Origin of the sequence: Streptomyces megasporus (assembly GCF_000718985.1) — a bacterium.
GTDB classification, from domain to species: Bacteria; Actinomycetota; Actinomycetes; order Streptomycetales; family Streptomycetaceae; genus Streptomyces; species Streptomyces megasporus.
In genome coordinates this window covers 1-57,458 of record NZ_JODL01000025.1, presented here as the reverse complement: position 1 = coordinate 57,458, position 57,458 = coordinate 1, and the positions used below count along the sequence as shown (strand labels likewise).

At 73.6% G+C, this 57,458-nt stretch carries 48 protein-coding genes, 1 pseudogene and 1 riboswitch (1 of these 50 running past the window's edge); of the genes and pseudogenes, 25 read left to right on the top strand and 24 right to left on the bottom strand.

Features of this window, described 5'->3' with window-relative positions; genetic code table 11:
* Nucleotides 1-437: the 5' portion of a LacI family DNA-binding transcriptional regulator gene (locus IF47_RS0120495; protein ID WP_031510346.1), read on the bottom strand. The gene continues 622 nt to the left of window position 1, outside the view; 437 of the gene's 1,059 nt are visible here — the first part of the coding sequence; it begins with the start codon at nt 435-437; its stop codon lies beyond the left edge, outside the window.
* A 134-nt stretch (nt 438-571) separates the two neighbouring features.
* Between IF47_RS0120495 and IF47_RS0120490 the strand changes: the two genes are divergently transcribed.
* Together IF47_RS0120490 and IF47_RS0120485 are read left to right on the top strand one after the other, a co-directional pair.
* Nucleotides 572-1,513, top strand: a complete 942-nt coding sequence (locus tag IF47_RS0120490) for an ROK family protein (RefSeq protein WP_031510345.1) — start codon at nt 572-574, stop codon at nt 1,511-1,513.
* Nucleotides 1,514-1,622: 109 nt separating this feature from the next.
* Complete coding sequence (locus IF47_RS0120485) at nt 1,623-2,657, top strand: NUDIX hydrolase (RefSeq protein ID WP_031510343.1); 1,035 nt, start codon at nt 1,623-1,625, stop codon at nt 2,655-2,657.
* A gap of 64 nt (nt 2,658-2,721) precedes the next feature.
* Here the strand turns inward: IF47_RS0120485 and IF47_RS0120480 are convergent, their stop codons facing one another.
* On the bottom strand, nt 2,722-4,083 hold the full coding sequence (locus tag IF47_RS0120480) for a dipeptidase (RefSeq protein ID WP_031510342.1): 1,362 nt from the start codon (nt 4,081-4,083) through the stop codon (nt 2,722-2,724).
* 160 nt (nt 4,084-4,243) lie between these two features.
* On the opposite strand from IF47_RS0120480, the gene IF47_RS0120475 reads away from it, so the two are divergent.
* Nucleotides 4,244-5,452, top strand: coding sequence for a geranylgeranyl reductase family protein (locus IF47_RS0120475; protein ID WP_031510341.1), 1,209 nt, complete (start codon nt 4,244-4,246; stop codon nt 5,450-5,452).
* Nucleotides 5,453-5,507: 55 nt separating this feature from the next.
* Here IF47_RS0120475 and IF47_RS0120470 read toward each other — a convergent pair whose 3' ends face one another.
* Nucleotides 5,508-5,969, bottom strand: coding sequence for a nitroreductase family deazaflavin-dependent oxidoreductase (locus tag IF47_RS0120470; RefSeq protein ID WP_031510339.1), 462 nt, complete (start codon nt 5,967-5,969; stop codon nt 5,508-5,510).
* A gap of 157 nt (nt 5,970-6,126) precedes the next feature.
* Here IF47_RS0120470 and IF47_RS0120465 point away from each other — a divergent pair, with 157 nt between their 5' ends.
* A complete protein-coding gene (locus tag IF47_RS0120465) occupies nt 6,127-6,861 on the top strand; it encodes a TetR/AcrR family transcriptional regulator (RefSeq protein WP_031510338.1) in 735 nt (244 codons plus the stop codon).
* Nucleotides 6,862-6,981: 120 nt separating this feature from the next.
* On the opposite strand, the gene IF47_RS0120460 is transcribed toward IF47_RS0120465, so the two are convergent.
* The 3 genes and pseudogenes from IF47_RS0120460 to IF47_RS32025 all read right to left on the bottom strand — a co-directional run.
* Complete coding sequence (locus tag IF47_RS0120460) at nt 6,982-7,770, bottom strand: AfsR/SARP family transcriptional regulator (RefSeq protein WP_051717951.1); 789 nt, start codon at nt 7,768-7,770, stop codon at nt 6,982-6,984.
* Between the two features lie 213 nt (nt 7,771-7,983).
* Nucleotides 7,984-8,427, bottom strand: a complete 444-nt coding sequence (locus IF47_RS32030) for a maleylpyruvate isomerase mycothiol-dependent enzyme family protein (protein ID WP_342667281.1) — start codon at nt 8,425-8,427, stop codon at nt 7,984-7,986.
* 23 nt (nt 8,428-8,450) lie between these two features.
* Nucleotides 8,451-8,600: pseudogene (locus tag IF47_RS32025) on the bottom strand (maleylpyruvate isomerase family mycothiol-dependent enzyme); the annotation flags it as partial.
* A gap of 218 nt (nt 8,601-8,818) precedes the next feature.
* Between IF47_RS32025 and IF47_RS0120450 the strand changes: the two are divergent.
* Nucleotides 8,819-10,048, top strand: coding sequence for an ROK family protein (locus IF47_RS0120450; RefSeq protein WP_031510336.1), 1,230 nt, complete (start codon nt 8,819-8,821; stop codon nt 10,046-10,048).
* 140 nt (nt 10,049-10,188) lie between these two features.
* Here the strand turns inward: IF47_RS0120450 and IF47_RS30310 are convergent, their stop codons facing one another.
* From IF47_RS30310 to IF47_RS0120435, 3 genes are all read right to left on the bottom strand, one after another.
* Nucleotides 10,189-10,791 (bottom strand): ATP-binding protein, encoded by a 603-nt coding sequence (locus IF47_RS30310; protein ID WP_051717949.1) that lies wholly within the window; start codon nt 10,789-10,791, stop codon nt 10,189-10,191.
* 175 nt (nt 10,792-10,966) lie between these two features.
* On the bottom strand, nt 10,967-11,293 hold the full coding sequence (locus IF47_RS0120440; RefSeq protein WP_031510334.1) for a hypothetical protein: 327 nt from the start codon (nt 11,291-11,293) through the stop codon (nt 10,967-10,969).
* Nucleotides 11,294-11,437: 144 nt separating this feature from the next.
* Nucleotides 11,438-12,295 (bottom strand): DeoR/GlpR family DNA-binding transcription regulator, encoded by an 858-nt coding sequence (locus tag IF47_RS0120435; protein ID WP_031510333.1) that lies wholly within the window; start codon nt 12,293-12,295, stop codon nt 11,438-11,440.
* Nucleotides 12,296-12,572: 277 nt separating this feature from the next.
* Here IF47_RS0120435 and IF47_RS0120430 point away from each other — a divergent pair, with 277 nt between their 5' ends.
* Nucleotides 12,573-14,972: a hypothetical protein gene (locus IF47_RS0120430; protein WP_051717947.1), complete on the top strand. Its 2,400-nt coding sequence runs from the start codon at nt 12,573-12,575 to the stop codon at nt 14,970-14,972.
* Nucleotides 14,973-15,023: 51 nt separating this feature from the next.
* On the opposite strand, the gene IF47_RS0120425 is transcribed toward IF47_RS0120430, so the two are convergent.
* From IF47_RS0120425 to IF47_RS0120415, 3 genes are all read right to left on the bottom strand, one after another.
* Nucleotides 15,024-17,483, bottom strand: coding sequence for a right-handed parallel beta-helix repeat-containing protein (locus IF47_RS0120425; protein WP_031510331.1), 2,460 nt, complete (start codon nt 17,481-17,483; stop codon nt 15,024-15,026).
* Between the two features lie 139 nt (nt 17,484-17,622).
* Nucleotides 17,623-18,207 (bottom strand): Rv1733c family protein, encoded by a 585-nt coding sequence (locus tag IF47_RS0120420; protein WP_031510330.1) that lies wholly within the window; start codon nt 18,205-18,207, stop codon nt 17,623-17,625.
* A 328-nt stretch (nt 18,208-18,535) separates the two neighbouring features.
* Complete coding sequence (locus IF47_RS0120415) at nt 18,536-20,914, bottom strand: phosphoketolase family protein (protein ID WP_031510329.1); 2,379 nt, start codon at nt 20,912-20,914, stop codon at nt 18,536-18,538.
* Between the two features lie 304 nt (nt 20,915-21,218).
* Between IF47_RS0120415 and IF47_RS0120410 the strand changes: the two genes are divergently transcribed.
* The gene (locus IF47_RS0120410) at nt 21,219-22,532 is read left to right on the top strand and encodes a helix-turn-helix domain-containing protein (RefSeq protein ID WP_106982616.1); all 1,314 of its coding nucleotides are present in this window, start codon (nt 21,219-21,221) and stop codon (nt 22,530-22,532) included.
* 255 nt (nt 22,533-22,787) lie between these two features.
* Here IF47_RS0120410 and IF47_RS0120405 read toward each other — a convergent pair whose 3' ends face one another.
* Together IF47_RS0120405 and IF47_RS0120400 are read right to left on the bottom strand one after the other, a co-directional pair.
* A complete protein-coding gene (locus tag IF47_RS0120405; protein WP_031510327.1) occupies nt 22,788-23,615 on the bottom strand; it encodes an MOSC domain-containing protein in 828 nt (275 codons plus the stop codon).
* Between the two features lie 37 nt (nt 23,616-23,652).
* Nucleotides 23,653-24,147 (bottom strand): DUF6643 family protein, encoded by a 495-nt coding sequence (locus IF47_RS0120400; RefSeq protein WP_031510326.1) that lies wholly within the window; start codon nt 24,145-24,147, stop codon nt 23,653-23,655.
* A 248-nt stretch (nt 24,148-24,395) separates the two neighbouring features.
* Here IF47_RS0120400 and IF47_RS0120395 point away from each other — a divergent pair, with 248 nt between their 5' ends.
* From IF47_RS0120395 to IF47_RS0120375, 5 genes are all read left to right on the top strand, one after another.
* Nucleotides 24,396-25,628 carry a TerD family protein gene (locus tag IF47_RS0120395; protein ID WP_037733019.1) on the top strand — a complete coding sequence of 411 codons (1,233 nt, stop codon included), beginning with the start codon at nt 24,396-24,398 and terminating at the stop codon, nt 25,626-25,628.
* A 135-nt stretch (nt 25,629-25,763) separates the two neighbouring features.
* Nucleotides 25,764-26,555 (top strand): glutamate racemase, encoded by a 792-nt coding sequence (locus tag IF47_RS0120390; RefSeq protein WP_031510324.1) that lies wholly within the window; start codon nt 25,764-25,766, stop codon nt 26,553-26,555.
* Between the two features lie 122 nt (nt 26,556-26,677).
* Nucleotides 26,678-27,172 carry an NUDIX hydrolase gene (locus IF47_RS0120385; RefSeq protein ID WP_031510323.1) on the top strand — a complete coding sequence of 165 codons (495 nt, stop codon included), beginning with the start codon at nt 26,678-26,680 and terminating at the stop codon, nt 27,170-27,172.
* A gap of 40 nt (nt 27,173-27,212) precedes the next feature.
* Complete coding sequence (locus tag IF47_RS0120380) at nt 27,213-28,061, top strand: 3-hydroxybutyrate dehydrogenase (protein ID WP_051717957.1); 849 nt, start codon at nt 27,213-27,215, stop codon at nt 28,059-28,061.
* 130 nt (nt 28,062-28,191) lie between these two features.
* Nucleotides 28,192-30,087 carry a helix-turn-helix domain-containing protein gene (locus IF47_RS0120375; protein WP_037733009.1) on the top strand — a complete coding sequence of 632 codons (1,896 nt, stop codon included), beginning with the start codon at nt 28,192-28,194 and terminating at the stop codon, nt 30,085-30,087.
* 40 nt (nt 30,088-30,127) lie between these two features.
* On the opposite strand, the gene IF47_RS0120370 is transcribed toward IF47_RS0120375, so the two are convergent.
* Together IF47_RS0120370 and IF47_RS0120365 are read right to left on the bottom strand one after the other, a co-directional pair.
* A complete protein-coding gene (locus IF47_RS0120370; RefSeq protein ID WP_037733008.1) occupies nt 30,128-31,537 on the bottom strand; it encodes an MFS transporter in 1,410 nt (469 codons plus the stop codon).
* A gap of 187 nt (nt 31,538-31,724) precedes the next feature.
* Nucleotides 31,725-32,426: a Crp/Fnr family transcriptional regulator gene (locus tag IF47_RS0120365; RefSeq protein ID WP_211257236.1), complete on the bottom strand. Its 702-nt coding sequence runs from the start codon at nt 32,424-32,426 to the stop codon at nt 31,725-31,727.
* Nucleotides 32,427-32,560: 134 nt separating this feature from the next.
* On the opposite strand from IF47_RS0120365, the gene IF47_RS0120360 reads away from it, so the two are divergent.
* The 5 genes from IF47_RS0120360 to IF47_RS0120340 all read left to right on the top strand — a co-directional run bounded on the left by IF47_RS0120360 (nt 32,561) and on the right by IF47_RS0120340 (nt 41,162).
* The gene (locus tag IF47_RS0120360; protein WP_211257235.1) at nt 32,561-33,073 is read left to right on the top strand and encodes a Pycsar system effector family protein; all 513 of its coding nucleotides are present in this window, start codon (nt 32,561-32,563) and stop codon (nt 33,071-33,073) included.
* A 158-nt stretch (nt 33,074-33,231) separates the two neighbouring features.
* Nucleotides 33,232-36,558 carry an FtsX-like permease family protein gene (locus tag IF47_RS0120355; RefSeq protein ID WP_037733007.1) on the top strand — a complete coding sequence of 1,109 codons (3,327 nt, stop codon included), beginning with the start codon at nt 33,232-33,234 and terminating at the stop codon, nt 36,556-36,558.
* Complete coding sequence (locus IF47_RS0120350; RefSeq protein WP_051717942.1) at nt 36,558-39,359, top strand: thioesterase domain-containing protein; 2,802 nt, start codon at nt 36,558-36,560, stop codon at nt 39,357-39,359. The genes IF47_RS0120355 and IF47_RS0120350 overlap by 1 nt, the downstream gene beginning before the upstream one ends.
* The gene (locus tag IF47_RS0120345; RefSeq protein ID WP_031510315.1) at nt 39,356-40,318 is read left to right on the top strand and encodes an ABC transporter ATP-binding protein; all 963 of its coding nucleotides are present in this window, start codon (nt 39,356-39,358) and stop codon (nt 40,316-40,318) included. Before IF47_RS0120350 ends, IF47_RS0120345 begins: the two co-directional genes overlap by 4 nt.
* Nucleotides 40,319-40,346: 28 nt before the next feature.
* A complete protein-coding gene (locus IF47_RS0120340; protein ID WP_425423627.1) occupies nt 40,347-41,162 on the top strand; it encodes an ABC transporter ATP-binding protein in 816 nt (271 codons plus the stop codon).
* Between the two features lie 125 nt (nt 41,163-41,287).
* On the opposite strand, the gene IF47_RS0120335 is transcribed toward IF47_RS0120340, so the two are convergent.
* Nucleotides 41,288-41,488 carry a cold-shock protein gene (locus tag IF47_RS0120335; RefSeq protein ID WP_031510313.1) on the bottom strand — a complete coding sequence of 67 codons (201 nt, stop codon included), beginning with the start codon at nt 41,486-41,488 and terminating at the stop codon, nt 41,288-41,290.
* A 497-nt stretch (nt 41,489-41,985) separates the two neighbouring features.
* On the opposite strand from IF47_RS0120335, the gene IF47_RS0120330 reads away from it, so the two are divergent.
* The 3 genes from IF47_RS0120330 (at nt 41,986) to IF47_RS0120320 (ending at nt 46,337) form a co-directional block, all read left to right on the top strand.
* A complete protein-coding gene (locus tag IF47_RS0120330; RefSeq protein WP_157840011.1) occupies nt 41,986-42,351 on the top strand; it encodes an SPW repeat domain-containing protein in 366 nt (121 codons plus the stop codon).
* A gap of 507 nt (nt 42,352-42,858) precedes the next feature.
* A riboswitch (cyclic di-AMP (ydaO/yuaA leader) is annotated at nt 42,859-43,034 on the top strand.
* A 5-nt stretch (nt 43,035-43,039) separates the two neighbouring features.
* On the top strand, nt 43,040-43,870 hold the full coding sequence (locus IF47_RS0120325) for a transglycosylase SLT domain-containing protein (RefSeq protein WP_031510311.1): 831 nt from the start codon (nt 43,040-43,042) through the stop codon (nt 43,868-43,870).
* A 247-nt stretch (nt 43,871-44,117) separates the two neighbouring features.
* Nucleotides 44,118-46,337, top strand: a complete 2,220-nt coding sequence (locus tag IF47_RS0120320) for an NADP-dependent isocitrate dehydrogenase (RefSeq protein WP_031510310.1) — start codon at nt 44,118-44,120, stop codon at nt 46,335-46,337.
* A 143-nt stretch (nt 46,338-46,480) separates the two neighbouring features.
* On the opposite strand, the gene IF47_RS0120315 is transcribed toward IF47_RS0120320, so the two are convergent.
* From IF47_RS0120315 to IF47_RS0120285, 7 genes are all read right to left on the bottom strand, one after another.
* Nucleotides 46,481-47,449 carry an NADPH:quinone oxidoreductase family protein gene (locus IF47_RS0120315; protein ID WP_031510309.1) on the bottom strand — a complete coding sequence of 323 codons (969 nt, stop codon included), beginning with the start codon at nt 47,447-47,449 and terminating at the stop codon, nt 46,481-46,483.
* Between the two features lie 49 nt (nt 47,450-47,498).
* Nucleotides 47,499-48,167 carry a histidine phosphatase family protein gene (locus tag IF47_RS0120310; protein ID WP_031510308.1) on the bottom strand — a complete coding sequence of 223 codons (669 nt, stop codon included), beginning with the start codon at nt 48,165-48,167 and terminating at the stop codon, nt 47,499-47,501.
* A 29-nt stretch (nt 48,168-48,196) separates the two neighbouring features.
* Nucleotides 48,197-49,285: a phosphotransferase family protein gene (locus IF47_RS0120305; protein WP_031510307.1), complete on the bottom strand. Its 1,089-nt coding sequence runs from the start codon at nt 49,283-49,285 to the stop codon at nt 48,197-48,199.
* Nucleotide 49,286: 1 nt separating this feature from the next.
* On the bottom strand, nt 49,287-50,039 hold the full coding sequence (locus IF47_RS0120300; RefSeq protein WP_031510306.1) for an SDR family oxidoreductase: 753 nt from the start codon (nt 50,037-50,039) through the stop codon (nt 49,287-49,289).
* Nucleotides 50,036-50,911 (bottom strand): SDR family NAD(P)-dependent oxidoreductase, encoded by an 876-nt coding sequence (locus tag IF47_RS0120295; RefSeq protein WP_078591996.1) that lies wholly within the window; start codon nt 50,909-50,911, stop codon nt 50,036-50,038. Before IF47_RS0120295 ends, IF47_RS0120300 begins: the two co-directional genes overlap by 4 nt.
* Nucleotides 50,908-52,122 (bottom strand): acyl-CoA dehydrogenase family protein, encoded by a 1,215-nt coding sequence (locus tag IF47_RS0120290; protein WP_031510304.1) that lies wholly within the window; start codon nt 52,120-52,122, stop codon nt 50,908-50,910. Before IF47_RS0120290 ends, IF47_RS0120295 begins: the two co-directional genes overlap by 4 nt.
* A 146-nt stretch (nt 52,123-52,268) precedes the next feature.
* The gene (locus tag IF47_RS0120285) at nt 52,269-52,862 is read right to left on the bottom strand and encodes a TetR/AcrR family transcriptional regulator (protein WP_037733006.1); all 594 of its coding nucleotides are present in this window, start codon (nt 52,860-52,862) and stop codon (nt 52,269-52,271) included.
* A 177-nt stretch (nt 52,863-53,039) separates the two neighbouring features.
* Here IF47_RS0120285 and IF47_RS0120280 point away from each other — a divergent pair, with 177 nt between their 5' ends.
* The 5 genes from IF47_RS0120280 to IF47_RS0120260 all read left to right on the top strand — a co-directional run bounded on the left by IF47_RS0120280 (nt 53,040) and on the right by IF47_RS0120260 (nt 57,158).
* The gene (locus IF47_RS0120280) at nt 53,040-54,029 is read left to right on the top strand and encodes a phosphotriesterase family protein (RefSeq protein ID WP_031510302.1); all 990 of its coding nucleotides are present in this window, start codon (nt 53,040-53,042) and stop codon (nt 54,027-54,029) included.
* Nucleotides 54,030-54,631: 602 nt separating this feature from the next.
* A complete protein-coding gene (locus tag IF47_RS0120275; RefSeq protein WP_031510301.1) occupies nt 54,632-54,904 on the top strand; it encodes a GlsB/YeaQ/YmgE family stress response membrane protein in 273 nt (90 codons plus the stop codon).
* Nucleotides 54,905-55,109: 205 nt separating this feature from the next.
* Nucleotides 55,110-55,259, top strand: a complete 150-nt coding sequence (locus IF47_RS30820) for a hypothetical protein (RefSeq protein WP_157840010.1) — start codon at nt 55,110-55,112, stop codon at nt 55,257-55,259.
* Nucleotides 55,260-55,538: 279 nt separating this feature from the next.
* Nucleotides 55,539-56,786 carry a DUF1266 domain-containing protein gene (locus tag IF47_RS0120265; RefSeq protein WP_031510300.1) on the top strand — a complete coding sequence of 416 codons (1,248 nt, stop codon included), beginning with the start codon at nt 55,539-55,541 and terminating at the stop codon, nt 56,784-56,786.
* A gap of 159 nt (nt 56,787-56,945) precedes the next feature.
* Nucleotides 56,946-57,158, top strand: a complete 213-nt coding sequence (locus IF47_RS0120260) for a hypothetical protein (RefSeq protein WP_031510299.1) — start codon at nt 56,946-56,948, stop codon at nt 57,156-57,158.
* The last annotated feature ends 300 nt before the right edge of the window (nt 57,159-57,458 follow it).

Sequence of the window (57,458 nt, the reverse complement as noted above, 5' to 3'; positions counted from 1 at the left end):
CGGTGGTCGTCACCGGCGGGGATGATGACCAGGCCGTCCACGCGCCGGGCGCACAGGGCGAGCACCAGCTCCCGCTCGCGCTCCCCGTCCTCGGCGCTGGAACCGTTGATCAGCAGGGCTCCGTGCGCCCGCGCGACCTCCTCGACGGCGCGGCTGAGCGGGGCGTAGAAGGGGTCGGCGAGGTCCTCCAGGACCAGCCCGATGCTGGAGGTGCGGCCCTTGCGCAGGATGCGGGCGCTGTCGTTCCGACGGAAGCCCAACGCGGTGATGGCCTCCTGCACGCGGCGCTCGGTGTCGGGAGTGACACCGGGTTCGCCGTTGACGACCCGGGAGACGGTCTTGAGGCCGACCCCGGCTCGAGCGGCCACGTCCTTCATGGTCGGGCGCAGTCCGTAGCGGCGTCGAGCGGGGCGGGTGGGGCGGGCGGTGTCGGCCACTGCGGTCCTGTTCTGTCGTCGACGGTGACGCCTGTGTGCACGGACGACGAGAAGCATAGAGGCGGCGACGCGGGGCGCGGTGCCGAACGGAGAGGGTGGACAACGTTGTCAGAATGGGGTGAGACTCTCCGTTCATGGACCAGGACCTTCTCGCCGCCCTCGACATCGGCGGCACCAAGATCGCGGGCGCGCTGGTGGACGGCGACGGCAGGCTGCTGCTGCGCGCCCAGCGGCCCACCCCGTCCAGGGAACCGGGCGACAGGGTGATGCGGGCGGTGACCGAGGTGCTCGACGAACTCCGGAGCGCGGCCGAGTGGCGCCGCGTGGCGGCCGTGGGCATCGGCAGCGCCGGTCCGGTGGACGGTCGGCGGGGCACCGTGAGTCCGGTCAACATCCCCGGCTGGCGGGACTACCCACTGGTCGCCGGGGTGCGCGAGAGCGTCGGGGGAATGCCCGTGAACCTGGTCGGCGACGGTGTGGCGATGACCGCCGCCGAGCACTGGCAGGGCGCGGCGCGCGGCCGGGACAACGCCCTGTGCATGGTCGTCTCCACCGGAGTGGGGGGAGGGTTGGTCCTCGGTGGACGACTGCACCCCGGACCGACCGGCAACGCCGGGCACATCGGCCACATCAGCGTGGACCTCGACGGCGACCCGTGCCCGTGCGGTGCGCGCGGCTGTGTGGAGGGCATCGCCAGCGGGCCCAACATCGCCCGCCGGGCGTTGGCCGACGGTTGGCGGCCCGGCCCGGACGGCGACGCGGGCGCCGCCGCGGTCGCCGCCGCCGCGCGGGCGGGCGATCCGGTGGCGGTGGCCTCCTTCGAGCGCGCCGCGCGGGCACTGGCGGCCTCGATCGCCGCGACCGCGAGTCTGGTCGAGATCGAGATCGCGGTGATCGGCGGGGGAGTGGCCCAGGCGGGAGAGGTGCTGTTCGCGCCGCTGCGTCGGACTCTGGAGGAGTACGCCACGCTCTCCTTCGTGCGGGGGCTGGAGATCGTTCCCGCCGGCATGGGGACGGACGCGGGTCTCGTCGGGGCCGCGGCGGCCTGTCGGGAGGCGTTGGGACGTCCCCTGTGAGAATGTCCCGTGACGGTGCCCCGTGGCCGCGCCGCGCCGGGGAAGGCCGCGCGTTTCCGGGGCGGGGTGGAGCGGGCAGGGAACCGGGGACGACGGAATAGGGGGACCCGTGATCGTCTGGCTGAACGGCGCCTTCGGCGTGGGCAAGACCACTGCGGCCCGTGAACTGGTCGAGTTGCTTCCCGACAGCATCCTCTTCGATCCCGGGCGGATCGGCGACGAACTGCGGGCGATCCTTCCGCGGAAACGCCTGGACGAGGTGCCGGACTACCGGGATCTGCCCGCGTGGCGGCGGCTCGTGGTGGAGACGGCGACCGCCCTCCACGGGGAGGTGGGCGGCACCCTGGTGACTCCGATGACGCTGTTGCGGCAGGAGTACCGCGACGAGATATTCGGGGGCCTGGCGGCTCGCCGCATTCCCGTGCGACATGTGCTGTTGGACGTTGAGGAAACGATCCTTCGCGAGCGCGTCGACCGGCGGGGGGAGCCGCCCGGCGGGAGCGAGGACGACGCGGTCCGCGCCCGGTGCCTGGAACACCTCCCGGAGTACCGGAGGGCACTGTCCTGGCTGACGTCCGACGCCCACACCATCGACACCTCCTTCCTCACCCCCCGGCAGACCGCCGAACGGGTGGCGGAGGCGGTGCGCGCCGGGGCCGGGGCCTGCGACATCGTGCAGACCCCCGAACCGACCGCGGAGACCGTGGCGGCGGGCGTCCTCCTGTTCGACGAGGAGGACCGGGTGCTGCTGGTGGACCCGACCTACAAACCGGGCTGGGAGTTCCCCGGCGGGATCGTCGAGCCCGGCGAGCCGCCGACCCGCGCCGGAGTGCGCGAGGTGGCGGAGGAACTGGGGCTGCGGCTGGACACCGCGCCGCGCCTGCTCGTCGTCGACTGGGAGGCCCCCAGGCCGCCCGGTCACGGCGGCCTGCGGCTCCTCTTCGACGGCGGTCTGCTGACCGCGGCCGCCGCCCGCGACATGCTGCTGCCCGGCGCGGAACTGCGCGGCTGGCGCTTCGTGACCGAGGAGGAGGCCGCTGGCCTGCTGCCCGCGGTGCGGATGGAGCGCCTGCGCTGGGCGCTGCGGGCACGCGAGTGGGGCACCACGCTCAATCTCGAGGCGGGTGTCCCGGTGGGCACCTGAAGCCCCCGCCGGCCGGCGCACCCGGGACGGGCACGCCGGCCGGCGGACGGTCACCGGCGGACGGTCAGCCGCGCCGGTGAGCGGCGTACTTGCGCAGGAACAGCGCCTCGGCGACCGACAGGCGCCGCAACTCCTCGGGCGAGACGCTCTCGTTGACGGCGTGGATCTGCGCCTCCGGCTCGCTCAGACCGATCAGCAGGATCTCCGCCTCGGGGTAGAGCGTGGCCAGGGTGTTGCACAGCGGGATCGAGCCACCCTGCCCGGCGATCTCCATCTCGACACCGTCGTACGCCTCGCGCAGCGCCTCGGCCATGGCGGTGTACGCCGGGCTGCCGACGTCCGCGCGGAACGGCTGCCCCTGGCCCACCTGCTCCACGCTCACCCGCGCACCCCAGGGGACGTGGGACTCCAGGTGGGCGGTGAGCAACTCGCCGGCCTTCACGGCGTCCACCCCCGGCGGGACGCGGAGGCTGACCAGCGCCTGGGCACTCGCCTGCACCGACGGGGTGGCGCCGACGACGGGCGGACAGTCGATGCCGAGCACGGTGACGGCCGGACGGGCCCAGATCCGGTCGGCGACCGTGCCCGAACCGATCAGCTCCACGCCGTCGAGCACCTTGGCGTCCTTGCGGAAGTCCTCCTCCGGGTACTGCAGCCCCTCCCAGGAGGTGTCCGCCGACAGCCCGTCGACGGTCGTCGAACCGTCCTCGGCGCGCAGCGAGTCCAGCGTCCGGATCAGCGCGGCGAGCGCGTCCGGGGCGGCACCGCCGAACTGACCGGAGTGCAGATTGCCCTCCAGGGTGTCCACCCGCACCTTCACCATGGTCATCCCGCGCAGTGTCGCGGTGACGGTCGGCAGCCCGACGCGGAAGTTCCCGGAGTCCCCGATGACGATGGCGTCGGCGACCAACAGCTCCGGGTGCTCCTCGGCGTAGCGCTCCAGCCCGCCGGTGCCCATCTCCTCCGAGCCCTCGGCTATCACCTTGACGCCGACCGGCACCCCGCCGTCGGCCTTCAGCGCGCGCAGCGCGAGCAGGTGCATGATGAGGCCGCCCTTGCAGTCGGCGGCGCCGCGCCCGTACCACCGGCCGTCGCGTTCGGTCAGCGTGAACGGCGGGGAGAGCCAGGCGCTCTCGTCCAGCGGCGGCTGCACGTCGTAGTGGGCGTAGAGCAGCACGGTCGGCGCGCCGGCCGGCCCGGGCAGGTACCCGTAGACCGACTGGGTGCCGTCCGGAGTGTCCAGCAGCGCCACGTCCGTGAACCCCTCGGCCCGCAGCGCGTCCGCCACCCATCGGGCCGCCGCCGCGCACTCCTCCGGCGGGAACTGCGCCGGATCGGCCACCGATTTGAAGGCCACCAGCTCGGCGAGTTCGGTGCGGGCCTGGGGCATCAGCGAGGCGACGGCGGCTGCCAGTGCTTGCGCCATGGGGAACGCTCCTTAGTGGTACTGCGTTGTGTGCCTGGGGACGGGATCACCGGATGGCAGGCGAATGCGTGGTGCCGATACTCCCACAAGGGATTCGGACGGCCGCAGGTCCTAGGATGCGGCGGTAACCGGAAGCGGCAGAGCGGGAGCGGTAACACACGTGAACAGCGAGAACGCCGAGGGTACGGACCGGCAGAACCGGGTGTGGGACGTCGTCGTGGTGGGAGCGGGTCCGGCCGGGGCGTCGGCGGCGTACGCCGCGGCCGTCACCGGCCGTCGGGTCCTGCTCCTGGAGAAGGCCGAACTGCCACGCTACAAGACCTGCGGAGGTGGCATCATCGGTCCCTCCCGGGACGCCCTGCCACCCGGTTTCGAACTCCCGCTGCGCGACCGGGTGTACGCCGTGACCTTCTCGTTGAACGGCAGGTTCTCCCGCACCCGGCGCTCTCGGAACATGCTGTTCGGGTTGGTCAACCGGCCCGAGTTCGACCAGGCCCTGGTGGAGTCCGCGCAGAAGGCCGGCGCGGAGCTGTGGACGGGGGTGGCCGTCTCCCGCGTCGAGCAGCACGGCCCGGCCGTCCCCGATCGCCGTACCGTCGCCGTGGTCCTCGCCGACGGCCGGACGGTGCTGGCCCGCGCCGTGGTCGGCGCGGACGGCAGCGCCAGCCGGATAGGAGCCCATGTCGGGGTGAAGGTCGACCAGGTGGATCTGGGGCTGGAGGCCGAGATCCCGGTGCCGCCGTCGGTGGCCGAGGACTGGGCGGGCCGCATCCTCATCGACTGGGGCCCGCTGCCCGGCAGCTACGGCTGGGTGTTTCCCAAGGGGGACACCCTCACGGTCGGGGTGATCTCCGCCCGGGGCGAGGGTGCCGCCACCAAGCGCTACCTGGAGGACTTCATCGCCCGCCTCGGGCTGGCCGGCTTCGAGCCCGCGATCTCCTCGGGACACCTCACCCGCTGCCGTTCGGCGGACTCCCCGCTTTCCCGGGGGCGCGTCCTGGTCTGCGGCGACGCCGCCGGAATGCTGGAGCCGTGGACACGTGAGGGCATCTCCTTCGCCCTGCGCTCGGGGCGACTGGCGGGGGAGTGGGCAGTGCGGATCGCCGACGCGCACGACGCGGTGGACGCCCGGCGACAGGCCCTCAACTACGCCTTCGCCATCAAGTCGGGGCTGGGTGTGGAGATGGGGGTGGGGAGCCGGATGCACGCCGTCTTCGCCCACCGGCCCGGAATGCTGCACGCGGTGCTCACCGGGTTCCGCCCCGCCTGGAACGCCTTCGCGAGGGTGACGCGGGGGACGACCACTCTCGGCGAACTCGTCCGCACCCACCCCATGGCCAGGCGGGCCTTGGAGAAGCTGGACCGCTGACGGGCCGGTGGACGGACGGCCACGGATTCCCGGCCCCCGGCATCCCGCCACCGGATCACTTTCCCCAAGAGATCCGGAAGACGGGGTGCCGGTCGGCTATGGCCAGCAGCTCCTCGTCGGTCGAGGAGGGGCCGACGCCGTCGAAGAAGGCGCCCACCTCCCAGTGCCACCTCTTCAGGTAGGCCCTCAGCACCACGGGCTTCTCGGTGTCCGGCAACTCCACGGCGGTGAACCGGTTCGCACGGCCGCCCAGGCGGAGTTCGCCTCCGCCGGCCGCTCGTAGGTTGCGCACCCACTGCGTGTGGCCGCGTGGCGCGACCAGGTAGTGCTCGCCTTGGAACTCCAGCGGATTGACGGGCGTGGTGCGCCACGCGCCGCTCGTGCGGCCTCGCACCGCCAGTGTCCGGGCTCCGGCCGGGCCGACGCCCAGCCGGATCAGGCCCTCCACCGCCCTGTTGAGCACGGAGGTGAACACGCCGGTCTTCTTGTGATGCTGTGTGTGGTGCTGTGCGGCCATGCCGGCCTCCTCGGAGAGGGAACCCGAAAGTTCGAGAGCGGGAGTCCATAAAGAGAGCACTGCTCTCTCGCGAGATCAGTGTTGCACCCCGGGCACCGCAAAGCAAGAGCAGTGCTCTCTTCCGTGTTCGTCGATCCGAAAGTGGCACACTGACCCCATGAACGCGATCCGAGGAGCCAGGGAACGGGCCCGTGCCGAGGTCACGGCGGCCATCAAGGACGAGGCACGCCGACAACTCGCCGAGGAGGGCGCGGCCAGGCTCTCCCTGCGCGCGGTCGCCCGCGAGCTGGGCATGGTCTCCTCCGCGCTCTACCGCTACTTCCCCAGCCGCGACGAACTGCTGACCGCCCTGATCATCGACGCCTACGACGCCATCGGCTCCGCCGCCGAACGGGCCCTGGCCACGGTGGACCGGGAACGACCCGTCGACCGCTGGCGCGAGGTCTGCCGGGCCGCGCGGCAGTGGGCCCTGGCCCGCCCCCACGAGTACGCGCTGATCTACGGCTCACCCGTTCCGGGCTACTTCGCCCCCGAGGTCACCATCGCCCCCGCCTCGCGCGTCGGCCTCGCCCTGGTGGTCGTCGTCCGCGACGCCCGCGCGGCGGGCCTCCTGCGGGAACCCGCCGACACGGCCGTACCCCGGGCCGTCGCCGAGGACGCCGACAGGTTCACCGCCCGGCTCGGCCTCGACCTGCCGGCTCCCGTGACGGCGGCGCTCGTCGCCGCCTGGGCGGAGCTGTTCGGCCTGATCGGCTTCGAGGTCTTCGGCCAGTTCAACCGGCTGGTGGAGGCCCGCGAGGAGTTCTTCGACCACGCCGTCACCCGCCTGGCCGAGGCAGTCGGTCTGACGGACGGGGACCGGAAGCCCACCGAGCCCCCGCCCGTTCTCTGACCTCCCCGAACGTGGGGCGGGTGCGCGTCGGAGCCCGACGCGCACCCGCTCCACGGCCCCACTTCCCGAGGCTCCTCGGACTCCCCGAGACACTTCCCGGGCGGATTCCGTCGCGGTCTCTCAGGAGGCCAGCGCCGACGTCGGCATCAGGGACGGGTCCTGACGGAGGATCCGCTCGTGCAGGTCCCGCAGGGCGGGGCCGGGCTCCGCTCCCATCTCCTCCGCGATCCGACGCCGGGCCTCCTCGTACGTCGTCAACGCGTCCGAGGCCCGCCCGCTGCGGTACAGGGCCAGCATCAGCAGCCCCACCAACCGTTCGCGCAGCGGGTGTTCCGCGACCTGGCGCACCAACTCGTGGACGCACTCGTGGCAGCGGCCCAGCTCCAGGTCGCCCTCCAACCGCGTCTCCAACACCATCAGCCGTTTCTCGGCCCAGCGGCGTCGCTCACCGGCCAGATACGGCCCGGTGAGCCCCTCGGCGAACTCGCCGCGCCACAGCTCCTCCGCCTCCCTCGCCAGAGCACCGGCCCGACGCAGATCGCCCGACTCGCGCGCGGCCAGCGCCGCGCGCAACAGCGTCCGACGTTCCGCCAGGTCGTCGATCCTCGCGTTCTCCAACCGGTAGCCGCTGCCGGTCCACACCAAGTCCGGCGCCGAGCGGTCGCCGCCCGCCACGGCGAAGGCCCGGCGAAGACCGGAGACGTACTTCTGCGCCAGATTCCTCACGTGGGACGGCGGTTCGTCGCCCCAGACCGCGCCGACCAGCGCGTCGTACGACATCGGCCGCCCCTCCTGCAGCAGCAGGACGGCGAGCACCGCCCTCTGCCGGGGCGGCCCCAGCGGCACTTCGGTCCCGTTGTGCAAGGCACGCAGCGGACCGAGTAGTTCGAATCGCAGACCCTCAGCCATGTGCCCTCCCTCGCTGCCCTATGAGCCTACGTCCTGAACGACGTTCCAGTGGATCTTCCAATGGACGGTCGGCGGTTCGCGCAAGCGTGATCGGAAAGAGATACACGCGGGGGAGACACGCGCCGAGGGCACAGGGGTACGCGCGGGGCGCACAAAACGGTCACCGATGTGATCCCCCGCCGGGCCGTTCCGGAGGGGATCACGTCGGTCGCGTCACCCGACGGCGGAGGCGGTGCGCCGCAGCTCGGCGAGCTCCGCGTCCCCCTCGACCACGAGTCCGTCACCGTGGGGCCGCCGGTTCCACAGGGCGAGGTAGAGGACCTCGGCCGGACCGCTGATCACGGTGTCCGCCGGGGTGTCGCCGTCCCGGCTCGCCCGGGGCGGCTCCTGGGGCAGGCGCAGGGTCCACGGTGCGGCATCGGAGGTCTCCACCCGTGGGACGCGGCGTCGGGCGCCGCGCACCCGGCTCGTGGGGCGGGTGTGGAAACCGGCCGGCAACTCGTCGATCCCGTCGACGGCGAAGGCCGGATCGACGGGCAAGGGGACGGACCCCGCCGCCAACTCCGCGTCGACGCGGTGGATCGCCGTCTCATGGGCCTGACGCCGCGCCCAGAAGGCACGCGGAGAGGGGGAGCCCCGGGCAGGAACGTCCGGCACTCCAGGGCTTCGGGCGCCTCCCGCAGGGCCTTCAACAGCAGTCGATGGCCTTCGGCGAACCAGTCCGGCAGCCGCTCGTCCGGCACGCTCTCCTTCTGCGGCCGGACGGGAGCCGCGCGCCGCTCGGCGACGATGCCGCCGGCCCAGCGGTGAACCGTGCCCCGGTGGGCCACCAGATCCCGGACGCGTCAGTCGGGGCAGGTGGGAACCTCGGCGTCCCAGCCCGCCCGTACGGCCGCGGAGAGCAGTAACTCTCCTTCCGCTTCGAGGGATTCGAGATGCCGATCGACGTCCATGGGGGGCGGTGCGTCTGCGGCCGAGGTGGTTTCCCATCCGGTTTCCACGGGCCACCCCGCTTTGTTTGGGAGCGATACAAAGAGAGAATGGGACGGTGACACCGACGCGCGCGACAAAGCCGGAGAGAGGCCGTGGAGCCCTCGGCCCGGCACTGGAACTCGTCCACACCGGCCGTGCGCCCACCCGTGCCGTGCTCACCGCGGAACTCGGGGTCACCCGGGCGACCGCCGGGGCCGTGGCGGCCGAACTGGAGGCGCTCGGGCTGATCACCGTCGATTCCCGTCCCACGGCCGCCGGCTCCCAGGGCCGTCCCTCCCACCGGCTGTCGGTGAACCCCGACGGACCGGTCGTGCTCGCCGCCCAGGTGCACGCCGACGGCTTCCGCGCCGCCCTCGTCGGACTCGGCGGCCGAATCGTCGCCACCGAGCCCGGCCGCCTCACCGTGGAGGCGGACCCCGCCCAGGTCCTCGCCGAGGTCGTCGGCGTCGGGGCCCGCCTGCTGCGCGAGACCGGGCGGCGCTGCCTGGGCGCCGGCCTGTCCGTGCCCTCCGCCGTCGCCGAGCCCGAGGGCACCGCTCTCAACCCGCTGCACCTGCCCTGGCCCCCGGGCGTGCCCGTGCGCGAGATCTTCACCCGGTGCCTGGCCGAGGCCGGTATCCCCGGACCGTCCGGCGACGCGCCCATGGTCGGTCACGCCGCCAACGACATCAACCTCGTCGCCCTGGCCGAGCACCGCCACGGAGCCGGCCGCGGCGCCCGCGACCTGCTGTGCGTGGCCACCGCGCACCGCGGTGTCGGCGGCGCGCTGGTCCTCGACGGCCGCCTGCACACCGGAAGTTCGGGCCTGGCACTGGAGGTCGGCCACCTGACCGTGGACCCGAACGGCCGCTCCTGCCACTGCGGCGGACGCGGCTGCCTCGACGTCGAGACCGACCCGCTGGCCTTCCTGGAGGCGGCCGGCCGCGAACCGGGCCCGGAGACCGGCATGCTCCGACGGGCCCTGGACCTGCTCCGCACGGAGTACGCCGCCGACCCGGCCGTACGCGACGCCGCCCACCTCCTCACCGACCGGCTCGGCCTCGGTCTGGCCGGACTGGTCAACATCCTCGACCCGGACCGGATCATCCTCGGCGGACTGCACGGCGCCCTGCTGGAGGTCGACGCGGAGCGGCTGCACGCCGTCATGGAGGAACGCAGCCTGTGGGGGCGGAGCGGCACCGTGCCGGTGTTGGCCTGCGCGCTGGAGCACAACAGCCTGGTCGGCGCCGCCGAACTGGCCTGGCAGCCCGTCCTGGACGATCCGATGGCGGCGCTGGGGAGCTGAGTAGGCGGTTCCGCACCGCCCGCACCGCCCGCACCGCCTGCGCGGTCCGTGCCGCCAGTGCCGAAAGAGACGCGGAAGAGGGAGGCACGGTCCCACGCGGGGTGCCCGCCGATCCCGAGGGGCCGGCGGGCAGCGAGGCGTCAGGACCGCGGAGCGACGGCTTCCGCGGGTGCCTGCGCGGAGGCGGGCGCGGCCGGGACGGCCGGGGCGGGGGCACGGTGCGGCGGCTCCGACCCCGGCGAGGGCTCCGGCGCGGGCAGCGGCTCCGGGGCCGGCAGCGGCTCCCGGCTCGGAAGCCCGTCCGTGACTCCGTCCGCGGCCCCGTCCGGTGCTTTCGTCGACGAGTCCGAAGCGGGCACCGGCAGGGCGAACCAGACCACCTTGCCGGTGCCGTCGTGCCGGGTGGGCGCGCCCCGGTCGTCGCCGACCGGGACCGTCGCGGCCGGTCCGCGCCCGCCGGTGTCGAGCGGCCTCACGGGAGCGGGGCCCTGGTCGCGCACGGAGAACGTCAGCCTGTCGGGGCGCAGGACGATCTCCACCGCGCAGGGCCTGTCCGATCCCACGTGGCGGTGGGCGTTGGCCATCAGTTCGGTGACACCGACGGCGGCCGGTTCGACGAGGGCGTCCAGCTCCCAGTAGCGCAGCAGAGCTGAGACGATTCTGCGGACCTGACCGGTCCGTGAGGGCAGAATCTGGAACTCCACCGTCCGCTGTCGACCGGACGTGTTGGGGTGGCTGATCACGGCTGCGGCTCCCTGATGACGGTTGAGGGTCCGGGCGACGGAGAGCGCGTCAAGCGTGCTGATGACGGCCGCTACGACACGGACATCAGCGTGATTCAGGTAACAAAAGGGTGCAAGCTGGGCGTGTCAATGGTGCACCACACCCGAGGGCGCCTCAAGAGTGTCGGGCAAGGAATCAGTGGGAAGCCGTACGCCGTTCGGCCCCGGCATCGGATTCGCGGGCACGGGCCCTGGCCAGCGCGGCCATCAGGCCGTCGCGCACCTGCACCTTCAGGCGCAGGGCGTAACGGTTGCCGTTGACGGTCGCCAGCGCGAAGTCCCGCGCGGCGTACCACGGTCCGCTGACCCGGACCTGCTCCACCGGTGCGCTGTCGATCTCACGTCCGTAACTGGTCAGCAGCACCAGGCGGCCGTCGCGGACGACGACCTGCCCGGCCCGGGTGAGCGAACGCAGCCACCGCGCTATGCGTACTCCGGTGGCACTGAACTCGGGCTCCGCCACAGTGCACCGCCTCCCACCTGTCACCGTCGGCCCGCCGTCACGCCGGACCGCTGTCGGCGCCACCCCACCGGGTGCCCCGTCATGCAGTCTGCACGCGTCCTCCCCGGTGCGCCAGAGCGCGCGGAAGCGTCGCGCGCGCCGGCTCTACGACCGGCGCCCCGCTCCTTCCCGCCGGTCCTCCCCGCCGTCCGCCTCCCCGCCCGCGACGACCAACTCCGGCAGGTACTCGCGGATCTCGGCGCGGACCGTCTCCGGCATCCCGTCGTCGGTCACCAGGATGTCCACCTCCTCCAGCGAGGCGAACGTGCTCAGGCCCACCGTCCCCCACTTGGTGTGGTCGGCGACCACCACGACCCGCCGAGCCGAGCGCACCAGCCGGCGGTTGGTCTCGGCCTCGGCCAGGTTGGGGGTGGACAGCCCGGCGTCCACGGATATGCCGTGCACGCCCAGGAACAGCGTGTCGAAGTGGAGCGAGGCGATCGCCGCGTCCGCCACGGGCCCCACCAGGGAGTCCGACGGGGTGCGCACCCCTCCGGTGAGCACCACGGTCGCCGCCCCCGGCCGGCCGCCGTCCACGCGCTGCGCGGCGTGGAAGACGTCCGCCACCCGCAGCGAGTTGGTCACCACCGTCAGCTCGGGGACGTCCAGCAGACGCTGGGCCAGCGCGTACGTCGTCGTCCCGCCGGAGAGCGCGATCGCGCTGCCCGGGGCCACCAGCGGCGCCGCCGCCCGCGCGATGTCCTCCTTGGCGCCCGACTCCAGTGCCGACTTCGCCTCGAAGCCCGGTTCGTGCGTGCTCGCCCCCGACACCGGCACCGCGCCGCCGTGCACCTTCTCCAGCACACCCTGCCGCGCGAGCGCGTCCAGGTCACGACGGACCGTCATGTCCGAGACGTTCAACCTGCGGGTCAACTCGTTGACCCGCACTCCGCCGCGGCGTCTGACCTCCTCCAGGATGAGCGCGCGCCGCTGCTCCGCCAGGAGGTTGTGGTTGTCGCTCACCTGGAGGTCCGTCCCCTCTCGTCCGCCGGCCGCCGTGCGAGCGGCATACGGGCACCTGTTCGGCTTCCCATCCTTCCACGGGCCCCGGACACCGCCCGCGGCACGATTGTGACGTGTTCATGCGCTTGTCGGGGTGCGCGGGGGCGGTGCGGACCGCCATTCTGGACACGCGACCACACGGTGACACGGCGACCACACCCCGCGCACACCGCGCACGCCGTGCGCACCGCACACATCGCACACCCACGGGGACACACGCGGATCGGGGGAGCGCACCATGTCCGAGAACCGGCCGGTCCCGGCGCAGCGAACGCACCGGGAACCGGCACTGGAACTCCTCGTGCACGGGGTCGGCGGCACCACGCCCCAGGAGATGCTCGGCGATCCGCGCACGGTGCGGATCACCGGCGACGACACCGCGGGCATCCACCGCCGCACCGAGGACGCCGAGGCCGAGAACCGTCCCGGGGAGCCCCGCGGCGGCCCGGCGGCGGAGCCGGCCCGGCCGATTCCCGAGGCGTACTGCTGGTCCAACCTCACCTCCGGCAACAGCGCCCGTGCCCTGTGGCTGCTCCTGCTGCCGTTCATGGTCGCCAACCTCGCCCACTGGATGCGGCCCGCCGCTCCCGCCCGACACCTCGCCCAGCGGGTCTACGACGTGTTGGTCCGCCTGGTGGCGCTCTCCCTGACCGTGCTGCTCACCGCCGCCGCCTGCGAGATCGCCCTCGACCTGGTGGCCTGGCAGTGCGCGGCCTCCGAGCGCTGCGCGAGCGACAAGTCCTGGCTCGGACCGCTCACCGAGGGCGGGTGGTCGTCGCCCGGACGCCGGCTGGTCCTGGCCGCCGCGCTGCCCGTCCTGCTCACCACCCTGCTGTGGTGGCTGTCACACCGGACCTGGAGCGCCTACGAGTCCGCCTCGCCGCCGCCGCGTCCCCCGGGCCCGGCCCAACCCCTGCCCGGGGGCGAGCGGCCCGCGCTGTCCCTGCCCGGCTTCTGGTACGGCCGCCGCCTGGTGTCCCGGCTGCGGGCCGCCCACACCGCCGCGGGACTGTTGACGGTGGCCTGCGTGCTGCTGACCGCCACCGCCCGCCACGACCACCGGCCCGACGGCGACTCGACCCTGGCCCTCGCCGGCTGGGCGCTGACGGCCGCCGTCGCGGCGGGCTGGGCGGCGGTCGTGACGGTCGCGGTCCGCAAGGGACGCACCGAGTCGGAACCGGACGAGCGGATCGACCGCTGGGCCTCGAAGGTGCTGCCGGGCGCCGCGCTGGCCGTCCTCGCGCTGGTCGCCGTGCACACCGCCTGGTCCCGCCCGGAGTGGGCCTCCTCCGGCCGACTGCCCGGCACCGGCGCGTTCGCCTGGCTCACCCTCCTCCAGGGCGCGCTGGTGGCGGCGCTCGCCGTGACCGCGTACGTCCTCCACCGGGCCGCACCACCCGGCGCGTGCGAGGGGCGGTGCGCCATGGGCGGCCTGGGCGGGGCCGCGGTGGCGCTGCTGGCGTGCGCGCTCGGCGGGGTGCTCACCGGGGGAGCGGCCCAACGGATGGCGGACTGGCTGGACAAGAGCGGCACACCGGGCGTGCCCGGCGGCGCCGTCGCCGGGCCGCCGGTGCTGCTGAGCTGGCAGGCGTCGGTGAGCCCCGTCCTGCTGCTGGTCGTGATCGTCTTCGCGCTGGTCGCCGCGGCGCACGTGTGGCGGGAGCGGCGGCGGCTCACCCCGGGCATCGTCGACTCCTACCACGGCGAACCCCGCGAACTGGCCTCCCGCAGCAAGCAGATCGCCCGAGCCGTCGCCCTGGCGCGGCTGACCGACTCCGCGCCCACCCTGGTCGCCGCCGTCGCCGTCACCACACTGCTGCTGGGCGCCGGCGCCCTGCTCGGGGCCACGCTCACCGACGAGCCGCCCGGACCGGCCGCCGGCACCTGGCCGGGGCCGCTGCCCGGGCTCGCCGAGGCGGTCCAGGCGCTGGGCTCCTGGCTGATGGGCGCGATGGTGGTGCTCCTCGTGGCGCTGGGCCGCCGCGCCTACCGCGACGCCGCCGCCCGCCGCACCATCGGCATCCTGTGGGACGTGGGCACCTTCTGGCCACGCGCCGCCCACCCCTTCGCCCCGCCCTGCTACGCCGAGCGCGCCGTGCCGGACCTGACCTGGCGGATGTGCACCTGGACCGAGCGCACCGGCGGCCGGCTGGTGATCTCCGGGCACTCCCAGGGCAGCGTGCTGGCCGCCGCCGCGGTCTGGCAGCTCGACCCGGCCACCCGCGGGCGGGTCGCGCTGCTGACCTACGGGTCCCCGTTGGAGCGGCTCTACGGGCGCTGGTTCCCGGCCTGTTTCGGCCCCGGACCGCTGAACGCGCTGCGCCGGGAGGTGGACTGCTGGCGGAACCTGTGGCGGCTCACCGACCCGATCGGCGGCCCGGTGATGATCGAGGACGACGAGCCCGTGGACCGCGAGCCGCTGAAGGACCCGCTGGAGTACGGCCGCACCCCCGAACACCCGCTGCCCGCGCCGATCCTCGGGCACGGCGACTACCAGGCCGACCCCGCCTTCGCCGCCGAGCGCGCGGCGCTGCTGGACAGGTTGGCCGCGGCGGGCGGGGCGTCCTCGGCGTCGGGCACGCCACCGGGCCGCCCCGACGCGGCCGGGGAGCCGGAGCGGCCCGTCGAGGCCGGCTGACCCGGACGGACCGGACGGACCGGACGAGGACGTCCGGTCCGTCCGAGTCGGTCAGAGGCCCGGAAGCGCCGGCAGGTCCTCGGGGAGCAGCAGGGTCAGGTCGTCGGTGTCCGGGGCGTCCAACTGGGCGACCCGGCCCGCGTGCCGCTCGACCATGGCCTCGAAGGTCTGCCGCGCGGTGCGGCCGTTGCCGAACGTCGGGCCCTTGGGAAGCTCCGTGAAGTACTTCAGCAGCGCCTCGGCCGTCCCCTCGGCGAGCCGGTACTCGTGCTCCTCGGCCTGCTGCTCGACGATCCGCAGCAGCTCGTCGGGCGCGTAGTCGCCGAAGGTGATGGTCCGTGAGAAGCGCGAGGCCACACCGGGATTGACCTCCAGGAAGCGTCGCATCTCCGCGGTGTAGCCCGCGACGATGACGACCACCTCGTCCCGGTGGTCCTCCATCAGCTTCACCAGGGTGTCGATCGCCTCCCGCCCGAAGTCCCGCCCGGAGTCCTCGGGGGAGAGGGCGTACGCCTCGTCGATGAACAGCACACCGCCGCGCGCCCGGTCGAACGCCTCCTGGGTGCGGATCGCCGTCGAGCCGATGTGCTCGCCGACCAGGTCCACGCGGGAGACCTCCACCAGATGGCCGCGCTCCAGCACCTCGAGCGAGTGGAGGATCTCCCCGTAGAGACGGGCGACGGTGGTCTTGCCGGTGCCGGGGGAGCCGGTGAACACCAGGTGCCTGCGCACCGAGGCGGCCTTGAGCCCGGCCTCCTGACGCCTGCGACCCACCTCGATCATGTCGATGAGGGCCCGCACCTCCCGCTTGACGCTCTCCAGACCCACCAGCGCGTCGAGTTCGCCCAGCACCTCCTTCGCCGGACGCGCGGCCTTCGGGGCCTCCTCGCCGGCCGAGGGGGAGGCCGCGACCGGGGTGGCGACGGACGCCGGTGCGGCCGGCTGCTGGGGTATGCCGCCGAGCAGGCCGACGGCCTGGACGGCCGGCCCCCGCGCCGGTTCCGGCGCGGGCTCCGGCGGAGCGGCGCTCTGGTCGCCGGTGCAGTCCTCGACGATCGGGCCCGCGCCCTGGGCGGAACCCCCGTCGGCGAACTCGTACCCCCCGCGCGCGCACCGCTCGGTGCGGCAGCGGCGCAGCGTCGCGCGGCAGCCGTCGATCACGTGGAAGCCGTAGCCCTGGGAGCCGGTCACCCGGCAGTCGACGAAGGTGCCGCGGCCCTCGGCGGAGACGTAGACCCCCGCCTCCACGGGGCCGGTGACGGTGCAGCGCTCGACGGTCGGATCGGCGCCCTTGGTGACGATCACGCCGGTGCCCGTCGCGTCGATCGCGCAGTTGGCCAGGGTGCCGCCGCTGCCGTGGTCGCGGAACCAGGCGCCGGTGCCGGCCTCCCGGACCCGGCAGTCGTCGAGCTGCACCGTCCCGCCGTCGCTCACCGACACCGCCGTGTTGCGGACCTGCGCCAGATCGCTGTCGAGGACGTCCGCGCGCGAGCCGCGGTCCAGGACGAACAGCGCGTCCGGCACGTCCTGCACCCGACAGGACTCCAGCACCGCGGAGGCGCCGTCGCTCACCCACACCGCCGGGTAGTGGCCCGTGCTCTCCCGGATCTCGCATCCGTTGGCGTCCACCCGGGTGCCCGGGTCCCACACGGACAGGCCGTTGCGGCCGAAGCGGCGCACCGTGGTGCGGGTCAGCGTCAGCACCGAGCGCGACCGCAGGTCGACCGCGTTCTCCGGGATGTCGTGGATCTCGCAGTCGGCGAGGGTGAGCACCGCGTCGGTGTCGAGGGTGACGCCGTCGGCGGTGGTGCGGTGCACCCGGCAGTCGACGAGGTGCCCCGAGGCGCGGGAGGCGATCTGCACCCCGGCGCCCCTGATCTCGTACACCTCGCAGCCCACGGCCTCCGCCGCGCTGCCCTCCCCGGCCAGCGACAGCCCCGCGCCCGAGGCGTGGTGGACGCGGCAGCGCTCCAGCCGGGGGTGGGCGCCGTCGTGCACCGCGACCCCGGCCTGTCCGGCCGCGACCACCTCGCACTCCTCGAACAGTCCGCCCGCGCCGCCGCTGACGCTGATGCCGACGCCGGCCGGATTGTCCACGGTGCAGCGGCGCAGGGTCGGCCGGGCCCCGGCCCGCACCTCGATGCCCGCCGCCGAGCGCGTCACCACCCGCAGGCCGGACAGTTCGGCCGTGCAGTCCTCGACCAACAGCGCGGGAGCCGTCGCGTCCTGCCCCTCGATCTGGAGGTCCCGCACGACCGCCGCGGAGCGCACGGTCAGCGCCACGCCGTCGGCCGGGGCGATCCGCACCGAGCCGCTCTCCGCGCGCTCGGGGCCGCGCAGGGTGACGGCGCGGTCGATCACCAGGTTCTCGCGGTAGGTGCCGGGAGCCACCGTCAGGACGTCGCCGTCGCCCGCGGCCTGGAGGGCGTCCGAGAGAGTCGCGTAATCTCCCGTGCGGCGCCGCCACCGCGACGTTCCGGTGTGCGTCACCTGGACCGAGCCCTGTGCCATGGACCGCCTTGCCCCAAACCTCGTGCGAACGTCGATCGCGTTGCCGCGTACAGGTGCACCACCGTAGCGCGTGCCGGAGCGAGGGGATGACCGGTCCACCCGCACGGGCCGGTACGGGCGGACTCCGGCCGGATTCGCGTCAGTTCGCCCGGTCGGCACGCCCCCAGTCGGGGCCCACCCTGGCCCATTCCTCCTCCCAGCGCGCGTACCGCCGGGACATCAACCGCCGTACCGCCAGCCGCCGTACGGCCTCCACCAGCCCGGCCGCGACGCCCGCGGTCCCGATGCCGGCCAGGACGGAGTGCGTGGCGGCGGTGGCGGCGTCCATGGGACGCGAGGTGAGCTCGCCGCGGGCGTCGGTCCACACGCGCAGCCGGTCCCCGGGCTCGGCCGCGCGGTCGGTGGTGACCGTGCCCGAGTGGGTGCGACCGTCGACCGCCGTCCACGTGGCGGCCACCCGGTACCCGGACCCGTGCTCGGGGTCGGAGTCGGCCGGCGGGGCCGTCTCGGCCACCGTCGCCCACACCTGCTGCCGTTGGCGGTGTTGGTCGCGCACGGTCTCCAGGAGAGCCTGGTGCGCCGCCCGCCCGCCGCACAGCGCGGCGGTGGGCGTGGCCAGGGTGATCAGCAGGACGGCGCCCAGTGTCAGCCATCCCTCGATCCGGTCGGTACCCCGGCACAGCGGGTTCCTCCGCCAACGCCACAGCCCGGCGATCGATCGCACGATCGCTCACCCCCTTGTTCTCCCTGTCGTTCCCCACCCGCCCGTGGTCGTCCGGTGAGATACGGGTGGACAGGAAGAGAGAGCGACATCGTGGCTCCGGGGTTGCCTCGGTGCCCGGAAGTATCGCGTTCTCTTCGTGGATCAAGCCTATCGGGGCGCCGGGGCCCCGCCCAGTCACCGAAGGGTCACGGTGCGGTCCGGAGAGCGGCCCGGGAAAGGACCCGGAAAGGGGCCCGGACGGTCGGGCGCGCCGTCCGACCTCCCCCGTCGGGACGGGGGTTCGGACGGCGGCGGCCCGCGCCGTCCGCGTGCCCGGACCGCCGGGCCGTCAGCCCGGCCAACTCCACTCGGCGACCTCGGGCAGGTCGGTGCCGTGCTCGCGGATCCGGTCGTGGTGCCGGTTGCGCACGTCCTGCAGTTCCTGCCGCAGGCCCGCCGCCCGGACCGCCAGGCCCGGCACCCGGTCGACGACGTCCATGGCCAGCCGGTAGCGGTCCATGTCGTTGCGGAGGACCATGTCGAACGGGGTGGTGGTGGCCCCGCTCTCCCGGTAGCCGCGCACGTGGAGCCGCTCGTGGCCGGTGTGCCGGTAGGTCAGCCGGTGGATCAGCCACGGATAGCCGTGGTAGGCGAAGATCACCGGCCGGTCGCGGGTGAAGACCGCGTCGAACTCCGCCTCCGGCAGCCCGTGCGGATGCCGGGACCGGGGGAGCAGCCGCGCGATGTCCACGACGTTCACCACGCGCACGGCCAACTCGGGCAGGCGGTCGCGCAGCAGGGAGGCCGCGGCCAGCACCTCCAGGGTGGGCACGTCCCCGGCGCAGGCCAGCACCACGTCCGGCTCCTCGCCCGGCCGCTCGGTCCCGGCCCACTCCCAGATGCCGATGCCGCGTGCGCAGTGGGCACGGGCCTCCTTGGGGCCCAGCCAGTCGAAACAGGGCTGCTTGCCCGCCACGACCACGTTCACCACGTCCGTCGTCCGCAGCACGTGGTCGACGGTGTACAGCAGGGTGTTGGCGTCCGGCGGGAAGTAGACGCGGACCACGTCCGGGCTCTTGTTGAGGATGTGGTCGACGAAACCGGGGTCCTGGTGGGAGAAGCCGTTGTGGTCCTGGCGCCACGCGTGCGAGGTGAGCAGGTGGTTGAGGCCGGGGACCGGGGCCCGCCAGGGCACCTCGCGGGCGCTCTGCAGCCATTTGGCGTGCTGGGTGGCCATGCTCGCGACGATGGTGGCGAACCCCTCGTAGGAGGTGAACAGCCCGTGCCGCCCGGTGAGCGTGTAACCCTCCAGCCAGCCCTGGCACAGGTGCTCGGAGAGCACCTCCATCACCCGGCCGTGCGGGCCCAGGTTCCGGTCCGTGTCCAGGGTGGTGCCCTGCCAGGCGCGGGAAGTGGCCTCGAACACCTCGCCCAGACGGTTGGACTCGACCTCGTCGGGGGCCATCACGCGGAAGTCGCGCCGCTCCTCGGTGTCCCGGAGGAGACGGCGCAGCATCCCGCCCAGCACCCGCGTCGGCTCGTGGGAGGACGCGCCCGGCCCCTCCACCGGCACCGCGAAGGACGCCGGGTCGGGCAGGGGCAGGGAGCGCCGCAGCCGTCCGCCGTTGGCGTGCGGATTGGCCCCCAACCGCCGCTCCCCGACCGGTACGCAGGCCAGCACCTCGGGGCGGGGGCGGCCGGAGGCGTCGAAGAGTTCCTCGGGGCGGTACGAGCGCAGCCACCGCTCCAGCGCGCGCAGGTGCTCGGGGTTCTCGCGCACCTCGGCGAGCGGGATCTGATGGGAGCGCCAGGTGCCCTCCACCGGGTCGCCGTCCACGTCGTGCGGGCCGGTCCAGCCCTTGGGCGTGCGCAGCACGATCGCGGGCCACCGCGGCCGTTCGGCGACGCCCTCCTCGCGGGCCGCGCGCCGGATCGCGGCGATCCTCTCCAGCGCCTCGTCCAGGGCGGCGGCCATGGCGCGGTGCGCGTGGTGCGCGGGGGTGTCGGGCTCGGCCGTCACGTACAGCGGCTCGTGCCCGTAACCGCGCAGCAGCGCGTCCAGTTCCTCCTCGGGGATGCGGGAGAGCACGGTCGGGTTGGCGATCTTGTAGCCGTTGAGGTGGAGGACGGGGAGGACCGCTCCGTCCCGCACCGGGTCGAGGAACTTGTCGGAGTGCCAGGAGGCGGCCAGCGGTCCCGTCTCCGCCTCGCCGTCGCCGATGACGCAGACCACCAGCAGGTCCGGGTTGTCGAAGGCGGCCCCGTAGGCGTGCGCCAGGGAGTAGCCCAGCTCACCGCCCTCCTGGATGGAACCGGGCACCACCGGAGCCGTGTGACTGGGGAGCCCGCCGGGGAAGGAGAACGCGCCGAACAGCCGCGCCATCCCGGCCTCGTCCCGCCCCATGTCCGGCCACAGCTCACCGAAGGTGCCCTCCAGCCAGCTCCCCGCCAGGACCGCGGGGGCGCCGTGGCCCGGCCCCCAGACGCACAGCGCGTTCAGGTCGCGCGTGCCGATCACCCGGTTCAGGTGGGTGTAGACCAGGCCCAGGCCGGGGCAGGTGCCCCAGTGGCCCAGCAGGCGCGGCTTGATGTGCTCGGGGCGCAACTCCTCGCGCAGCAACGGGTTGTCGCGGAGGTAGAGCTGGCCCGCGGCCAGGTAGTTCAGCGCGCGCCAGTGCGCGTCCAGGTCGGCGCACTCGCGGTCGGTGAGCGGGGGACGTGTCTCCATGGAGACCTCCAGCCGTGGCTCGGATCGACGTTCCTCGGGGCTCCGCGCGTCCCGTGGCTCGGGCGGTGCCCCTGACCCGTGTCCCCTCGGCGCGGAGCGCCACACCCGCGCCCCTCGGCCACTCCGTGCCCGCCGTTTCGCCCCCCGCCTCATCCGCCGTCTCATCCGCCGTCTCGGTCACTGCCCGTCCGTCGCCCGCTCGGCGGTCTCGGAGAGCCGCGCGCGGGGTCGTGCGCCCCCGCGTGATGCTCCGCGCCCCTCACCCCGTTGCCGTGGCACCGCCCGGGGCAGGACGATGGCTGCCGTGCTCAATCCATGGCTGGCACTGGAGACGGGCGCGGACCCGGCCGAACGGATCGGCGCCGTGCGCCGCGCCCACGAGGCGTTCCTGACCGAGGGGGCGATCGGCGCGCCCGTCCGGAAGGTGATAGCCGACTCCTGGCGGCGCTCGGCCGGGGCCTCGGTCGAGCCGGACGGCGTGGCCCCCGTCGAACTCGACGAGGACGAACTCGCCGAGCACCGCCGGACGCATCCCCTGGCCCGGGTCATGCCGCTGTTCCGGGATCTGCTGGGCGCCATCGTCGAGGACGGCGCCCATCTGTTGTCGGTCTGCGACGAACACGGCCGGATGCTGTGGGTCGAGGGCCACGCGCGGGTGAGGCGGCGTGCCGAGGCGATGAACTTCGTCCCCGGCGCCCGCTGGACCGAGGCGTGCGTCGGCACCAACGCCCCCGGGACCGCCCTCGCCGTCGACCACGCCGTGCAGATCTTCGCCGCCGAGCACTACTGCCGTCCCGTCCAACCCTGGACGTGCGCCGCGGCCCCCGTCCACGACCCGCGCACCCGCCGTCTGCTGGGGGTCGTGGACATCACCGGCGGCGACGACCTCGCCTCCCCGTACAGCCTCGCGCTCGTCCGGGCCGCCGCCCGCGCGGCCGAGGCCCATCTCGCCTCCCTCGGCCCGGCCGCCGACGCGACCCCCTTCCTGGAGGTCCTGGGCCGGGACGAGGCCCTGCTCCGCACCGGTGGGGGAGCGCCGGTGCGGCTGAGCCGGCGGCACAGCGAGATCCTGCTGCTGCTCGCCGCCCACCCCGACGGGCTCTCCGGCGACCGGCTCGCCCTGGAGCTGTACGGCGACCGTGACATCAGTCCCGTCACCCTGCGCGCGGAGCTGTCGCGGCTGCGGGCCCTGCCGGGCCCGCGGCCCGCCTCCCGCCCGTACCGTCTGGCCGCCCCGGTGCGCACCGACCACGGCACGGTCGCCGACGCCCTGGACAGCGGCGACCTGCCCACCGCGCTGGCCGCCTACCGGGGCCCGCTGCTGCCGATGTCGGAGGCCCCCGGCGTCGTACGGCTGCGGAGGCTGTTGGAGGACCGGTTGAGGCAGGCCCTGCTCGCCCGCCGCGACCCGGTGCTGCTGGACGGCTGGGTGCGCACCCCCTGGGGCGAGGACGACCTCCAGGCCTGGGAGGCGCTGGCCGACGCGCTGCCCCCCGCCGCGCGGGCGGTGCCCGCCGCCCGGGCACGGACCTTGCGCGGCGCCTACGGGATCGCCGCGGGCGTTCCCCGGCAGCCGGCCGGAGGGGACGCAACCCGTCCGCAACGTCCCACCGCCTAACGTGCGGGTGAACCGCCGCCCGGTCGTCGACGGTCGGAAGGGCCGTCTCTCCGGGGAGTGCGCGACACCCGGGAGCGGGGCGTGGAGCGGCGCTCCCATCCCGGAGGGCAGGGGCGGTACGGCGGGGCCGCGCGGCCTGCTTGACGGCGAGCAGGGCGAGCGGTCACCGGCGGCGAGACGCCGAGCGTGCGGGGTCCCACCCCGCTCCGCCGTACCGCCTCACGCGGTGCCGCCGCCCGCGCCGGGGCGGCCGGCTCACTCCAGGACCTCGAAGACGTCGCCCGTGTTCAGGGTGCCGGTGCCCTCCGGGACCAGGAGCTGACCGAAGATCAGCCGATCGCCGAAGCGGCGGTGTCGGGCCAGGGTGCGCAGCGGTTCCTTGCCCCGCTCGCCCGTGGTCTGGTCGGTGGTGGTCACCACACAGCGGCCGCAGGGCTTGGCGACCCGGAAGGACACCTCGCCGATCCGGATCCGGCGCCAACCGTCCTCGGCCCAGGGCGGAGTGCCCCCGACCACCACGTTGGGCCGGAAGCGGTCCATCGGGAGCGGCCCCTCGTCCGGGTGGTCGCCCTGCTCTATCAGCAGGTTGAGGGCGTCCAGCGACGACACCGTGGTGAGCAGCACGGGGAAACCGTCGGCGAAGCTCACCGTCTCGCCGGGCCGGCCGTACTCGGAGGCGATCGGACGCCGGCGCTCCGGGGCGTCGAGGTGGACCAGCCGTGCCTCGACGCCCAGGTACTCCGCCAGCCAGGCGCCGGCCTCGGCCGCGGCCGGGACCGCCTCCACCGCGGTGCGCCACACCTCGACCACCGTCGGGCCCGAGGCCGGGTCCGGCACCTCGACGGTGAGCGGCCGCATGCCGGGAGCGGACAACCGCAGGCCGCCGCCGGGCAGTTGCTCGGCGGCGGCCCGCGCCATGCGCGGATGCTCGCGCTGGGTGAGCTGTGCGCCGTCGGGATCGGTCACCATCCAGCGACGATCCCCCGACAGTCCCCATGGCTCGACGACGGCACGGGTCGTCCCGACACCCGCGAACGACTTCACCGGGTAGAGGTTGAGCGCGGCCAGCCTGGGCGTGGTCATGCGCCCATCCTGCCACCCGGGTCGGACGGTCGGCCGATCAGTAACCGCGTCCCTGGTAGGGGTGGCCGTACGGCTCCTCGTACGAGCCGGGGTGCGGGGCCTGGGCCGGTGCGGGCATCTGCCGCGGAGGCGTCGGCCGCGGGGCGACCGGGCGTATCTGCGGCTGCTGCGGGTTCGGGTAACCGTAGCCGCTCCGCGGCGCGGTGGCCTGCTGCGGGATGTAGGGCGCGGGCGTCTGCTGCAGCGGCGCGGGCTGCTGGACGGGCGCGGGCTGGTAACCCGGGTGCGGGTAGCCGTACCCCGGCTGGGGGGCCTGCGGCGACGGATGGGAGGAGGGCCCGGACGGCAGCGCGGGCAGCGCGGCCGGGAGGGCGGGCAGGTGTTCCGAGGACTCGTAGGGAGACGCCGGAACGCGAATGGGCGCGATCTGAGGTCTACCCCGCTCGGCGACCAGGCTGTCGTAGATCGGGGTGTCAGCGAAAGACGGCGTGGAGTAGTAGCCACCGCCATAGGTGCTGCGGGGGGACGTCATACTCATAAGTTAAGCCCACGATGTGCTGGTTGGGGAGAGCGATAAGAAGGTCATTCCGCGGGGTTTCCGTGGCCATGAACCACTGCTGTGGCCAAAAGTGAAGAAAACGCCCATGCTGTCTGGTAAAGACACGGGAAAGTCCGGTTCCCGTAGTGTTCCACGGAGTGTCTCCCGAGGGAACGGGAGGCGGCCTCGCCGAGCGTGACGAGCGTGCGGCGGCCCGGCCATCGGAGGGGGAGGACATGACCATGCTCAAAGGCGCCAACGTTCCGGTCCCGGCGCGCGCGATCCGGGTCGAGGTGGGATGGGACGCCGGGCCGGGAGTCCCGGACGTGGACGCCTCGGCGCTGCTGCTGGTCTCCGGCAGAGTCCGCTCGGACGACGACTTCGTCTTCTACAACCAGCCCCGGCACGTCTCCGACGCCGTGCGCCACGAGGGGAAGCGCTCCGCCGGCGGCACCGCGACCGACACCCTCGCGGTGGACCTGGAGCGGGTGGAGCCCGCCGTGGAGACGGTGGTCGTCGCCGCCTCCGCGGACGGCGGCCCCTTCGGACGGGTGCCGGGACTGTACGTACGGGTGCTCGACGCGGGCGGCGGAGCCGAACTCGCCCGGTTCGACAGCCGGGACGCCACCGTCGAGACGGCCTTCGTGCTCGGCGAGCTGTACCGCCGGCAGGGCGCCTGGAAGTTCCGGGCCGTCGGCCAGGGCTACGACAGCGGACTGGCCGGTCTCGCCGGCGACTTCGGCATCACGGTCGACGAACCGGCCCCCGCTCCTGCCGCTCCCCCCGCTCCCGCGCCTCCCGTTCCCGCCGCGCCTCCCGCTCCCGCACAGCCCGTGCAGCCCGTGCGACTGACCAAGGTCACGTTGACCAAGGAGGCGCCCAGGGTCTCCCTCGCCAAGCAGGGCGGCACCTCCGGAGCGCTGCGGGTCAACCTCAACTGGCAGGTGCGCGAACGGTCCAAGGGCTGGGGAGGGATGTTCGGCCGGGCCGCGCACTCCGACCTCGACCTGGACCTGTGCGCCCTCTACGAGCTCGCCGACGGCCGCAAGGGCGTCGTCCAGGCGCTCGGCAACGCCTTCGGCGCGCTGCGCCGACCGCCGTACATCCACCTCGACGGCGACGACCGCACCGGCGCCGTCACCACCGGCGAGAACCTCACGGTCAACCTGGACCACAAGGAGGAGTTCCGGCGCGTTCTGATCTTCGTCACCATCTACGAGGGCGCCCGCAGCTTCGCGGGTCTCCACGCCACGGTGACGCTCACTCCGCAGCACGGCGCTCCCATCGACTTCTCCCTCGACGAGTGCACCGTCCCCTCCACCGTCTGCGCCCTGGCGCTGATCACCAACAACGGCGGCGACCTCGTCGTCCAGCGCGAGGCGCGCTACCTGGTCCCCGAACGGGGGGTGAGCCCGCAGCGGACGGTGGACCAGGTGTACGGCTGGGGCATGCAGTGGACGCCCGGCCGCAAATGACCGGCCGACCCGCCGCGTCCGTCGAGGACCCCGACACCGGACAGGCATCGGACGGGCACCGGGCGTCCATCCCGGCGAGCGCCCGACGGGAGGCTCGCCCGGCCGGCCTCGGTCCGTACCCGTACGCTGGTCTCCGTGAAGATCGCACTCGTGGACTCCGGGATCGGGCTGCTGGCCGCCGCCGCCGCGGTACGGCGCGCGAGACCCGACGCCGACCTCGTCCTGTCCAGTGATCCCGACGGCATGCCCTGGGGTCCGAGGACGGCCGACGACATCGCCGCCCGCGCCCTGGCCTGTGCGCGGGCGGCCGTCGAGTCGGAGCCGGACGCGCTGATCGTCGCCTGCAACACCGCCTCCGTACACGCCCTGTCCGCGCTCCGCGCCGAGTTGGAACCCGACCTGCCGGTCATCGGCACCGTGCCCGCGATCAAGCCCGCCGCGGCGGCGGGCGGCCCCGTCGCGGTCTGGGCCACCCCCGCCACCACCGGCAGCCCCTACCAACGCCGCCTGATCGCGGAGTACGGCAACGGGGCGGTGATCGTCGAGGTGCCCTGCCACGGCCTGGCCGACGCGGTGGAGAGCGGGGAGGAGACGGCCGTCGCCGCCGCCGTGGCCGCCGCCGCCGCGCTCACCCCGCCGGACGTACGGGCCGTCGTGCTCGGCTGCACCCACTACGAACTGGTCGCCGAGCGCATCCGCGCCGCCGTCCGCCCCTCGGGCGCACCGGCCCTCGACCTGTACGGCTCGGCCACGGCGGTGGCCGGTCAGGCGCTGCGCCGGATCGGTGCGGAACCGGACCCCGGGGCGACTCCCACCGGCGGCCTCACCGTCCTGCTCGGCGGCCGTCCGGCCGAGCCGACCGCCGCCGTGCGCGCCTACGCCGAGGGCCGGCTGCTGCTCGCGGGCGGCGCGGTCCGAGCAGGCTGACCGCTCTCTTCCGGTCTCTCCGCTCCCTCCCGGGCGTGTGCGCGGCGACGGCCGCCGTACGGGGAGGTCGGGGCATCCGGGCGGTCACCGCGGGAGCCGCGCGAGGCGCGTAGGCTCGCCGCATGGCGACTCCCGACTTCATCCGTGAGCTGCGCGCGAGCGTGGGGCGACAACTGCTCTTCCTGCCCGGGGTCAGCGCGGTCGTCTTCGACGACGAGGGACGCATCCTCCTCGGCAGACGGGCCGACACCGGCCGCTGGTCGATCATCGGCGGCATCCCGGAGCCGGGTGAGCAGCCCGCCGAGGCCGTGGTCCGCGAGGTGTACGAGGAGACCGCCGTCCACGCCGTCCCCGAACGACTGGTGCTGGTGCAGACGCTGGCCCCGGTGCGGTACCCCAACGGGGACGTGTGCCAGTTCATGGACGTCTCCTTCCGCTGCCGGGCGGTCGGCGGGCGGCCACGGGTCAACGACGACGAGTCGCTGGAGGTGGCCTGGTTCGAGCCGGACGCGCTGCCGCCGCTGGAGGAGTTCGCGCTGACGCGCATCAAACGCGCGGGGAGCGAGGAGCCCACGTGGTTCGAGAACATCGAGAGGGGCGGAAGTATGGGTGGATGACACATCGGTGAGGAGGCGACCGCTGCTTAATGTGCTGGTCATGACCGCGCCGCTGACCCCCCGCACCGTGCACGCTCCCACCGACGCCGACACCGTCGCCCTTCCGGGCCCCGGCGCCCCGGCCACGCCACTCGACCTCGGCGGTCGCACCGCCCTCGTCACCGGTGCCGCCGGCGGCATCGGCCGGGCCTGCGCCCTGCGGCTCGCCGCCGCCGGCGCCAAGGTCCGCGCCGTGGACCGGGACGCCGACGGCCTGCGGAAGCTGGCCGGCCGGGCGGCCGAACTGCCCGGCACCCTGGAGACGGTCCACCTCGACCTCACCGACCTCGACGCCGCCGAGCAGGCCGCCGCCGGCACCGATGTGCTGGTCAACAACGCCGGGCTGCAACTGGTCCGTCCCATCGAGGAGTTCCCGCCGGACGTCTTCCACACCGTGCTGACGGTGATGCTGGAGGCGCCCTTCCGCATGGTGCGCGGCGCCCTGCCCCACATGTACGGACAGGGCTGGGGGCGGATCGTCAACATCTCCTCGGTCCACGGACTGCGCGCCTCCGCGTACAAGTCCGCCTATGTCAGCGCCAAACACGGACTGGAAGGACTGTCCAAGGTCGCCGCCCTGGAGGGCGCCGCGCACGGCGTCACCTCCAACTGCGTCAACCCCGCCTACGTCCGCACCCCCCTGGTGGAGAAGCAGATCGCCGACCAGGCCGCCGCGCACGACATCTCCGCCGACCGCGTGGTCTCCGAGATCATGCTCGCCGACGCCGCCGTCAAGCGGCTGATCGAGCCGGAGGAGGTCGCCGAGGCCGTCGCCTACCTGTGCAGCCCGCAGGCCTCCTTCATCACCGGTGCCTCGTTCGTGATGGACGGCGGCTGGACGGCACACTGACCCCGCGTCCGTCCTCCGAACGCGCCGGCATCCGGACGCATCGATCCGGCGCACGCTCGGCGCACTCGACGCGCACGCCCGGTGCACCTCCCTGGCGCACCCGTACGACCAGCAGGTATCCCTTGTGCCTATGCCCGAGCACGACACCGAGCACGACAGCGGGGCGGCTCCCCTCGCGTTCCTCGAACTCCTCGCCCGCGGCGCGCCCGCCGAGGAGTACGAACACCCCGAGCTGCGCGGCTCCGCCACGGCGGACCGCGCCCGACTCCTCGCCCTGCGGGTGCGGTCCGAGCTGGAGGGGCGCCGCCGGCGCGAGGCCGAGCTGACCGCGCTGTTCGCCACGGCGCACGACCTGGCCGGGGTGCGGGACCTGGACGGCGTGCTGCGGGCCATCGTCCAACGCGCCCGCTCCCTGCTCGGGGCCGAGGTGGCCTACATGACCATCCACGACCCCGAGCGCGGGGACACCTACATGAGGGTCACCGAGGGGTCGGTCTCTGCGAGCTTCCAACAGCTCCGCCTGGGCATGGGCGAGGGGCTGGGCGGCCTGGTCGCCCAGACCGCCCGCCCCTACGTCACCGACGACTACATGCGGGACGAGCGCTTCCTGCACACCCGCAACATCGACACCGGTGTCGGCGAGGAGGGCCTGGTCGCGATCCTCGGGGTGCCGCTGATGCTGGGCCGCGAGGTGATCGGCGTGCTGTTCGCCGCCGACCGCCGCCCCCGCGTCTTCGACCGCGAACAGGTCGCGCTGCTGGCCTCCTTCGCCGCCCACGCCGCCGTCGCCATCGACACCGCCCGGCTGCTCGCCGAGACCCACGAGGCGATGGTCGAGCTGGAGGCCGCCAACGCGATCATCCGCGACCGCAGCGCCGCCATAGAACGCTCCTCCGAAGTGCACGACCGGCTCACCGAACTGGTCCTGCGCGGCGGAGGAGTCGACGACGTGGCCGCCGCGGTCTCCGAGGTCATCGACGGCGACGTGGAGTTCGTCGAGGAGTGGAAGGCGCCCGTGCCGGCCGTCGACCGCTCCCGGCGCGACGGTCACGCCGTGCGCGACGGCGACGCGTGGGTGGCCGCGGTCTCCGCGGGCGGCGAGTTGCTGGGCGCGCTGGTGCTGCGCGGCCAGCGGGAACTCGACCCGATGGACCAACGCACCCTGGAACGCGCCGCCATGGTCACCTCCCTGTTGCTGCTCGCCCGTCGCTCGGCGGGCGAGGCCGAGCAGCGGGTGCGCGGCGAGCTCCTGGACGACCTGCTGGACGCCGCCGACCGCGACCCCCGGCTGCTGCGCGAGCGCGCCGCCCGGCTGGGCGCCGACCTCGACTCGCCCCACGTCGTCCTCGTCGCCCGGCAGGTCGGCGAGCACACCGGGCGACGGGAGGAGAGGGAGACCACCGACCGGCAGCGGCTGTGGTCGGCCGCCTCCCACCTGGCCGCCACCCGACACGGCCTGGCCGCCGCCCGGGACGGCGGGATCGTCCTGCTGATGCCGCTGCGCCCCGGGGAGAGCGCCGGGGACACCGCCCGGCAGGTCGCCTCCCAGCTCGGCTCGGCCGTCCACACGCCCGTCACGGTCGGAGCCTCCCCGGCCGTGCCCGCGCCCGCGGCCGACCCCGGCGCCGTCACCGGCGCCTGCGTCGAGGCCCGCCGCTGCCTGGAGACCCTGCTGCTGTTGGGCCGGGTGGGGGAGGGCGCGGCGGCCGACGACCTGGGCTTCCTGGGACTGCTGCTCGCCGACAGCCGGGACGTCGACGGCTTCGTCCGCCGTACGCTCGGCCCGATCCTGGACTACGACGCCCGCCGGGGCACGGACCTGGTGGGCACCCTGGAGGCGTACTTCGCCAGCGGATGCAGCCCGGCCCGCACCAAGGACGTCCTCCACGTTCACGTCAACACCGTGGCCCAACGGCTGGAGCGGGTCGGGCGGTTGCTGGGCGACGACTGGCAGTGCCCGGACAGGGCCCTGGAGGTACAGCTCGCGCTGAAGCTGTACCGGCTGTCCGCCGCCGTCTCCCGCTGACCGTCCGACCCGCCGTGTTCCGGCCGCGGCCCGGTGTGCCTCAGCCGGACTTCACGGGTGCGGACTCGGCTCGGCCGTCCGGGCCCTTCCCGGCATCCGCACCGTCCTCGGCGTCTTCGTCGTCTTCTCCGATCCGCTCCAGGTCCCGCATCCGGGTCTCCTTGGCGACGCCGACCGCGAGCAGCGTCAGCAGCACGGAGGCGATCACGTACAGGGCGATCGGCGTCGAGCCCCCGAAGTCGGCCAGCAGCGCGGTGGCGATCAGCGGAGCCGGGGCGCCCGCCGCGACCGAGGAGAACTGCGCGCCGATCGAGGCGCCGGAGTAGCGCACCCGGGTCGCGAACAGCTCGGTGAAGAACGCCGCCTGCGGGCCGTACATCGCGCCGTGGAGGAACAGGCCGACGCTGACGGCCAGCAGCACCGCGCCGAAGTTCTCCGTGTCCAGCAGCCAGAAGAACGGGAACATCCACAGGCCGATCCCGGCGGCGCCCAGCAGGTAGACCGGACGGCGGCCCAGCCGGTCCGAGAGCGCGCCCCACATCGGGATCGTCACGAAGTGGACGGCGGAGGCGATCAGTACCGCGTTGAGCACGGTCTGCTTGTCCATCCCCAGGTGCTGGTGCCCGTAGACCAGGACGAAGGCGGTGATGACGTAGTAGCTGATGTTCTCCGCCATCCGGGCGCCCATCGCGATCAGCACGTCGCGCCAGTGGTGCCGCAGCACGGTCAGCAGCGGCATGGCCTCGACCTTCTCCCGGGCCTTGCGGGCCTCGGCCTTGGCCAGCGCCGCCTTGAACACCGGGGACTCGTCGACCGACAGGCGGATCCACAGGCCGACCAGCACCAGCACGCCGGAGAGCAGGAACGGGATGCGCCAGCCCCAGGACTCGAACGCCGAGGACGACAGCGTCGCCGTGAGCACCGCCAGCACGGCGGTGGCCAGCAACTGGCCCACGGGCACGCCGGTCTGCGGCCAGGAGGCCCAGTAACCGCGCCTGCGCGCGTCACCGTGCTCCGACACCAGCAGCACCGCGCCGCCCCACTCGCCGCCGAGCGCGAAGCCCTGGATCAGCCGCAGCACGGTCAGCAGGATGGCGGCCAGGGAACCGATCTGGGTGTGCGTGGGCAGCAGACCGATGGCGCAGGTCGCTCCACCCATCATCAGCAGGCTGATGACCAGCAGCTTCTTACGGCCGAGCCGGTCGCCGTAGTGACCGAAGACCAGGGCGCCGACCGGCCGGGCGACGAAGCCGATCGCGTACGTCAGGAAGGCCAGCAGGGTGCCGACCAACGGGTCGGACTCGGGGAAGAACAGCTTGTTGAAGACGAGCGCGGCTGCCGAGCCGTAGAGGAAGAAGTCGTACCACTCGATGGTGGTGCCGATCAGGCTCGCGGAGACGACGCGTTTGATGCTGGCGGGCGTCGGGGGAGCGGATGCTGCGGAGGCCATGTGCGCCACTTCCTCGTGTGCGGTGGGGACGGATATGTGTCGGCACACGGTAGGAAGCCGCAGGTCAAGGGCACATGTGGCGGGACACCACAGTTCCGGTGACGGATGTGCGGGCGGCCTCCACATCCGGGGGGACGGACGGCCTTGAAACGGCGCCGGTGGACGCCCGGCGCCGGATGGGACGCCCTCAGATCCCGGCCCAGCGGGCGAGGGCGCGCGGGTCGAGGACGACGGTGCGCCCCCGCGAGGTGGACACCAGGCCCTCCCGGTGCAGTCGGCGCAGTGTTCGGACCACCGATTCGCGGGAGGTGCCGGCCGCTCCCGCGAGCTCCCGCTGACTGACCGACAGCACCCGCTCGCCCGCCCTTCCGGGGACCTCGGCGCCGTGCCGCAGCACGAGGTCGAGCAGGACGCGCGCGACCCGGACGCCGGACGGGAGCGCCCCCTGGTCCGCGCGCAGACCGTCGGCGTCCCGTAACCGGGCCGCGAGACCGCGGAGGACGGTCAGGGTGAGCGAGCCGTTCCGCTCCAACAGCGTCAGGAAACGATCCGAGGCGACCACGGTGCCGCGCACCGGCCGCATGGCGGTCGCCGTGGCGGAGCGCGCGCGGCCGTCGACGCAGGACATCTCGCCGACGAGTTCCCCCGGCCCGCGGATCGCCAGGAGACTGGTGTAACCGGTGTCGGCGTCCGCGGTGATCTTCACCAGCCCCTCCTCGACCAGCACCACGCTGTCGGGCGGGCCGCCCTCGGGGAACAGGACGGCGCCCGGCCTCCAGACGCGTGTCCGTCCCGCGTCGCGGATCAGCCGCAGCTCGTCCGGTGAGAACGTCCCCGACGGTTCGGAGTGAACGCGCGTGCCGTGGACGTGGGCAGCCTCGAATCCCACCCTTACCTCCCCCGAACGCCGCGTCGCGGACCACCCTAGGCATTCGGGGCCCGCAGTGCGTCAGATGCGGCAGAACCGTCCACGGCACCCCGAGAACATGAGGAGAGGAAACCGTGTCGATACGGGGAGCGGACGTGAACGGACCACCGGAACCCTTCGACGGCGCGGCGGACACCGCGTGGCGGATCCACGCGGTGCTCATGGACTGGACGGGAAAGGTGGACGCCAAGGCGTCCTTCGCGCTCTCCCTGGAGTCGGCCGCCCTGACCGCGTTCGCCGCGCTCTCCGACGCCCGCGGCGCGCCGTTCGGCGCGGGGCGCGGGGCCGCCGCCCTCCTGTACTGGGCCGGCATGGGGCTGTTGGGCGCCGCGATCGTGATGGCCGTGACCGTGGTGGTGCCCCGGCTCGACGGCAGGCGGTCGAGGACGCACTGGCACACCGGCTTCGTGTACTTCGGCCATCTGCGGCACTGGACACCGGATCGGTTGACCGAGGCGTTGTGCTTCCGGGACCCCACACCGGTCGTGAGCCGGCAGTTGATCGGCATGTCCCGGGTCGCGTGGCGCAAGCACCGACTCGTGCAGGCGTCGCTCGTCGCCGCCGTGGCGGGGGCCGCGACGACGTCCGCCGCCCTGATCGCCGGCTGAGGCGCCGACCGACGCGACGGCTGGCGCGCAGCGCCTTCGAGGGCCGTCCGAAACCCGGTCCGCCGGCCGATTCCTTGTTCGCGGCGGGCACTGTGCACTATCGTCTGCGCGTTCGGTGAGCGGGGAACGATTGTCGAATGTCGGGGGGCGCGGGGGCTGTGTCGAGTTTCCTCGTACGCCGGATGTGGGCGCACCGGTTACTGGTGGCCGCCGCGCTGTTCACCGTCACCCTGACGAGCTGCGCGCTGACCGCGCTCTCGGTGTACGGCGACGCCGTCGCCGACGCGGGGCTGCGCCGGGTGCTCCAGGAGCGGTCGGCGGCCAGGACGCTGCTGGAGGCGGAGGCCGACGTCGACACCGCCGACCCGGCACGATCGGACGCCCTGGTGCGCCGCGTGGCTCGGGACGCCTACGACGGTCTGCCGGTCCGCGTCGCCTCCAGCACCCGGTCGGGCCCCTACCAACTGCCGGACGACGGACGGCAAGAGACGGACGGAACGGGTGAAACGGGCGGGGGCGACGCGCGGCTGACGCTGCTGGCCACCCTCGACGCCTCCCGGGTGTCCCTCGCCTCCGGAACCCGACCCGGCCCGGTGGGGGAGGCGGACGCCGTTCCCGTCGCGGTGCCGGAAGAGGCCGCCCGCGCGCTCGACCTGCGCCCCGGCGACCGGATGACCCTCGCCGACCGGCGCCGGGGAACACCGCTGCGCATCCGGGTGACGGGCGTCTACCGCCCCGCGGACCGGAACGACCCGTACTGGCGGCTCGACCCGCTGGCCGGTCGCGGGGTGCGCACGGTCGACTTCACCACCTACGGTCCGCTGCTCGTCGACCCCTCGGCGTTCACCGACGGCCGGGTCGCCCCGGCCGTCGTGTCCTGGCAGGCGCGGGCAGACTTCTCGACGGTGACCGCCGACCGCGCCGACCGGCTCCGGGAGAGCGTGAACCGCGCCGTGAAGCGCCTCGGCGACGACCCGGCCGCCGGAGGAATCCGAGCCGACACCGAACTGCCCGCGCTGCTGGACGAGACGGAGCGGTCCCTGCGGGCGAGCCGCTCGACACTGCTGATGGGCATGGTCGAACTGGCGGTCCTCGCCGGGTGCGCGACGGTCCTGGTGGCCGGAGCGCTGTACGAGTCCCGCGCCGGGGAGAACGCCCTGCTGCGCGCCCGAGGAGGCACCGGGCGGCGGCTGGTGGCCCTCACGGCGGGCGAGGCGCTGCTCCTGGCGGTCCCGGCGGCGGTCGTCGCCGCCCTGGCGGCCGGACCCCTGGTGGCCCTGACGGCCGAGCACGGCGCCCTGGCGGAAGCGGGCGTGCGGGTCTCCCGGACGGCGGACGGCCGGACCTGGGCGGTCGCCTGCGCGGTGGCCCTGGGATGCGCGGCGGTGCTGACCGCGCCCTCCCTGCGCCGCCACGGCTCCTACGTGCGGGAGCGGGCCGCGCGAATACGCCGACCCGCGCTCGGCGCCACGGTGCGGGCCGGGGCCGACGTGGCGCTGCTGGCCGTCGCCGCGGTCGCCTACGCCCGACTGGCGCGGCACGCGGACGGCGACGGGGCGCTCGCGGCCGGTGGCGGACTGTTCGGAGTGGACCCCTTCCTCGTCGTCGCGCCCGCGTGCTGCCTGCTGGCCGGGGCCGTGCCGGCGGTCCGGCTGCTGCCGGTGGTGGTGTGGGCCTTCCGGTGGGCGGTCGACCGGACCCGCGGGCTCGTCCTGGCCGGCGCCCACTGGCAGTTGTCACGGCGCCCGGGACGCGCCGCGGGCCCCCTCCTGCTGGGTGTCCTGGCCGTGGCCACGGCCACGTTCGCCGCCGGGCAGGGAGCGAGCTGGGACCGGTCCCAACAGGACCAGGCCGACCACGCCGTGGGCGCCGACCTGCGGATCACCGAGTCGTCCACCCCCGCGTTCGGACAGGGCGGCGCGTACGACGAAGTGGCCGGGATCGCCTCGGCCACGCCCGTGGTCCGCGAGCGGGTGACGCTCTCCTCGAACCGCACGGCGACCCTGCTGGCGATGGACGCCGACCGGGCGCCCGACGTGATGCGACCGCGCCGGGACCCGACGGACCGTCCCGACGACCCGTACGCCACGCTCCGCTCCGAAACCCGACGGGACTCCGGGATCGCCCTGCCCTCGGACGCCCAACGGCTGCGCGTCACCGTCCGGCTGCGGGCGGCCGACGGCGGGAAGGACGTCGAAGGGCCGCGGGAGAACCTGGGCGCCGTCGTCGAGGACCGGTACGGAGTCCCCCGCACCTTCGCCCTGGGCGAGCTGCCCGCCGACGGCGAACCCCACGTCCTCGAACTGGACTTCGCGACCGCGGCCGGTCCCGCGGGCGCCCCCGCCGGCCCCCTGCGCCTGACCCGGCTGACGGCCGGCCACGCGCTGCCCGACAGCCCCGTGGAGCTGCGCCTGACCGTCACCGACCTGCGGGCCGTCACCGAGGACGGTGAGACGACCGAGGTGACCGTGCCGGAGGACGCCGCCTGGCGGGCGCGAGCGGAGGTGGACGACCCCGACTTCCGCGCCTCGCCGGAGCGCGGACTCGTCGACGTCCACACGAGCGACCCCGCCGTCGCCCGGGACGGGGCCGTGCTCGACGTGCGCTACGGCAGCGGGGCACAGCCGCCGCCCGGACCGGGCGGCGAACACCACCGGGCCGAACTGGCCCTGTACGCCGCCGACACCTCCCGCGCCCGGCCGGCGGCCGTCGCCACCGACGCCTTCCTGGAGGCCCGGGGGGCCCGGGTCGGCGACACGGCCACCATCGAGGTCCGGGGCACCCCTGTGGAGATCCGCGTCACCGGAGCGGTGCGCACCCTGCCCACCACGTCCCCGCGCGACGAGGGCACCGAGGGGGGCGCCCTGCTGATGGACCTCGGCACCCTCCAGGACGCCCTGTGGGACCGGTTCGTCCCAGGGCCGCAGCCCGGCGAGTGGTGGCTGGCCGTCGAGCCGGGCGAGGTCGAGGCGGTGGCCGCGGCCCTGCGCGACAGACCGGACGACGTCTCGCTGCTCGTGCGCGACGAGTCGGCCCGCGAACTGGCCTCCGACCCGCTGGGGGCCGGCCCCCGCTCGGCGCTGTCGGCCGTCGCGCTCGCCGCCGCGGTCCTCGCCGCGGCCGGGTTCGCGGTGGTCACGGTCGGAGCCCTGCGGGAACGCGCCGTCGACTTCGCGGTCCTGCGCGCCCTGGGCGCCCCGCGGTCGCGGATCGCCGCCGCGGTCGCCGTCGAGCAGGGCTTCCTGGCGGTGGCGGCCGTCGGCCTGGGGGCGGCGGCGGGCAGCGCGCTGACCCACCTCATCGTGCCCCTGACCGTGGTGACCGCCCGGGCGTCCCGTCCCGAACCCGAGGTGGGCGTGGTCTTCCCGGACGGGCTCGCCACCGTCCTGGCGGCCGTCGTGGTGGCCGTGCCGGCGGTGGTGGCCGCGGTCGTCGCCGCGCGCCGCGAGCGCCCCACCGACGTGCTGCGGAAGGTGGAGGACTGATGGCGACGTCCGAACGGCCCCGGCCGGCCCGCACCCGCGGGAGCGCGGCCGTGCCCTGGGTCCGCGCCCGTCTGAGGGCGTCGGCGGGAGGCGCCCTGGCGCTGGGCCTGCTGGTCGTGGCGACCGCGTTCCTGGCGGCGGCCGTACCGCGGCAGATCGCCGCCCAGGAGGACGCCGCGCTGCGACACGCGGTCTCCCGGGCACCGCTGGACCAGCGCAGCGTCACGGTCACCGCGGTCGCCTACCACCGGACGACGGCCACGTCCGATGCCACCCTCCTCACGGCGACGGAGCTGGCGGACACCGCGCGGGCGCTGTGGGACATCGCCCGCCCGCCCCTGGCGCCGGACCGGGACGAGACGGTGTACGGAATCCGCCTCGCCGCCCCCGTGCCGGTCTCCGGGCGGGGACTGCCCCGCCCCTCGGGACTGGACCCCCGGATGACCCTCGTCACCCAGCCGCGGGACACGGAGAAGCACCTGCGGCTGGTCTCCGGCCGGGCGCCGTCGCCGACGGTGCGCGGCGGCACCGTGGAGGCCGTGGTCACCTCCCGCACCGCCGAGACCATGAACCTCGACGTCGGCTCCACGGCCGTCTTCCCGGACGTCACCGGCGCCACGCTGACGGTACGCGTCAGCGGGATCGTCGAACCCCGCGACCCGGAGTCCGCCCACTGGAGGGCCGAGACCGACCTGCTGGAGCCCACGCTGCGGAGCGTGCCCAACTCCCCGCCTCCCCAGCCGCGGTACTGGCACTTCACCGCGCTGATCGACAGCGGCGCCCGCGAGGTGATGCTGCGCTGCGACGGCGGCGCCGTGGCCTACTGGCACCACCCCACGCGCACCGCGACCCTCTCGGCGGCGGACGTCCCCGCCCTGCGGTCGGCGCTGGCCGCGCTGACCGACGGCCCGGACGAGGTCAGGCTGCGGGAACACTCGGGGATCGCCGGCGCGGACGTGGCCGCCGACGGGCTGATCGCGCTGCTGGAGGGGTTCGAGGAGGAGCGCCGCACCTCCCGGTCGCTGGTCCTCGCCGCGGTCGTCGGCGTGGGGACCGTCGCCGCCGTGGTCCTGGTGATGGCCGGAGTCCTCACGGCCGCCGCCCGGCGGCCGGAACTGGAACTGCTGCGCGCCCGGGGCGGGAGCCTGACCGGGATCGGGCTCCGGCTGCTCGGGGAGACGGCGGCCGTCGCGGTCCCCGCCGCCGCGGTGGGCACCGCGTGCGCCCTGTGGTGGGTGCCCGCGCCCCGAAGCGGGGCGTCGGTGGCGCTGGGCGCGGCGGTGGCCCTGGTGGCCTCCCTGACACTGCCCGTGCTCGCGATGGCGGCGCACCGCCGACCGCGTCCGTCCGTCCGGAGCGACGTCGCCGCCGCGCGCCCGTCACGCCGCCGCACGATCGTGGAGCTCACGGTCGTCGTCCTGGCGGTGGGCGGGCTGGTCGCCGCGCGGGGGCACGACGCGACCGCCGGCCCCGACCCGCTGACCGCGGCGGCGCCGGTGCTGCCGGCGTTGGTGGCCGCGCTGGTGCTGCTGCGGGTGTACCCGCTGCCGCTGCGGGCCCTGACGCGCCCGGCGGCCCGGTTGAGAGGACTCGTCCTCCCCCTCGCGCTGGCCCGTCTCGGCCGTGCCCCGGCCGTCTCGGTGCTGCCGCTGCTGGCGGTGCTGGTGGCGCTGACGGTCTCCGCGTTCGGCGCCTCGGTGTCGGCCGGCGTCACCGAGGGCCGCGCCCGTGCCGCCCTGGCCGAGGTCGGCGCCGACGCCCGGGTGGAGGCGTCGACCTCCCTGCCCGATTCCCTGGAGGATCGGGTCCGCCGGGTGGCGGGGGTGCGCGACGCGACCGCCGTGCGGATCGAGCACGGGCGGCGTCTGGAGGACGTCTCGGCGCCGCCCTTCGCGCTGATCGTCGTCGATCCGCGCTCCTACGCCCGGCTGGTCGCCCGGACCGGCCTCGACGGCGGAGGCCCGTTCCCCGCCGAGACGCTCGACCGGGTCCGGGGCGCCGGGCCGCTCCCGGCGGTGGTCTCGCCGCGGCTGGCGGACGCCCTCGGCGAGGACGGGTCGGCCACCGTCGACGCCGACGTCGGCCCCGTGCCGGTCCGCGTCGCCGCGGTGCGCGCCCGTACCCCCGCCACCACCGGGGAGTTCGTCATCGTGCCGGACTCCGGGCCGGCCGCGGCGCGCCCCGCGAGGCGCGGCGGCGTGGCGGTGGGCCCCACCACGCTGCTGGTGAGCGGCTCCCGGATCGACGGCGACGCCCTGCGGGCCGAGGTCCGCCGCGCCGGGGGCGGCCCCTCGGTGGTCCTGCGCTCCGAGCGGGAGGCCGGCTACGGCGGCGGACCGCTGCAGGACGGCACCCGGCTGATCCACGAGATCGCCGCCGTCGCCGGGGCCGGCTACGGCGCGCTCGCCCTGCTGCTGTGGCTGACGCAGTCGGCGCCCGAGCGCCGGATGCTGCTGGTGCGGCTGCGGACGATGGGGCTGGGCCGGCGGCAGGGCCGCGCCCTGGTGTGGGCCGAGACGCTGCCCCTGACGGTGCTCGGCGTGCTGGGCGGGGTGGCGACGGCCCTGGCGACCGTGGCCCTGCTCCGCCCCGGTGTGGACCTGGCCCCGCTGGCCTTCACCGCGCGGGTGCGCGCCTCCGTCGGGGAGACCACGCGGGTGGTGCTGACGCCCGACGCGGGATCGCTGCTGTGGCCGGCGCTGCTCCTGGCGGCCCTGGCCTGCGTGACCGCGGTCGTGCAGGCCCGGCCGGGCGGTGTGGGCGAGGAGGGAAACCGGTTGAGGACGGGGGAGCGGGAATGACGGGATCGACGACTCCGGTGAGCCTGGCCGAGCTGGAACGCCGCGCCGCGCACGGGCGGGACGGCGACGACCGCGGACGGGAGGCGCTGATCGTCTGCGACCGGCTGGTGCGCATCTTCACGGCGGACGGCGTCGAGGTCCAGGCCCTCCAGGGGCTCGACCTGCTCGTCGAAGCGGGGGAGCTGACGGCGATCGTCGGGGCGTCCGGAAGCGGCAAGTCCACGCTGTTGAACATCCTGGCCGGGCTCGACACGCCGTCGGCGGGAGCCGCCGCGGTCGCCGGGTTCGACCTCGTGGCGATGGACGCGGCCTCCCGGCTGCGCTACCGGCGCGAGGTGGTGGGGTTCGTCTGGCAGCAGGCGTCCCGCAACCTCCTGCCGTACCTGACGGCGGCCCAGAACGTGGCGCTCCCGATGCGGCTGGCCGGCGACCGGGTACCGCGCCGGGAGCGGGCCGAACGGGTGGGGGAGCTGCTGGACCTGCTGGGCGTCGGCCACTGCCGCGACCGCCTGCCGGAGCGGATGTCGGGAGGCGAACAGCAGCGCGCGGCCATCGCCGTCGCCCTGGCCAACGCCCCCGCGCTGCTCCTGGCGGACGAGCCGACCGGCGAGCTGGACTCGCGGACGGCGGAGGAGATCCTCACGGCCATGCGGACGGTGAACGAGCGGCTGGGCACCACCGTCCTGATCGTCACGCACGACGCGGCGGTCGCCTCGGCCGTCCGCCGCACGGTCGCCATCCGCGACGGGCGGACGTCCTCCGAGGTGCTGCGCCGCGCGTCGGTCGACGAGCACGGCGACGAGGTCGTCGAGGCCCAGGAGTACGTCACGGTCGACCGGGCCGGGCGGCTGCAACTGCCGGCCGAGTTCACGGAGAAGCTGGCGATCCGCGACCGGGCCCGCGTCGCCCTGCAACCGGACCACATCACCGTCCACCGGGACGACTCCCATGACACGTAGGAGGAGGACCGTGCACACGGAGGACGACATGGGCGGGACCGGCACGGGAACCGACACCGGGGGCGCCGGGACGCCCGCGCGGGGCGGGGCGGAGCGGCCGGGACCGGAGGCGGCGGACCCCATGGTCTCCGTCCGCGACGTGGTGCGCACCCACGGCGACGGCCCGGCGGCCGTGCGCGCCCTGCGCGGGGTGTCCTTCGACGTCCCCCGGGGCGAGCTGGTGGCCGTGCGCGGACGCTCGGGCGCGGGGAAGACGACGCTGCTGAACCTGATCGGCGGCCTGGACCGGCCCGACGCCGGGCGGATCGTCGTGGACGGCGTCGACCTGGCCGGGCTCGGGGAGAAGCGGATGGCGAGGCTGCGGCGCGACCGCATCGGGTTCGTCTTCCAGTCCTTCGGCCTCGTCCCCGTCCTGACCGCGGCCGAGAACGTGGGCGTCCCCCTGCGGATGCGCAAGGTCCCCTGGCGCGAGCGGGAGGAGCGGGTGGACCTCCTGCTCGCCCTGGTCGGACTGCGGGAGCACGCCGCCCAGCGGCCCGGCGAGCTGTCGGGAGGCCAGCAGCAGCGGGTGGCGATCGCCCGCGCGCTGGCGAACCGGCCGTCGCTGCTGATCGCGGACGAGCCGACGGGACGGCTGGACGCGCGGACGCGGGAGACGGTGATGGACCTGTTGCGGGCCGTGGTGGACGGCGAGGGCGTCACCGTCCTGATGACCACGCACGACGGTGATCTGCAGGCGCGCGCCGACCGGGTGTTCGAACTGCGGGACGGTCTGGTGGTCGAGGACGGGGCGCCGCCGGAGAGAGAAGCGGGGACGCCTCCCCGGGAAGCCGACGGGGCGTGACGCGCCGAGGTCCGGCACCCTTTGGGGTGCCGGCCCTCGTGACGGTGTTCTCGTCGGTTTCTCGACGGTGTTCTTGCCGGTGTCCTCGGCAGTCTCCTCGGCGGGGTGGTGGCCCGCCGAGAGGATCAGATCGGGTGGACGCCGGTGGCCTGCGGGCCCTTGGGCCCCTGGACCACCTCGAACTCGACCTGCTGGTCCTCCTCCAGGCTGCGGAAGCCGCGGCCCTCGATCTCGGAGTAGTGGACGAAGACGTCCGGTCCGTCGGCGCGGGCGATGAAGCCGAAGCCCTTCTCCGCGTTGAACCACTTCACGGTTCCCTGAGTCATTTCTCTCTCCTTGTCGGAGTGGGGGACGGGCACCGCACCGCGCGGTGTCCGGGCCGGTCCAGGACGCGGCCCCTCGGAAGTCCCCGAGGAGAGCGACGCGCCCGCGACATCGTTCTTCGCGAGCGTGCGGGTCAGCACAAACACACAAAAACCACGACCATCAGGTACAACCCACCCGTTCCCGGTTTCATTCCCGTCCGCTCGCACCGCTTGCCGAGCCACGTGCCGAACCGGGTGCCGAGCGCGTGCCGAGGTGGTCCGTCGGCCCGCGCGGACGGTCGGCGGGGCCTCCCGGCCCGCGCCGGCCGGGAGGCGGGCGGGGTGGGGACGGGACCGGGACGGCGGCGCATATCGGGCGCACCGTGGGAAACGGCGACAGGATGGTCGACATGGACCTATAAGGAGTCGTCGTGGCCCGTCATTCCTCTTCAGCCGGACGGACGGCCGTCCGGGAAAACTCGCTCCTGCCCGGCCCCATGGGGGCGCGGGACCGGATCGTGACCCTGCTGATGCTGCTGTGCGCCATCTGGCTGATCGTGGCGCCGTGGATCCTGCGCTACCCCATCACCGACCCCGCGGAGGAGGCCCAGCGCAACGAGACCGGCGTCGGACTCGTGATGCTGTTCGTCGCGGGCGCCCGGATGCTGCGCCGGCGCGGGTGGCTGTCGGACCTGATCACCCTCCTGCTCGGCCTCTGGCTGCTGGTGGCGCCCTTCGTGGTCGACTACGGCGGCGAGGCGACCCCCCGCGTCGTCCGGAACAACGAACTCGTCCTGGGAATCCTGCTGACCGCGCTGGCCGTGGCGAGCATGCTCCTGTACGCCCGAGGCCGCCGCACGGGGGAGGGGGCGGAGCGGGACTGACGCGCCCGCCCGGACACCCCGCGCGACCGCCGGCCGAGGCCCGTGGGCCTCGGCCGGCGGTCGCGCGATGTCCGGCCGACGCCCGTGTGGCGTTCGGCGCGGCACACGCCGGCCATTCCCCTCAAGTGCGGCGCTCACGTGGCATTGCGGGAGAAATGCCCCAGGTCTGGAATGAGATGACACAGAGGGAGAAGGGACGGCCGGTGTGCCGGGAATCACACTTCCTCGATCCTCTCCTTTCCGCCGTGAAAGATCGTCATGCGCCTTTCCGTCGAATTCCCATGCCGGCAGGGGTTCTGACCCTCCGACGGAATTCCCTCCGGTCATCCCCGGAAGGCGGACCCGGAGCATTCCGTGGCCGTCCGTCACGGTCCGACGACGGAGGGAACCGTCGCCTTCCTCGCCGCGTCTTGTCTCCGTTGAACTGCTGTGTTTATGTGTCCTGGCCTCCGTCCCGAGTCGGAGGCTCCACCGCCGGGAACGCCGAGTCCTGCCGCCCGGCCGGTGGAGAGGCAGCAGCCGATCACGGCAGGAGCGGGGAAACCACATACGTGCCGTGCCGCGAATTCCGCCGGCCCGGCTTGGGGTGAAGCCAATCCCCGATGTGCCCCGGCACAGCGGGAATTGGCCGGGCTCTCCGGCCCGAATCCGACAGCTAACCTCGCAGGCGTAGGAGAGGACATCCCCCATGTCTCGAGGCCGTCACCGCCGTCCGCGCACCCCCCTGATCTCCCGTCACTTCTCGCGCCTCTCCCTCGTGCTCACGGCCGGTGGCGCGGGTGTCGCCGCGCCGCTGCTCGTCGCGGGGAGCGCGAACGCGGCCCCCGCCGCCGCGCAGGACACCGCCCCCGCGTCGCAGTCGCGCTCCGACGTCCGGGCGGAGACCAAGGCAGAGACCAAGACGGAGGCCACGCCCCGGTCCGAGGCGGGGGCCGCGGAGTCCTACACCGTCGTCAGCGGCGACACGCTGCACAGGATCGCCGTCGGCAACGGCGTCGAAGGCGGCTGGCAGACCCTCTACGAGGCCAACCGGAAGACCGTCGGGAGCGACCCGAACCTGATCTTCCCCGGCCAGAAGCTGACTCTCGCGGCCGAGCGCGCCGACACCGAGCGGGGCGGCGCCCCGGACAAGGCGGCGACTCCCCCCGTCGCCACGCAGTCCCAGACCTCGCAGTCCTCCGCGAAGAACACCTCCTACCCGAACAACCTGGACGGCTGGATCCGCGAGGCCCTGGACGTCATGCGGGCCAACGGCATTCCCGGCACCTACGAGGGCATCCACCGCAACATCATGCGCGAGTCGGGCGGCAACCCGAACGCGATCAACAACTGGGACGTCAACGCCCGGCGCGGCACCCCCTCCATCGGTCTGCTCCAGGTCATCAAGCCGACCTTCGACGCCTACCACGTCGCGGGCACGGCCAACAGCCAGTACGACCCGGTGGCCAACATCGTCGCCGCCTGCAACTACGCGGCCGACCGCTACGGTTCGATCGACAACGTCAACGGCCCGTACTGACGTACCGAGCCGTCCGGAACCGGAGGGTCGCGGGGCGTGGATGGCCCGCGACCCTCCGCCGCGCCCACTCGGGGCGGGCCGGACGGGACGGAACGGCGCTTTTCGCGCACCCGCCGGGAGCCGCAGGGGCCGCCGGGAGTCGCCGAGGGCCGCCGACGGCCCTCGACGGCGGGGTCCTGTCGAGCGAGGACCGGCCGCGGGATATCTTGATGTCGAGCAATGTTGCAGACGTGGAGCGGAGCACCCGGTGACTGACTCGACCATCATCTACACGCAGACCGACGAGGCCCCGGCGCTGGCGACGTATTCGTTCCTGCCCGTGGTCCAGGCGTACGCCGCGAAGGCCGGTGTCGCCGTGGAGAGCCGTGACATCTCCCTGGCCGGGCGGATCATCGCCGTCTTCCCCGAGTACCTCAAGGAGGAGCAGCGGATCGGTGACGCGCTCGCCGAGCTCGGCGAGCTGGCCAAGAAGCCCGAGGCCAACATCATCAAGCTGCCGAACATCTCGGCCTCGATCCCGCAGTTGAAGGCCGCCATCGCCGAACTGCAGGAGAAGGGCTACGCGCTGCCGGACTACCCGGACGAGCCCAAGACCGACGAGGAGCGCGAGATCCGCGCTCGCTACGACAAGGTCAAGGGCAGTGCCGTCAACCCGGTTCTGCGCGAGGGCAACTCCGACCGTCGCGCCCCCGCCTCGGTGAAGAACTACGCCAAGGCGCACCCGCACCGCATGGGCGCCTGGACCTCCGAGTCCAAGACCAACGTGGCGACCATGGGCGTCGACGACTTCCGCTCCACCGAGAAGTCCACGGTCATCGGCAAGGACGGCTCGCTGCGCATCGAGCTGGTGGGCGACGACGGCACCACCACCGTCCTGCGCGAGTCGGTGCCGGTGCTCGCGGGCGAGGTCGTGGACGCGGCCGTCATGCGCGTCGCGGCGCTGCGCGAGTTCCTGGGGGAGCAGGTCGCCCGCGCCAAGGCCGAGGGCGTGCTGTTCTCCGTGCACCTGAAGGCCACCATGATGAAGGTCTCCGACCCGATCATCTTCGGCCACGTGGTGCGCGCCTTCTTCCCGAAGACGTTCGCCGAGTACGGCGAGACGCTCAGCCGGGCCGGCCTGAGCCCGAACGACGGCCTGGGCGCCATCTTCAAGGGCCTGGACTCGCTGCCCGAGGGCGCGAAGATCAAGGAGTCCTTCGAGGCCGAGCTGAACGACGGCCCGGACCTGGCCATGGTCGACTCCGACCGCGGCATCACCAACCTGCACGTGCCCAGCGACGTCATCGTCGACGCCTCCATGCCGGCGATGATCCGCACCTCCGGCCACATGTGGGGCCCGGACGGCCAGGAGCACGACACTCTCGCCGTCCTCCCCGACAGCTCCTACGCCGGCATCTACCAGGCCGTCATCGACGACTGCCGGGCCAACGGCGCCTTCGACCCGGCGACGATGGGCTCGGTCCCCAATGTCGGCCTGATGGCCCAGAAGGCCGAGGAGTACGGCAGCCACGACAAGACCTTCGAGGTCTCCACCACCGGCACGGTGCGGGCGGTCGACCAGGACGGCAACGTCGTCCTGGAGCAGACGGTCGGCGCCGGCGACATCTTCCGCATGTGCCAGACCAAGGACGCCCCGGTCAGGGACTGGGTCAAGCTGGCCGTCACCCGCGCCCGCGCCACCGGCGACCCGGCGGTGTTCTGGCTGGACGAGAACCGCGCCCACGACGCCAAGCTGATCGAGAAGGTCCGGCAGTACCTGCCCGAGCACGACACCGAGGGCCTGCGGATCGAGATCATGGCGCCGGTCGACGCCATCAAGTTCTCCCTGGAGCGCATCCGCCGCGGCGAGAACACCATCTCCGTCACCGGCAACGTGCTGCGCGACTACCTGACCGACCTGTTCCCGATCCTGGAGCTCGGCACGAGCGCCAAGATGCTCTCCGTCGTCCCGCTGATGAACGGCGGCGGCCTGTTCGAGACCGGCGCCGGCGGCTCCGCGCCCAAGCACGTCCAGCAGTTGGTCAAGGAGAACTACCTGCGCTGGGACAGCCTGGGCGAGTTCCTCGCGCTGGCGGTCAGCTTCGAGCACTACGCGCAGACCACGGGCAACGCCAAGGCCCAGGTGCTCGCCGACACCCTCGACCGCGCCACCGCCACCTTCCTCAACGAGGACAAGTCGCCCACCCGCCGCGTCGGCGGGATCGACAACCGCGGCAGCCACTTCTACCTGGCGCTCTACTGGGCCCAGGAGCTGGCGCGGCAGACCGACGACGCCGAGCTCGCCGCCGCGTTCGCCCCGCTCGCCGAGACGCTGACGGAGAACGAGCGGACGATCGTCGACGAGCTGATCGCCGTCCAGGGCTCGCCCGCCGACATCGGCGGCTACTACCGGCCCGACGACGCCAAGGCCTCGGCCGTGATGCGTCCGTCGAAGACCTTCAACCAGGCCCTCGCCGCCCTCGGCTGACACGACCGGTCCCACGGACCGACAAAGGGACGGCCGCCCGTGTTCCGCACGGGCGGCCGTCCCCTTCTGCTTCTGCGTCCTCTCCCGTCCTCTTTCCGGTCCCTCCTCGCCGCCCGGTGGGAACCGGGCGGCGAGGGGCGGGATCAGCGCACCCGGAGGACGACCTTGCCCACGGCGCCGCGCCCGTCGAGCTCGCGCAGGGCGTCCGCGGCCCTCTCCAGGGGGTGGGTCGAGCCGACGAGCGGGTCGAGCCGGCCGGCCTCCAGATGGGGCAGGATCTCCTCCCACTGCTCGCGCAGGTACTCCGGGCGGGGCAGCCAGAACGCGCCCCAGCCGACCCCGACGACCTCGATGTTGTTCAGCAGCAGCCGGTTGACCTTGACGGTGGGGATCTCCCCGCCGGTGAAGCCGACGACCAGCAGCCGGCCCTCCGGGGCGAGAGCGCGCAGCGAGTCGGTGAAGCGGTCCCCGCCGACGGGGTCGACGACGACGTCGACGCCACGCCCCTCGGTCAGTTCGGCCACCGCCTGCCGGAACCCCTCGACGGGCACCGTCTCGTGGGCCCCGGCCCGGCGCGCGACCTCCGCCTTGGCCTCGGTGGAGACCACCGCGATCACCCGCGCCCCCAGGGCGCGCGCCAGTTGGACCGCGGCGGTGCCCACCCCGCCGGCCGCCCCGTGCACCAACACCGTCTCCCCCGACCGCAGCCGGCCGCGGCGCGCCAGGGCGAAGTGGACCGTCAGGTAGTTCATCGGCACCCCGGCCCCGGCCGTGAACGACAGGCGCTCCGGGAGCGGGAAGACGACGGCCGGGTCGGCGGCGACCCGCTCGGCGAAACCGCCGAAGCCGGGGAACGCGGCGACCCGGTCGTCGGGCCGGAAGCCGGAGCCCTCGGGAGCGTCGACGACGGTGCCGGCCACCTCCGACCCGGGGACGAACGGCGGCTCCGGCTTGAGCTGGTACTCGCCCCGGGTCAGCAGGACGTCCGGGAAGGTGACGCCGGCGGCGTGGACGTCGATCAGCACCTGGTTCGGGGCCGGCCGCGGATCGTCCACGTCGGTGACGCGGACCGCTTCGGGGCCGTCGAGGGAGACCACCTGTACTGCGCGCATGGGCACTCCTTACGGGATCGTGGTTCGGGGGAGCGGGTGGAGACCGAGGTCAGCGGTAGGTGAGCAACGGGCGCCGGTGCCCGGCGAAATGGGCGTGGTCGTTGAAGGACAGCAGGCTCAGACCCGAGGCGCCCGCGACGAGGGTGGTGATCGCCGCGTTGACCATCACCCGGTTCAACGCCACGACGCCGGACGGGGGAGCGGAGAGCAGACCGCCGCACAGGGCCGCCACCACCCCGCCCGAGGTGACCACCACGGCGTCGCGTCCGGGACCGAGGCCGGCGACCAGCTCCCGCAGCGCGTCGAAGGCTCCGGCGGCGAACCGCTCCCAGCCGCCGTCGTCGGTGTCGTCCATCCACGCTCCGAGCGCGCGGTCGAGCACGGCCTGGACACCGCGATCACCGGCGGGGACGGCGTCGGGGTCGCCCGCGGCCGTGCCGTAGCGCTCGATGAGAGCGAGGTGGTCGTACTCGTTCCACCGGGGATCGGTGCGGAGCGTCCCGTCCAGACCGGCGGCATCCATCAGGACCTCGGCCGTGTCCCGCTGCCGGTTCAGGGTGCCGCAGACCACGGCCGGTGCGCGCGGCGCGCGTCGGGCCAGCTCGGCGCCGACGACCTCGGCCTGTCGGCGGCCGAGATCCGACAGCACGTCGTACCCCTGTGCCGTCTCGGCGCCGAACGACGCCTGACCGTGGCGGACCAGATGGATGACCGGCATCGCTGCCCTCCTGCCGTCGGGATTCCTGTTCAGCGGCCCGCGCGGGCGATGACGCGGCGGCATCGCCAGTTGAGGTAGTTCACCGCCAACCACAGGTTGCGGAACGCCGGGTTGCGGGTCTGCCCGTGGTGGTAGCGGTAGTAGATCTGCTGGGCGATCACGGCGAGCCGGAACAGGCCGAAGACCTCGTAGAAGGTCCAGTTGTCGGCGGGCAGGCCCGTGCGGTCGCAGTAGCGTTCGACGATCTCCGCGCGGGTGAGCATCCCCGGCAGATGGCTGGGCTGGCGGCGGGTGGCGCGCGCCACCCGGTCGTCGTCGGCCTGGACCCAGTAGGCGAGCGCGCCGCCGAGGTCCATCAGCGGGTCGCCGAGGGTGGCCATCTCCCAGTCCAGGACGCCGACCACGCGCAGGGAGTCCCGGTCCAGGACGATGTTGTCCAGCCGCCAGTCGTTGTGGATCACACGGGTGGCCACGTCGTCGGGCCGGTTGTCGGCGAGCCAGGCGGTGACCTTGGCGAAGCTCGGGGTGTTGCGGGTGCGGGCCTGGGCGTAGCGGCGGGTCCACCCCTCGACCTGGCGGCGCACGTAGCCCTCGCCCTTGCCCAGGTCGGTCAGGCCGGCCGCCGCCACGTCCACGCCGTGGAGGTCCGCGAGGGTGTCGACGAAGGTCTCCGACAACGCGCGCGCCCGGGCGCGGTCCAACGTCATCCCCTCGGGAAGGCGACCGCGCAGGATGAGGCCGGGCACGCGGTCCATGACGTAGAAGTCGCCGCCGATGACCTCCGGGTCCCGGCACAGGGCGCGGACGGTCGGCACGTGTGGGAAGACCGGCTTGAGCTTCCGCTGGACGTCGTACTCGCGGGCCATGTCGTGCGCGGAGGACGCCTTGCGCCCGACCGGCGGGCGGCGCAGGACCAGGTCGGCGTCGGGGTAGCGCAGCAGGTAGGTGAGGTTGGAGGCGCCGCCGGAGAACTGGGTGACCTCCGGAGTGCCGGCGAGGCCGTCCAGGCGCTCCTTGAGCCAGGCGTCCACGCGGGCGACGTCGAAGGCGTCCTCGGCGCGGACGGCGCCGCGCCGCTCGGCTCCGGCGCTCTTGTCGTTCGCCGTATTCCCGCTCATGTCAGCTCATCCTGGCGACGAGGGACAGGGGCAGTCGGCGCATGGCGAACCCCAGGGGCACCCAGGGCCAGGCGGGGACCTTCGCCTGGGCGCGTTCGGACTCGATGGCCCGCACCATGGCGCGAACGCCCTTGGCGGTGGAGACCATCAGCGGCGTCCGGCCCGAACGGCTGCTCATCTCGGAGGCGATGTAGCCGGGGAAGAGGGTGGTGACCTTGATCGGGGTGCGCAGCAGTTCGGCGCGGATGCCCTCGGCGAGCGCGGCCACACCGGCCTTGGACGCCGCGTAGGTGGTGAGGTTGCGGGGCAGGCCGCGCAGGGCGCTCATCGAGGAGACGACGACCAGGTGGCCTGCCATCTGGTCGCGGAAGATCTCCACGGCGGCCTCGCACTGCGCGAGGGCGGCGGTGAAGTTGGTCCGCGCGGTGTGGAGGTTGGCGTCGAAGCGTCCGGTGCCGATGGGCTGTCCCTTGCCGAGTCCGGCGTTGACGATCACCCGGTCCAGTCGGCCCAGGTCGGAGCGGAAGGCGCGGAAGACCTCGAAGACGGCGTCGTGGTCGTTCACGTCGAGTGCGCGCACCGAGACCGTGATGCCGGGGTGGGCGGCGAGCAGTTCCTCCCGCAGCCTCTCCAGCCGGTCGGTGCGGCGGGCGCACAGGGCGAGGTCGCGGCCCATGGCGGCGAAGTCGCGGGCCATGCGTTCGCCCAGTCCGGCGCTGGCTCCGGTGATGAGGATGTTCCGACGGGTGCTCATGCCGTGTCTTCCCGTGTGCCTTCCGTGTGCTGTGCGGCGTCCCGGGAAGCGCCTCGCGCGGCGTCCCGTGCGTCCTGCTCGTCGAGTTCGGCCTTCGTGCGCCGCCACACCGCGGCGATCTGCCGGTCCACCAGGGCCGGCCACAGGCGTTTGACGCGCATCGCCTTGCGTCCCTCGGGGTGGGTGAGCACCAGGAAACGGCGTCGGGCGACGGCGTCGGCGACCTGTTCGGCCACCCGCTCGGGGGTGACCCGGCCCTTTTGGATCAGCCGGTCGGCCTGCCGGGCGAGGACCGGGTCGGGGCTGCGCAGGCCGTCGCCGAGGTTGGTGGGCACGAACCCCGGACACACCACGGTGGTGTGGATTCCCCAGGGCGCCAGTTCGTGCCGCAGGGTCTCCGACAGGGAGACGACGGCGGCCTTGGAGACGTTGTAGGAGGACATCCCCGGCAGGTTCATCAACCCCGCCAGCGAGGCGATGTTGACGATGTGTCCGGAGCCCTGCCGCTTGAGGACGGGGACGAAGGTCCGACAGCCGCGCACGGTGCCGCGCAGGTTGATGTCGAGGATCCACTCCCAGTCGGCGTCCTCGATCCGCTCCACACGGCCCGCCGCGGCGACACCGGCGTTGTTGACCAGGACGTCCAGCCCGCCCCAGTGGGTCTCGCACCACTCGCGGACGGCGGCCCACTCCTCCTCGGAACGCACGTCCAACCGGTGCCGGGACACCTCGCCGGCGGGCGGCGCGGCGGGCTCGGTCAGGTCGGTGACCAGCACGCGGCAGCCGGCCGCGGCGTAGTGGGCGGCGATGGCCCGGCCCAGGCCCGACGCGGCGCCGGTGACCAGCACCCTCGTGCCCGCGCCCGCCGTCACGCCCGCTCCCGGTACGTGCCCAGTTCCAGCTTGGCGACCACGCCGAGGTGCACCTCGTCCGGGCCGTCGGCCAGCCGCAGCGCCCGGGCGGTGGCCAGGAAACCCGCCAGGGGCGTGTCGTCGGACAGTCCGGCCCCGCCGTGCAACTGGATGGCCATGTCGACGACCTCCTGCGCCATCGCCGGTACCGACGCCTTGACCTGCGACAGCGCGCCGATGGCCCCGAGCGGCCCGGCGGTGTCCACCAGCCAGGCGGTGTGCAGCACCGCCAGACGCGCCTGGTCGATGGCGATACGGGCCCGGGCGATCCGCTCGCGGTTGCCGCCGAGGTTGGCCAGCGGCTTGCCGAACGCGGTGCGGTCGGTCGCGCGGCGGCAGGCCAGCTCCAGCGCGCGCTCGGCCATCCCGATCAGACGCATGCAGTGGTGGATGCGGCCCGGTCCCAGCCTGCCCTGGGCGATCTCGAAACCGCGGCCGGGGCCGGCGATGATCGCGTCGCGCGGCAGGCGCACGTCGGTGAAGGACACCTCGCCGTGACCATAGGGCTCGTCCAGGTAGCCGAAGACCGGCAGCATCCGTTCGATCCGCACACCGGGGGTGTCGACGGGCACGAGCACCATCGAGTGCCGGCGGTGGCGGTCGGCGTCGGGGTCCGTCAGACCCATGAAGACGACGAACCGACAGTTCGGGTGCCCGATCCCGGTGCTCCACCACTTGCGCCCGTCGAGCACCACCTCGTCCCCGTCCAGGACCGCGGTCGCCTCCATGGTGGTGGCGTCGGAGGAGGCCACGCCCGGCTCGGTCATGCAGAACGCCGAGCGGATCCGCCCCTCCAACAGGGGCTCCAGCCACCGCTCGCGCTGCTCGTCGCTGCCGTAGTGGAGCAGGACCTCGGCGTTGCCGGTGTCGGGGGCGTTGCAGTTGAACACCTCGGGCGCGATGGGGGACCGGCCCATCAGCTCGGCCAGCGGCGCGTACTCCGTCACGCTCAGCCCGGCGCCGTACCGCTCGTCGGGCAGGAAGAGGTTCCACAGGCCCTGCTCGCGGGCCTTGGACTTGAGCTCCTCGATCAGCGGCGGGACGGCCCAGCGGTCGGCCCGGCCGCGCAGGGCGTCGAGGTACTCGCGTTCGCGCGGGACGATCTCGGTGTCGACGAAGGCGGCGACACGCTCGATGTACTCCCGCGCCCGCGGTGAGTGGGCGAAGTCCACGACCGGCTCCTTGCCTGGGACGACGTCGGCGGTGACGCGAGAGTAACCAACCTACTGAGCAATGCTCAACAGCGTGGCCACGGGGTGGCCGGGATCACGTGCGGCCGACGCGGGGGCGCTCGGGGACGCTCGGGGAAGGGGCGCGGTCAACGCCGGGCGAGCGGCGCGAGCAGACGGCCGAGACCGTCCACGAGGAAGTCGACCAGACCGTCGGTGGACACCACCTCGTCACGGGCCTCGATCGCCGTCTCCTCGACCATCGCCAACCAGCCGCGCACCGCGAGCCGCACCATCGGATCGGGGTCCGGCTCGCCGAGCGCCTCCAGGACCCGGTCGGCCAGGGTGGCGCGGATGTTCTCGAAGACCTCCAGCACCAGGTCGTCCCCGCCCGCGCCCGCGCGCACCAGGGCCACGTAGTTGGCCCGACGGCGCCGGACGAACCCGACGAAGCCCTCGACGACGGCGCGCACCCGCCGCTCGGGGCCGCCCTCGTCCGGCAGGCGGGCGTGCCTCAACAACCGCTGCCCGGCGGCCCGGACCACCGCCACGTAGTAGTCGCGCTTGGTCGGGAAGTAGTGGAACAGCAGACCGCGCGAGATGCCGGCCTCGGCGGCCACCTCGTCGATCGACAACTCGTGGATGGGCCGGACGACCAGCAGCCGCAGCCCGATGCCGATCAACTGTCCGCGACGGTCCTCGGCACTCAGACGCACACGGGGGCGGACGGGATCGGCGGTCATGGGGGCGACAGTAACCCGCGCCCCGAAGCCCGACAAACAGGCCCCGACCGGAAACGGGAGACGAACGGACCACCTGTTGAGCACTGCTCAATGTGAGCTTATGCTCACCGGATCGACACGACGATCGCGGACGCGCGGGCCGTTCCCGCCGCGCCGTCGACAAGGAGCCGCCCCCCGATGCCCCAGGTGAACACCGTCCTCGGCCCCGTCGACACGGCCGAACTGGGCCCCACCTACGTCCACGAGCACATCTTCACGCTCAGCGCCGACGTCCAGGCCAACTACCCGACGGAGTGGGGCGACGAGGACGAGCGCGTCGCCGACGCGGTGGAGAAGCTGCGCGCCCTGGCCGCCTCGGGCGTGCGCACGATCGTCGATCCGACCGTCGTCGGCCTGGGCCGGTACATCCCGCGCATCCGTCGCGTGGCCGAGCGGGTTCCCGAGCTGAACATCGTCGTGGCCACCGGGGTGTACACCTACGACGACGTCCCCTTCTTCTTCCGCCACCGCGGACCGGCGCTGAACCAGGTGCTGGGCGTCGAAGTCCCCGACCCCATGGTGGAGATGTTCGTCCACGACATCACCGAGGGCATCGCGGACACCGGGGTCCGGGCCGGCATGCTCAAGTGCGCCATCGAGGAGCGCGGCATGACGCCGGGGGTCGAGCGCGTGATGCGGGCCGTCGCCGCGGCCCACCACCGCACCGGCACCCCCGTCACCGTGCACACCCACCCCGGAAGCCGGACCGGGCTGGAGGTCAAGCGGGTGCTGTGCGACGAGGAGGGCGTCGAGCCGCGGCGCGTCGTCCTGGGGCACAGCGGCGACACCGCCGACTGCGACCACCTCGCCGAACTCGCCGACGCCGGATTCCTGCTCGGCATGGACCGCTTCGGCCTCAACATAGACATCGGTTTCGAGACCCGCGCCGACACCCTGGTCGAGATGTGCCGCCGGGGCTACGCCGAGAGCATGGTCCTCTCGCACGACGCCGCCTGTTACATCGACTGGATCGACCCGAACGTCATGCCCTTCCTGCCGCAGTGGCACTACCTGCACATAGGCCAGGAGGTCCTGCCCTACATACGGGAGCGCGGCGTGACGGAGGAGGAGATCACCACGATGCTCACCGACAACCCGCGCCGACTCTTCGAGGCCACCGCACACTGAGACCGTGCCGGGAAGCCCGGGGGAACCCGGGGCCCGGGCATGGGAAGGCCCCGGTCGAGGCGGGGGAACACTCGACCGGGGCCGGTTCGTGGAGTGCGGGCGCCGATGACGGCGGTCGCCTACGCGGCGAGTGGCTCTGCGAGGCTTCAGCCGAACGATCGTCCTCGCAGGCAATGGGTGAGGCCCGGGGACACTGTCCCGCCACCGGCGCCCGCGATGAGTACAACCACCGCCCACTCCGGGGCATTCCATCCCGGATTTCGTTTCCGGTGTGATTCACGGCACTTGGTTGTATCGCGGATGTTCCGGACGCGGCCGGGGTGGCGGCGGATCGGTCCCGCCGAGCGTCCGTTCTGCCGAGCGGTGTCGGGTCGGGCCGTGCCCGCACACGGGAGGGGCGCAACTCCCCGCCGGCGCCCCGGCGTCGGGGACGGCCGCCCGGTGTCCCGCCCGGAAGTCCGGGGAAGCGAGTAAACCGGTACGCCTTCGGAGGAGGAAACCGCTGTTCAGCTCGCTGCTCCCCAGGGCACGCCGAATTTCCTTGTTTGGATGTCGTGTTCAAGGCAAGGCGGTCCGGTGAAGACGACAAGGAGGTACCAGACATGGGCATCATCGCGTGGATTCTCATCGGTCTGCTCGCCGGAGCGATCGCCAAGGCGCTTATGCCGGGCAAGGATCCCGGCGGCATTCTCGTCACCATGCTGATCGGTATCGTGGGCGGCCTTCTCGGTGGCTTCCTCGGCAAGGTGATATTCGGCGTCGATTCGATCGACGGATTCTTCGAGCTGTCCACCTGGATAGCCGCCATCGCCGGTTCGGTGATCGTCCTCGCCGTCTACCGGGCGGTCACGGGCCGCAGCCGCGTCCACGCCTGACCCGGACACCGGACATGAGGTCGGTGACGAAGCCACCGCCGTACCGGCCGCCCCGCGGGCGGTTCCGGATGCCGGCCCCCGGCGGCCCACTCGACAGAGCGGGCCGCCGGGGGCCGGCGCGTCTTCGGAGTCGTGTGCCGAAGACGGGGAAGGAGACGGATGTCGACGGTCCGTGAATTCCACGGCCCGAACGAGAGGACGTGAAATGGGCCAGGCCGTACTGTTGTTGTCGATCGGAATCGTGCTCGCCGTCCTGGCGCTGGCGATGAAGGCGCTGAAGTGGCTGCTCGTCGTGGCCGTCGTGGTCTTCGTCGCGGGGCTTGTCATCGGCCGCCGAGAGAAGCTTCGCGGATAACGCCGCGCGGATCGCCTTTTCGTGGGCACCGGAACGTCGGACGACCGCGCGGATACGGTAAAACGCCGCGAGAGAAGCCGTGAACGACAGCGGAATAAACGATTCCGGACAGCGTTCCCTTGTCGGCCCTCGGATCACTCTCGGATCGTGTCGTCCGCGACATGTGCGCGGTGTCCTCTCCGGCTCCCCGTTCGTCCGCGCTCCTCGGCGCCCACCCCGGAGCCCGCCCCCCACCATGCCCCGGAGGGTCACCGGATCACTCTGTAGAGTGACCCCGTCATGACTACTTGGAGCGGAACGGCCGCCGGATGGACGGCGGCGGGGCAAGGGCCGGACGGCTCGCCGTACGCACCGTGGCAGCCGCCCACCGACGTCGAACAGAGCCTGTACGAGGCGAAGACGCGCGGCGACTGGGTCGGATACTTCGACGTCCTGGCCGGGGCCGACCTGTTCCACGCGCTGCCCCGCCCGTGGGTGGAGGCCAACCCCGGGTACTTCGGTTTCTTCCCCTACTGGGACCCCAGGACGCACCGGCACTACGTGGCGATCCTGACCGAGGGGATGCTCCCCTGCCCGGCGCCGGACCCGGTGTTCTTCGAGCACTCGCTGGGCTGGTACGCCGAGAAGTGGGACAACCCCGACTGGTGGTTGGCGGTCAACCCCGGCAGCCCGTGCGAGGCGTACTTCGCGGCCACCCCCGAACACCGGCGGATGTGGGCCCACCATGCGGAGAAGGTGTCGTGGAGCGCGAGGAGGGGCACCCTGCGCACCCTGCGGGTCGGCGGCGTGCACCAGGGGCCCGTGGCGCGCGGCCTGGCCTGTGGGGCGCTGCTGTGCGTGAACAACGGCTCCCTGTGGAACGCGATGGGTTGGCACGGCACGGGCTTCGGCGGCGAGCGGCGGCGGTTGGAGGAATGGTGGGGCATCACCACCCGTGAGGAGTGGATGTCCGCTCAGGAGCGGTTGCTGAAGGGGGAGATGAGCAACTTCGCCTGGGAGTTCGTGCTGGAGGTCCGGCGGGCGATCGCACGCGAGTACGGCGGCCCCGTCGAGATCGACCACTGGCGCCAGGTGGTCGGCCGCGTCGTGCGCGACCGCGCCGAGCAGGCCGCCGCACAGGGCGCGGAGGGCCTTCCCGACCCCGGCGCGGAGATCCGCAGACTCCAGCAGCTCATCGGCCGCATCGTCCGCTACGAGGCCCGCTTCCGCGCGGACGGCCTGCTGCGCGAGGGCGAGTACGTCACCTCCGTCCTCGCCTGGGACTACGGTCGGGCGTCGAAGATGGCGCGCTGGGGCCTGGGGGCGCGTTTCTGCGACGTCACGGAGGCCGAATCGGCCGTGGTGCGAGCGGGCCGGGTCAGCCGGGTGACCTACAAGTCGTGGGAGGCGTTCTCCGCCGGATACATCCTCGGCCGCTGCCTGCACTTCGACGACGAGGAGTTCGGCGACTGGTACGAGAACATGCTGCGAGCCCACCAAATCCTCACCACCGACCCCGAGAGCCCCTGGCGCACCATCCCGTGGTAGCGATCACGGCTGTTCGGGACGGGCGAGGCCGTGGGCCGGTGACGGTGCCCTCCCCGTCCCGACCCCGCTCGGGGGCCCGACGCCGGCGCGTCACGCTCGCCCTCCGTGACACGGGAATCGAGAGAGCGCTGTCACATCGTCCCGCTACGATCGCCGGCCTTGGCCACCCTGATCGTGACCGTCGCGCCGGCGTTCATCGGCTGTCCGGTGACCTGCCTCAACAGCCTGCGGTTGGCGCAGAGGCAAGCGCGGCCGGCTCGCGTCAACCGGCAACTCGGCGAGTTCCACGGCCCGTTGTTCGCACTGGTGGAGGCCAACACCCGCATATACAGGAACCCCTACGAGAAGTACGTCCGCTCCGACGGCCGATGACCCCGCGACCACGGTGACGACGAGCCGTGCGCCCACGGTCCCTGTCGGCGGTGGGGTGTTCCGATTCCGTGCGAGCCCCGTCGGCTTCCGGCTCCGACCGGGAAGAGGGACTGCCACCGGGCCGGCCCCCTCTTCGAGAGGGGGCCGGCCCGGTGGGTTCGGTTCGGTCAGTTCCGGGCGCGGAAGGTGCGCAGGCGGAGGCTGTTGCCGACGACGAAGACCGAGGAGAAGGCCATCGCGGCGCCGGCGATCATCGGGTTGAGCAGGCCGGCGGCGGCCAGCGGCAGGGCGGCCACGTTG

Coding starts and splice junctions, on each gene's coding strand:
- IF47_RS0120490 (WP_031510345.1), top strand. CDS start 572: ATGGACCAGGACCTTCTCGCCGCCCTCGACATCGGCGGCACCAAGATC.
- IF47_RS0120480 (WP_031510342.1), bottom strand. CDS start 4,083: ATGGCGCAAGCACTGGCAGCCGCCGTCGCCTCGCTGATGCCCCAGGCC.
- IF47_RS0120470 (WP_031510339.1), bottom strand. CDS start 5,969: ATGGCCGCACAGCACCACACACAGCATCACAAGAAGACCGGCGTGTTC.
- IF47_RS0120465 (WP_031510338.1), top strand. CDS start 6,127: ATGAACGCGATCCGAGGAGCCAGGGAACGGGCCCGTGCCGAGGTCACG.
- IF47_RS0120460 (WP_051717951.1), bottom strand. CDS start 7,770: ATGGCTGAGGGTCTGCGATTCGAACTACTCGGTCCGCTGCGTGCCTTG.
- IF47_RS0120430 (WP_051717947.1), top strand. CDS start 12,573: ATGTCCGAGAACCGGCCGGTCCCGGCGCAGCGAACGCACCGGGAACCG.
- IF47_RS0120425 (WP_031510331.1), bottom strand. CDS start 17,483: ATGGCACAGGGCTCGGTCCAGGTGACGCACACCGGAACGTCGCGGTGG.
- IF47_RS0120415 (WP_031510329.1), bottom strand. CDS start 20,914: ATGGAGACACGTCCCCCGCTCACCGACCGCGAGTGCGCCGACCTGGAC.
- IF47_RS0120405 (WP_031510327.1), bottom strand. CDS start 23,615: ATGACCACGCCCAGGCTGGCCGCGCTCAACCTCTACCCGGTGAAGTCG.
- IF47_RS0120400 (WP_031510326.1), bottom strand. CDS start 24,147: ATGACGTCCCCCCGCAGCACCTATGGCGGTGGCTACTACTCCACGCCG.
- IF47_RS0120395 (WP_037733019.1), top strand. CDS start 24,396: ATGCTCAAAGGCGCCAACGTTCCGGTCCCGGCGCGCGCGATCCGGGTC.
- IF47_RS0120385 (WP_031510323.1), top strand. CDS start 26,678: ATGGCGACTCCCGACTTCATCCGTGAGCTGCGCGCGAGCGTGGGGCGA.
- IF47_RS0120380 (WP_051717957.1), top strand. CDS start 27,213: ATGACCGCGCCGCTGACCCCCCGCACCGTGCACGCTCCCACCGACGCC.
- IF47_RS0120375 (WP_037733009.1), top strand. CDS start 28,192: ATGCCCGAGCACGACACCGAGCACGACAGCGGGGCGGCTCCCCTCGCG.
- IF47_RS0120370 (WP_037733008.1), bottom strand. CDS start 31,537: ATGGCCTCCGCAGCATCCGCTCCCCCGACGCCCGCCAGCATCAAACGC.
- IF47_RS0120350 (WP_051717942.1), top strand. CDS start 36,558: ATGGCGACGTCCGAACGGCCCCGGCCGGCCCGCACCCGCGGGAGCGCG.
- IF47_RS0120345 (WP_031510315.1), top strand. CDS start 39,356: ATGACGGGATCGACGACTCCGGTGAGCCTGGCCGAGCTGGAACGCCGC.
- IF47_RS0120340 (WP_425423627.1), top strand. CDS start 40,347: ATGGGCGGGACCGGCACGGGAACCGACACCGGGGGCGCCGGGACGCCC.
- IF47_RS0120335 (WP_031510313.1), bottom strand. CDS start 41,488: ATGACTCAGGGAACCGTGAAGTGGTTCAACGCGGAGAAGGGCTTCGGC.
- IF47_RS0120325 (WP_031510311.1), top strand. CDS start 43,040: ATGTCTCGAGGCCGTCACCGCCGTCCGCGCACCCCCCTGATCTCCCGT.
- IF47_RS0120315 (WP_031510309.1), bottom strand. CDS start 47,449: ATGCGCGCAGTACAGGTGGTCTCCCTCGACGGCCCCGAAGCGGTCCGC.
- IF47_RS0120310 (WP_031510308.1), bottom strand. CDS start 48,167: ATGCCGGTCATCCATCTGGTCCGCCACGGTCAGGCGTCGTTCGGCGCC.
- IF47_RS0120305 (WP_031510307.1), bottom strand. CDS start 49,285: ATGAGCGGGAATACGGCGAACGACAAGAGCGCCGGAGCCGAGCGGCGC.
- IF47_RS0120300 (WP_031510306.1), bottom strand. CDS start 50,039: ATGAGCACCCGTCGGAACATCCTCATCACCGGAGCCAGCGCCGGACTG.
- IF47_RS0120285 (WP_037733006.1), bottom strand. CDS start 52,862: ATGACCGCCGATCCCGTCCGCCCCCGTGTGCGTCTGAGTGCCGAGGAC.
- IF47_RS0120280 (WP_031510302.1), top strand. CDS start 53,040: ATGCCCCAGGTGAACACCGTCCTCGGCCCCGTCGACACGGCCGAACTG.
- IF47_RS0120275 (WP_031510301.1), top strand. CDS start 54,632: ATGGGCATCATCGCGTGGATTCTCATCGGTCTGCTCGCCGGAGCGATC.
- IF47_RS30820 (WP_157840010.1), top strand. CDS start 55,110: ATGGGCCAGGCCGTACTGTTGTTGTCGATCGGAATCGTGCTCGCCGTC.
- IF47_RS0120265 (WP_031510300.1), top strand. CDS start 55,539: ATGACTACTTGGAGCGGAACGGCCGCCGGATGGACGGCGGCGGGGCAA.